This window comes from Pseudorhizobium xiangyangii (assembly GCF_020531965.1).
GTDB classification, from domain to species: Bacteria; Pseudomonadota; Alphaproteobacteria; order Rhizobiales; family Rhizobiaceae; genus Neorhizobium; species Neorhizobium xiangyangii.
Genome location: NZ_JAJAWH010000016.1, coordinates 1 through 56254, shown reverse-complemented (window position 1 = coordinate 56254; position 56254 = coordinate 1). Strand labels below are relative to the sequence as shown.

Sequence of the window (56254 nt, the reverse complement as noted above, 5' to 3'; positions counted from 1 at the left end):
CGATGGCGGCAGCGCCGGCATTCTGGATGATCGGCATGACCTCCTCGGCAAGCGACTGGAATTGTTGGTCGTTAAGCCCGTATTGCGGCACGATAACCGTCGCGACATCGCCCCCGGCGAGCGCCGCTTCGAGCTTCTGCACGAGCGTCTGCGCATCATCCTCCTGCGGCAGGATCAAAACGAGGCGGCAGCGGTTGTCGACAATGGTCATGCTGTTTCCTGTTCAGCGAAATTGTGAGACGAGTAAGGTTCTCGCCTTCTCCCCCCGTTCGATAGACCGGACCGATAGTTGGATCAACTGCCCACCATGAATCTCGACTTTGCCTTTTTCGCTGCGGCAGTCCCCGCGGTCCTCCTCGTCGGCCTTTCGAAAGGCGGTTTCGGGGGCGCTTTTGCCCTCATGGGCGTGCCATTGATGGCGCTGGTCGTCGATCCCTTGCGGGCGGCGGCAATATTCCTGCCTATCCTGATCGTCATGGACATCGTCGCGCTCTGGGCGTGGCGGAACTACAACGACCGGCGCACGCTGCTGATGATCCTTCCGGGCGGCATCGTGGGCATCGCCCTCGGCTGGGCGACATCCGCTTATGTTTCGCCCGATGCCCTGAAGTTCGTCATTGCCGTTTCGACGGTGCTTTTCGCCTTGCGCTACTTCTATCAGGTCTATGGGCCGCACGCGGCCGGCAACCAGTCGCCGTTGCCGCACCGCACCGGACCCGCCACATTCTGGGGCATGCTTTCCGGCTATGCCAGCTTCGTCGCCCATGCCGGCGGGCCGCCTTTCCAGATCTACGTTCTGCCCATGAAACTCGATCCCAAGGCCTATACCGGGGCGAGCGTCCGCTTCTTCGCACTGGTCAACGCGACCAAGGTGATTCCATATTTTGCCCTAGGGGCGCTCGACACGGAGAACCTGGTAGCCTCGGCCACGCTGTTTCCCGTGGCGCTGGTCGCGACCATGATGGGCGCATGGATCATACGCCGCTTGAAGACAGACGTGTTTTATCCGCTGACATACGGGCTCGCACTCGTCACGGGATTGAAGCTGCTATGGGATTCTCTCGTCTGATCTGGTGCGGCCAACATTGCTGCGACGCACAAATCGGATTGCCAGCCGGCCATCGTTGACTTAATCTCACCGCCATGACGAACACCGATCCCTTCGCTGCGATCGCTGATCCGAACCGGCGGCACCTGCTGGAGGAGCTTCGTCGCGCTCCGAAAACCGTAAACGAGCTTGCGCAGGGCCTGCCGATCAGCCGGCCGGCCGTTTCGCAACATCTCAAGGCTCTGCTGGATTGCAATCTCGTGACGGTAAGCGTGTCGGGCACGCACAGGATCTATTCCGTCAACACCAGGGGCTTCAACAGGATGAACCTTTGGCTGGACCAGTTCTGGTCGTGAACCTTCAGGACACGACCAGACTCTGCTTGGGTGGATTGTCAGATTGCCGCTTGTGACGCCCTTTGAGGTTCCTTATGGGCCGCGGCGGGACTTCTCCTTAGCCTTTAGTGGCGTGTCGACGCCTTCAGACGTTGCAGCTCGTCCTTGAGACGCAGCTTGCGGCGCTTGATGTCGGCGATCTTGCGATCGTCGGTAGAGGGAGAGGCGAGAACGCTCTGTAATTCTTCTTCGAGAGCGCCGTGCTTCTTCTCAAGCGATGCAATATGAGCCTGAATGGTCATTGCGGCATGTCCTCCTTAGGCAACCTGCTCAGGCCATCCTTTAGCCGTGAGCTTCAGGTTTACAAAGGAATTGTGACACGATCCAAGACGTTTGTCGAAGGTCAAATCATGGTCTCACTGCGGCAAAAACGTGTCCCGGCGTAACTTCCAGTCAATGCCTTTTGATGGTAGGAGCTTGCGCACCTTGCCGAGGATCGGCAGACTTTATTGGAATGGGGACAGTGATCATGGCGGACCAGGACGAGGCGGACGTTCGGCTGGCACTTGCGAGACTTCGTCAGGAGCACGAGGACTACGATGCAGCGATCAACGCCATGACCAACGTCGGCTGCGAGGCACTTCGCATCCAGCGCATGAAGAAAAAGAAGCTGGCCATCAAGGACAAGATAACCCAGTTGGAAGACCAGATCCTTCCTGACATCATCGCCTGAGGAGATGGGCCGAATGTCCTCCGAGAGACCTGAAGTCGCCATCATCATGGGAAGCCAGTCCGACTGGGAGACCATGAAGAATGCCGCCGATACGCTCGACGCGCTGGACGTCGATTATGAGGCGAGAATCATATCCGCGCACCGCACGCCCGACCGGCTCGTGAGCTTTGCCAAGGGCGCACGCGACGAGGGCTTCAAGGTCATCATTGCCGGCGCCGGCGGCGCTGCGCATCTTCCCGGCATGACCGCCTCCATGACCCCGCTGCCCGTTTTCGGCGTTCCGGTCCAGTCCAGGGCTCTGTCTGGCCAGGACAGCCTCCTCTCCATCGTCCAGATGCCGGCCGGCATTCCCGTCGGCACACTCGCCATCGGCAAGGCCGGCGCTGTCAACGCGGCCCTGCTTGCTGCAGCCGTGCTCGCGCTCGGCGATGAGGACCTCGCCGACCGCCTCGACGAATGGCGCGCCGAGCAGAGCGCCTCCGTTGCAGAATATCCGATGGACGAAGGCTGATGACGGTAACCACGATCGGCATCATCGGCGGCGGACAACTCGGCCGCATGCTGGCCATGGCCGCCGCCCGCCTGAATTTCCGCACCATCATTCTCGAGCCGCAATCCGATTGCCCGGCCGCACAGGTCGCCAGCGAACAGATCGTAGCCCCCTATGACGATCCCGAAGCGCTGGACGCACTTGCCCGTGCCTGCCAGGTCGTCACATACGAGTTCGAAAACGTGCCCGTGACGGCGGCGCAGAGATTGCAGAGCACCGTGCCGGTCTTCCCGCCACCGAAGGCGCTCGAAGTCGCCCAGGACCGACTGGCGGAAAAGCGATTCCTCAACGCCTGCGGCATCGAAACCGCCGATTTCCGTGTGGTCGACAGCCAGGAAGACCTGGAGAAGGCACTGGCCGACTTCGATGGTCGCGGCGTTCTGAAGACATGCCGGCTGGGTTATGACGGCAAGGGCCAGCGGGTCTTTCGGTCGAAACAGGATGACCCCGCCGGCGCCTTCGATGCGCTTGGCGGAGTTCCACTGATTCTCGAGAGCTTCGTGCCCTTCGAACGTGAGATCTCGATCATCGCCGCGCGCGGCAGTGACGGCAGAGTGCTCTGTTACGATCCGGCGGAGAATGTCCACAGGAACGGCATCCTGCACACGTCCACCGTGCCGGCCCGCATCGCCGAATCGACCAGCGCCGCCGCACGCGAGGCGGGCCGCAAATTGCTGGAAGCCCTGAACTATGTCGGCGTCATCGGCATCGAGTTCTTCGTAATGCCGGACGGTGCACTGATTGCCAACGAAATCGCGCCACGCGTCCACAATACCGGCCACTGGACGGAGGCTGGCTGCGTGATCTCCCAGTTCGAGCAGCATATGCGCGCCGTCGGCGGCCTTGCGCTCGGTAATCCGCAGCGCCATTCGGACTGCGTCATGACCAACCTGATCGGCGACGACGTCCTGGACGTGCCGCAGTGGCTGGAAAAGCCGAACGTGCTTGTCCACCTCTATGGCAAAACAGAAGCCCGTCCCGGCCGGAAAATGGGGCATGTAACCGAACTAGGAGCGTGAAATGGTTGACACGGGCCAAGGCTCGGGTTATCTGCACGCCAACCTAAGAGCGCGCCCTTCTTCTCGGGAAAAAGCGGCGCGCTTTTGATTGTAGAGACAAGCGGGCCTATCGCTCGTAAAACTTGCGGACGAAAACAATGAAGATCAAGAATTCGCTGAAAGCGTTGAAGGCCCGCCACCGCGACAACCGTCTGGTTCGCCGCAAGGGTCGCGTTTACATCATCAACAAGCAGAACCCGCGCTTCAAGGCCCGCCAGGGCTGATCGACATTGTCTGGCTACGGCCCAGGCCGTTGCCGTTCACATTGTCGAGCAGGCGTAATTATCGGGTTTGACCTTCGGCGCATGCGGATTACATAATCCGCATGCGCCATTTTCGTTTCACCATTCTGATTCTCGCGGCTTCGTTTGCCGGTTCCCCAGCTTTTGCACAAGCGCCGGAACCTCCCGTAGCCGCACCTATCCAGACGGCCACTCCTCTCGAGGAGACAGACCCGCTGGAGCCGCTGTTCCATGCGCTGAAGCGCGAGCGGAACCCGGAGAAGGCACGCGGCATCGCCAGCCAGATCATGGCCGAATGGGACGATTCCGGCAGCGCCACCGCCAATCTCCTCATGCAATGGGCAACGACGGCCATAGGCGAGAAGCGAAACGCTGCGGCCCTGGATTTCCTTGATCAGGTGACCGTGCTGAAGCCGGACTATGCGGAGGCATGGAACCGCCGGGCCGGGTTGCACTACGCCATGGGCGACCAGCGCAAGTCGATGGCCGATATCAACCAGGTACTGATCCGCGACCCACGCCATTTCGGCGCACTGTCGGGAATGGCGGGCATTCTTACCGAGGCTGGACAGGATGAACTGGCCCTGAAGGCGTGGGAGCGCTACTTGGCCCTCTATCCTGCCGACCGCGACGCTCAGGAGGCGGCCACCAAGCTTTCCGAGAAACTGGCCGGCAGCCGCACCTGATTGCCCTCCCCATCATGGCCGCCCTTCCGATCGTCATTGCCGGTCTGCTTGCGGCAGCCTTCGGGTTCTCCGCCTGGAAGGCCCGCGCCATTGAGAACGCCTTCCCCAATCACGGCGAGCTGATCGATATCGGCGGCTTCCGGATGAACTCCCTTTATGTACCCGCCGGGCCGAATGCCGATCTCCCGCCAATCGTCTTCATCCATGGAGCAAGCGGCAACCTTCGCGACCAGGAGACGGCATTCCGCAAGGCTCTGCAGGGCCGCGCCGACCTTCTCTTCCTCGACCGCCCCGGTCATGGCTATTCCGAACGGGGCGGCGAAGAGAATGGCTGGCCGGACGGTCAGGCGGCGGCAATCGCGCGGTTGATGGAGCATCGAAACATCGGGCGGGCCATCGTCGTCGGGCATTCGTTCGGCGGCGCCATCGCAGCCAGCTTCGCCCTGAACCACCCGGACAAGACGGCGGGTCTATTGTTTCTTGCGCCAGCGACCCACCCCTGGCCCGGCGGGGTAGACTGGTACTATGACCTCGCAAAGGCTCCCTATGTCGGCTGGCTGTTCAGCCGCCTCATCGCCGTACCCGCCGGCCTCTCCCGGCTCGATACGGCTACGCACTCCGTTTTCCATCCCAATCCACGACCGGAAAAATACGCCAACGAAGGCGCACCCGCCCTTGTCTTGCGACCGAGGGCTTTCCGCAACAATGCGATCGATGTTGCCAATCTCAATGAATATGTAAAGCGCGTCGCACCCCTCTACCGATCGATCCGGACGCCGACCGTGATCATCACCGGCAACCGGGACGCCATCGTCGCGGAGGAAATCCACTCGGTGGGATTGAAACGGGATATCGAAAGTTCCGAGCTCGTCTGGATCAACAATCTTGGCCACAAGCCAGACTATGTTGTCACCGACGTCGCTGTGGCGGCGCTGGAAAAGATCGCCGGCTACGACCGCGACCTTGAAGAGGTCGCCCGCACTGCGGAGGCGCGCCTCGCGCATCACTGACGGCGCATTGGACGCCGTCAGCAAGGTTCACGTTTATGGGCGGTTAGACGCCGCTCAGGCCATCGGCACCGATATAGGCGATGCGCAGCATGTTGGTCGCTCCCGGCGTACCCAGCGGAACACCGGCCGAGATGATGATGCGGTCACCGGGCTTGCCGAAATCTTCCGACACGACGATCCGACAGGCGCGGTTCACCATGTCGTCCAGGTCCACGGCGTCATGCGTCACGACGCAATGAAGGCCCCAGCAGACCGACAGCCGGCGGGCCGTCTTGACACTGGGTGAGAGCGCCAGGATCGGCACCTGCGGCCGCTCGCGCGACGCACGCAAGCCGGTGGTCCCCGACGAGGTGTAGGTGACGATGGCGGCCAGTTTCAACGTTTCGGCGATCTGGCGAGCGGCGAGCGAGATTGCATCGGCACCGGTCGCGTCCGGCGTGGCGCGCTGGGCGTAGATGATGCTCGGATAGAGCGGATCCTGCTCGACCGTGCTGGCGATGGAAGCCATCATCGACACGGCCTCGACCGGATACTGGCCGGAGGCCGATTCGGCGGAAAGCATGACCGCGTCGGCGCCTTCAAACACGGCGATCGACACGTCCGAGACTTCGGCGCGGGTCGGGACCGGCGCGGTGATCATCGATTCCAGCATCTGCGTGGCGACGACGACCGGCTTGCCGGCGCGACGGCAAGCGCGCGTCAGCTGCTTCTGGATGCCCGGAACGGTTTCGATCGGCATTTCGACGCCGAGGTCGCCGCGGGCAACCATCAGGGCGTCGGAGAGTTCGATGATCTCGTCGATGCGCTCAAGCGCCTGCGGCTTTTCGATCTTCGACATGATGCCGACGCGGCCGCGCGAGATCTTGCGTACTTCGGCAAGGTCTTCCGGGCGCTGCACAAAGGACAAGGCCACCCAGTCGACATCGTCGGTTGCCAGCACGGCATCGAGATCCACGCGGTCCTTTTCCGTCAATGCGCCGACGGCAAGCAGCGTGTCCGGCAGGCTGACGCCCTTGCGATCGGAAATGCTGGTGCCGGCAACGACCGTGCAGACGATGCTCTTGCCGTCTGCTTTCTCGGCCCTCAGCGCCAGCTTGCCATCGTCGATGAGCAGCCGGTGACCGGGCTTCACCGCCTCGAGGATTTCAGGATGCGGCAGGTAGACGCGCGTTGCGTCGCCGGGCTCGTCGCGGTTGTCCAGAGTGAAGGTGTCGCCCGGCTTCAGCGTTACTTTCGTTTCCGCAAACTTGCCGACGCGGAGCTTTGGCCCCTGCAGGTCGGCAAGAATGCCGATTGGCCGACCGCAGCGCTTTTCAACGGCGCGGATGCGCTGGATCAGCGTACGCATCATGTCGTGGCTTGCGTGGCTCATGTTGATGCGGAAAAGATCGGCACCCGCCTCATGCAACTTCTGGATTACGTCTTCTTCCGAAGACGCTGGTCCCAGCGTTGCAAGGATCTTCACTTTGCGGTTGCGCTTCATTGATTCTGGCCTTCCTGCGTGTTCGGAGCGTCAGAAAGCTGCACCATCCAGCTTCCCTGCCGCCCCGTATCGTATTCCTTGAAGCCCATACGCTGATGACCACGGGCAAAGCAGTCCTCGACGCCGGCGATCTTGAACTCGTTTTCGGCAACGCACATGTTCACCTCACCGGTCCAGCGACCACCGCGCGCGGCGTCCTCAGCGTAGAGGTAGTAGTAACGGGACTGCAGCTCACCCTCGATGAGTGTGGCGCAGGTGGAGGCAGGCACTTGCCACCAACCCTCGGTCATCCACCCTTCTTGCGCCCGGTAGCCAATGGCCACTCCGACCAGGTTCTGCGTGCCGTTACACACACGGAAATCCGCATGCGCGGCCCCTGCGGCAAACAGCGGAACACAGAGAGAGGCAACGAATGCCAACGCCGGCATGACGTGCAGCGGGCGGACGACTGAAAAACGGGATGATTTCGACACGGCTTCCGATGGGACCCCATGGTTATTCGCGAAGCACTTTCTCGCTCGGCAAAGGTGGAAAGTCAACGCAACTCTAATCGATTATACCGGCGTGGTACCGGCAAAAATGACACCGAGCTTGCACCTGTAACCACTGCATGCGATCAACCCGAGCCCACGTCCAGCGCAACAGGATCACGTTTCCGTCATGACAGGCTTTGCCCCGTTCGAAATCCTAGAAGGCGATTACGACGCTGGAATGGTGCTGCTGGCCGACCATGCGATGAACCGGCTACCTCCTGAATATGGCAGCCTCGGGCTGCCCGAAAGCGCGTTCCATCGGCACATCGCCTTCGATATCGGCATCGAAGGCCTGACACGGCATCTTGCCGGTCGGCTCGGCATACCGGCCGTCCTTGGCTGCTTCTCGCGCCTTCTCATCGATCCCAACCGGGGTGAGGACGATCCGACCCTGATCATGAAAATCTCGGATGGCGCGATCATCGGCGGCAACTATCCGATCAGCGACGAGGAGTGGGAGCGGCGGCTGAATGCCTATCATCGCCCTTATCACCGGGCGGTCGAGCGTACGCTGGCGAAGGCCGGCGCCTCTGGCCGCGCTCCGCTTGTCCTGTCCTTGCACTCATTCACACCCGCTTGGAAAAACGTTGTCCGCCCTTGGCACGCTGCCGTGCTGTGGGACACGGATCATCGCGCGGTGACGCCGCTTCTGGACCTGCTGCGGCAGGATGAAAGCCTGTTGGTCGGAGACAACGAACCATATGACGGAGCGCTGCGGGGCGATACCATGTATCGCCACTGTATGACGTCGGGCACCCCGCATGCGCTTCTCGAGGTGCGGCAGGACCTGATTGCCGACGAGGCGGGGATCGCGGCCTGGAGAGACCGACTGGCGCCGATATTCTCCCGCCTGAACGAAGATCCCGCTCTGCATGAATACAAGGTATTTCCGTCCCGCACCGGGGCATATGCGACGTAGGCCGCGAACTGGAGGACATCGAGATGAGTGATCTGACCGAACAGCAGAAATTGGAGTTCGAAGCGGCCGCCTTCCGCCGCCTCGTGGCGCACCTGCGGCAACGGACGGATGTCCAGAATATCGACCTGATGAACCTTGCCGGCTTCTGTCGCAACTGCCTTTCCAACTGGTATCGCGACGCAGCCGTTGCGGCGGGCGTGGACATGAGCAAGGACCAGTCGCGCGAGATCGTCTACGGCATGCCCTACGAGGAGTGGAAAAATCTCCATCAGAACGAAGCGACGGGCGATCAAAAAGCCGCATTCGAAATAAACAAGCCTGTTGACCACTGAGACCGCCGTCGATTCGGCTTGACCTCGCCTGCACTTCGCGGCAGGTGACACCACCCGCAAATTTGTCGATCTACTTAAGGAGGCCCCGATGTCTGATGCTCATGGCGTCGCCCGCGACCAACTCCGCGCCTTTATCGAGCGCATCGAGAGACTGGAAGAAGAAAAGAAGACCATCGCCGACGACATCAAGGATGTCTACGGCGAGGCCAAGGCCATGGGCTACGACACCAAAATCATGAAAAAGGTCATTGCCCTTCGCAAGAAGGACGACCAGGAGCGCATGGAAGAGGACCTGATCCTCGACACCTACCTGCAGGCGCTCGGCATGATTGAAAGCGCAGCCGAGGCCGACGCGGCCTGATCGGGGGCCTCATCGGCAAACGATGAACCCGCTCTGTGATGGCGGGCCTGAACTGATCTCAAACCCCGGTGAACGCCGGGGTTTCTGATTCCTGGCTCGTCGCTTCAGCCTGACGGCAACGATGCGCCCGGAACGCGCTACGCCGTTCTATATGGCCTGCTTGGCAGGCTTTGAGCCTGGCTCCGAGGGCTCGGCGGGATCGATAGCGGCCTCGGCAGGGCTCGCGGTCCCGTCCATCTTTGCGTAGTGGGCTCTCTTCTGCTCGTACATCGCCAGATCCGCCCGCTTGATCAGCGTCTCCATCAGCTCACCTTCTTCACTGGTAGCAACCCCGACTGAAACGCTGAGCGGCGCGGTCGAATAGAACTGGTTGTTGATCTTCAGAAGCTCGTTGATGGTCTTGATCATTGTCGCAACCGCCTGCTGGTCGGCGCCGGGCATCAGAAGCACAAATTCATCCCCACCAAGGCGGGCAGCACAGTTTGGCGGGGAGATCACCCCGTTCAGCACTTCGCCTATGCGCCGCAGCAGTGCGTCGCCCGCATCATGACCCAGCTGGTCGTTCGCTTCCTTCAGGCCATTGAGGTCGATGATGATGGCGGACACAGGCCGCAGCGACTTGCGCTCCAGCCGGTTCAGTTCTTCGATGAAGAAAGCCCGGTTGTGGAGACGTGTCAGGACGTCGTGCTTGCCGAGATATTCCAGATAGGCCTCGGCCTTCTTGCGTGCCGTGATGTCGGCAAGGGCGACCTGGACCAGCGACCAGTCATGCTCGTAGCCGGGAAAGACCGAGAACTGCAGCAGCAGGTGGCGCTCGGAGCCATCCAGGGCGTAGTTCAGAACCTCGCGCTGATGGAACAGATTGCCATGCCAGAGGTCCACGAGCTGTTCGCGGAACTGTTTCTCCATCCCGTCCCGGAAGACGTCCCCCAACCGCCGCAGCAGCGTATTCCGATCAGGTGCTCCAAAAAGATCGAGCGTCGCGTGGTTGACGTCGATGACGCGTATCTCGCTCATGCACTGCTGGACGAACTCCGGATGCACGTCCATGAACACGCGGAAATCCTCGATGCCGCGTTCACGCGCTTCGTCAATCAGCTTCTTGATCGCGCTGAAATCCTGCATCCAGAGCGAAACCGGCGAGTGGTCGAACATTGCTTGCGCATATTGCCGGTTCGCCTGCTCCTGACGTCTCGCGTCCTCACGCGCCGTGACATCTTCGGTCGTCAGAAGAACACGCTCCAGAGACCGCTCGTAGCCGGGCAGAACGGTTCCCCGCAGCTGGATGTCCAGTCGTCGGCCGTGGAGAGTGTAGTTCACGGTGTTGCTGTAGAATTCCGTTCTGCCGTGCCACAGTTCGGTCAGTTCGTTGATATGACTTTCGAGCATGTCGTCTCTGAAGATCTTCGACAGATTGTCGACGAGATGATCGAGATCGCTTGCCCCGAACAGATCGAGGGTCCGACGGTTGACATCGAGTACGCGGATTTTCTGAGAGCATGCTGCGACGCGCGTGAGATCTTCCATGAGGTAGGCGCGGATATCCTCCACGCCCTCGGCGCGCCATTGCGAAAACAGGGTTTGAACATCACTGAAGTCTTCGACCCACATGGCGATCGGGGCCAGTTGAAAGATGTTGGCGCTGTCCGCGATGCTGCTCATTTTTGTTCTCGCAAAAAGTATGATCCAGGAGTGTCGGTAATGCTGCTCCAGTCGGGGGAGAACACTAGCGCCGATTGGTAAAGCAATTCAGATATGGCGGGCGCCAGAATCCACAACCGGGCCATTGTCACAGGCAAGTCGATCCGGTGCTCGGATGGCGCTGCGTCATCGCAATGTTCCCGTAGACATTCCGCCGAAAATCTATGCTACGCTTGTTGTGGCTGCGGTCATGATCGCAGGGGCGCCCGTCCAGGTTGCGCGTCTGCGGCACGATGGCTGCCATGGCTTGAGGGGGGGTATCGGCGTAGCCCACAGCGACGCCGCAAACAAAGCGGGAAGCCTGAAATGACTGTTTCGTTCGTTCACCGATTCCTACGTTCACTGTCCATTGTCGGCACGGTTCTCGCGATTGTCTTCTTCGCGGCCTCGCTGACGCCCAGCCTGATGCCCCGGTCATATCTCGTGCAGGGGCTGCTTTCCGGTGTGTGTGCGGCAGCCGGCTATCTGCTCGGCATCGGCATTGCGGCACTCTGGCGGTTTCTCGAACTGCCCGCATTACTGCGACGACACGCGGCATGGGTCGAGGCTGCGATCCTGTGCATCGGCCTGCTGGTGACCATTGCATCCCTTTGGAACGCCACGGAATGGCAGAACTCGATCCGCACGCTCTGGAAAATGGAACCGCTCGATTCGGCCGATCCCTATCGTCTTGCGGCCATCGCGGCAGTCACTTTCCTGGTGGCACTCCTGCTTGGGCGTTTCTTCTACTGGGTTTGCATAAAGTCGTCGCGGTTTCTTGCCCGGTACGTCCCGCAGCGCGTGTCGATCATCCTCGGTATCCTCGTCGCCTGCACGCTCTTCTGGTCTCTCGGACAGGGAGTGATGGTACGAATGGCGCTCGACGCGGCCGACGCATCCTTCAAACAGCTCGACGCACTGGTGGACGAGCCGGAAGCGCCCGGACTTGTCACGGGCAGCCCCTCCTCTCTCGTTTCCTGGGAGGGCCTTGGCCGCCAGGGACGCCACTTCGTGACCACCGGTCCGATGGCCGACGATATCAGCAAGTTCTGGAACGCCCCGGCGGAAGAGCCGATCCGGGTTTATGCGGGATTGAACAATGCCGACACGCCGGAGAGCCGGGCACAGCTGGCACTGCGGGAACTGCAGCGTCAGGGCGGCTTCGAGCGGAGCGCGCTGGTCATTATCACGCCGACAGGAACTGGATGGGTCGATCCGGAAGCCATGGATTCGCTGGAATACCTCCACCGTGGCGATGTGGCGAGCGTCGCAGTCCAGTACTCATACCTGACAAGCTGGCTTTCGCTTCTTGTCGAACCGGACAACGGCCGCGACACCGCAAGGGCACTTTTCATGGCTGTCTATGGCCATTGGCAAACCCTGCCGAAGGAGACACGGCCGGCGCTCTATCTCTATGGACTGAGCCTCGGCGCTCTCAATTCCGAGGCCTCCGCGGATATCTACGACATGGTCGGCGATCCCTTCCAGGGTGCCCTGTGGACGGGGCCTCCGTTCAGAAGCACCAGATGGCGCTCCATCACCGAGCAGCGCAATGAAGGTTCGCCCGCATGGCTTCCCCGCTTCCGGGATGGCTCCGCGGTCCGTTTCACCAACCAGGACAACCACCTCGGCGAAGCGGAGGCGCCCTGGGGGCCGCTCAGGATCATCTACCTGCAATATGCGAGCGACCCGGTCGTGTTCTTCGATGCGAACGCCGCATTCCGTGAACCCGCCTGGATGCAGAAACCGCGCGGGCCCGATGTATCGCCGGAGTTCCGCTGGCTGCCTGTGGTCACCATGCTTCAGCTGCTGTTCGACATGATGACCGCCACCGAGTCACCGCTCGGCTTCGGCCATGTCTACGCCGCGGACGATTACACCGACAGCTGGGTGGCACTGACCGATCCGCCGGACGTCGAGCCGTCCGACGTGGCCCGGCTGAAGGCCCTCCTGGTAAAACCGGAAACGGAATAGCCCCGACAACGGAACACGTCGACGACCGGGCGGTCGTCGACGTGAAAGTCATTAGAGGCTCTGGAACGGCGTTAGCGTTTCAGAGGCAGATTTGTGCTGAACCGGGTCGGATCGATGGAAGCGGTCTTCGACACCGGCTTGAAATTACCCGCCGTATAGGCAGCCGAATAATCCCTGCTGAGCGTCCAGGCCATGACGCGCGGCGCTTTCGCCGAAACAGCCTCTGAGGCCCGGTTGTTGCTGACAGCCCACTTGGTCAACAGATCGCCGGTCAGGGCTGGCGCCGCCACCGCAGTGGCCGATTTCGCCGCGCGGCCGCCCTTCATGGGAACGGCAACCTGCTGCGGAGCATCGAAGCCGTCTCCGAAGCGCATATCTTCGATCGGCGGCTTGTCGGCCTGCTTCGGGAGGGCGGCAACTTCCACCGGCTTATTCGGCGCAGCCGGAGCGGCAGGCGGCACCATGCTGGAACGGGCATAGGCGCCGCTCTCTGCAAGTGCAGCAATGACCGAAGGCGTAAGAGCCTGTTGTTCGTCGAGGTCCGCTTCGCTTTCCGGATCGGCATTGGTGGATGCCAGCAGTGCCTCCGCCCCCGACGGCCGGGCAGCCGGCAGCGGAATGGATACAAGTGCTTCCGCAGGCAGCGCGCCATCGGCAGATGCCGTCATGACACCCGCGTCCGCATCGCCCTTCAGGCCGCGTTGACCAAGCAGGGTCGGAACCGGGATGGCGTATTGCTGCAGATCTGCGAACCCATCCCCTTCCGGGGTCGATACGGGCCGGGGCTCAGGTGGGAGTGCGGCCTGCAATGCTTCCTGCGCGGTGTTGCGCGCCGGTGAATAGAGTGCTGTGGCCAAACCGCCCGGGCCGCTATCCTCTCGGAAAGCTGGACGCGACAGCGGAACCGGCGCCAAGACTTCTACGCCAGGCAAGGCGTCCGGCTGTGCATCGGGCTGCGCGGCAGCCACCATGACAGGCTCGGGTGCGCGGGCAGCCGGAGGAACGGGCGACGGGCGCTCGGTCGGGGCCGCAATGGCTTCTGCATCTTCGTCCTCATCGCCGCCGCCGAATAGCACGGCAAACAGGTTCGGGCGCTTGCGACCGGAGTTGCCGGAGGCGCTGGCAATCTCGATCTGCGTGCCTGAAGCCAGTCGCTTCTTGTAGGAGGCCAGCGCCTGATCGTAGCCGGGGAGCGGCTTGCCGTCAGCCGGCAGGTGAACTGTATTTCCGTTCGGGAACAGCCGGACAAGTTCCTGGCGGTTCATCCGCGGCCATGCACGAACCCCGCCGACGTCCAGATGCACGAAAGGAGAGCCGGAGGTCGGGTAATAACCGACGCCACCGACCTGCAGCTGCATCGCAATGCCACGGAGTGTCGAGATCTTCACGCCGGGAATGTAGAAATCCATGGCCTTGCCGAGCATGTGCTGGCTGGTCTTGGCGACGCCCTTGCTGCGCGAGCGCAGCATTCCGTTGGTGGCAGGAGAACGGTAGGCCGAGACCACGTGGATGTAATCCCTCGCACCGGCACGGCGATAGACTTCCCAGACGAGATCGAGCAGGCGCGGATCCATCTTGGTCGGTTCGTTACGACGCCAGTCGCGCAGGACCTGATTGATCTTCTGCAGGCCGCGCGGATCGAACTTGCCGTTCCGCTTGAAGACGATCTCGGCGCGTTCCTTGGTATGCGTGAAATAAAGCTTCAGGCTGCGGGTTTCCGCAGCCGCATGACCTGCCGAAATCGTAAGCAGCGGCATGGCGAGGCATGCCACTGCTGCACAGGACACAATGCCTTTCACAAGCGACTTGATAAGCCCGTGTTTCCTTACGCCGCAAGGCGTTTGGTGTGCATTCGGATCCGGCAAGGCTATCCCCGTCCTGTCGACAACGTCCCGTGTCGTCGTAAATGACTGTCAATTGCGGTGAGACGATGGCAAATTTGCCACACAATCACAAGCTTCTCTCGTAGAGTCAACATTTCGCTACCAAGAGATTGACAAAGGGTGACAGAACATCCTTGCGCGGAGGTTAACGGTCGCTAATAAGCCCCAACCTCATGCGGCCTCCCTTAGCGGGTTGTCCGGATCGATGCCGTAGTCCTTCAGCTTGCGGTATAGCGTGGAGCGACCTATCCCCAGTTTGCGTGCTACCTGGCTCATCTGGCCGCGATAAAATTTCAGTGCAAAACGAATGAGTTCCTCTTCCACGTCGGCGAGTTTGCGGACCTCGCCCGCCGTATCGGTGCTGACGATCACATTGCTGGAACTCGGATAGGCTGCGGCCAGTAGCGCGCGGGGATCGGGACGCGGCGGCTGGAGCGGCATTCCGATAAAGCCCTCGGGCACAGGCAGGTTGAACGGTGACGTTACCGTGCGGTGGGTCTCCGGAGCCCGCGAAATCGCGGCGGAAACGGCCGCTGCGGCACGCAGTTCGGCAGACCGGAATTCCGGCAATTGTGCGGCGATTTGTGGGAAATCCGCGTCCGACAGTTCCTCCGTTTGCGCCAGCACGACGGCACGGAAAATGGCGTTCTCGAGCTCGCGAATGTTGCCCGGCCAGTCATGCGCGGTAAGCAGGGCCATTGCCGCGGATCCGACGGCAACCGGCCGTGGCAGCTTCTGCTCGTGCGAGAAACGTTCTGCGAAGACGCGTGCAAGATGCGGAATATCTTCCTTTCGACGCCGCAGCGCCGGGATGGTGATCGGGAAGACATTCAGTCTGTAATAGAGGTCTTCCCTGAACCGGCCTTCCCGGACCTCCTCGATGAGATCCTTGTTGGTCGCGGAAATCAGCCGCACATCAACCTTCTGGGTCGTTGCCGAGCCAACCGTTTCGATCTCGCCCTGCTGCACGGCGCGCAGCAACTTCACCTGCACGTCGAGCGGCAGATTGCCGATTTCGTCGAGGAAAAGCGTGCCACCATCCGCTTCTGCGAACTTTCCGGTGTGTCGATCGGTCGCGCCGACGAAAGCGCCCTTCTCGTGTCCGAAGAGCACGCTCTCGACGAGGTTATGGGGAATCGCACCGCAGTTGACGGTGATGAAGGGCTTTCCGGCCCGGTCGCTCGCCGACTGGATGGCGCGGGCGATGAGTTCCTTGCCAACGCCGGACTCGCCTTCGAGAACGACGGGAATGGACGATTGGGCCGCACGCTGCGCGAGGTCGATGACCCGCAGCATGTCCGGGCTCGCCGAGACGATATCGTTGAACGTCGTCGATCCTGAACGCGAACGGCGTCCCGTCTTGCCGCGGCCTTCCTTGCGACCGAGCATCAGGGCATTGCTGACGGAAGCTGCGATCCGCTCCGGCGATACCGGCTTGACGACGAAATCGAAGGCGCCGGCACGCATCGCCTGCACCACGGTCTCGATGCCGCCCTGCCCCGTCTGAACGATAACCGGCGTTTCGATGCCCGCCTCGCGGATAGCGAGAAGGAAGCTCAGTCCATCCATCTCCGGCATCAACAGATCGAGGACGATCACGTTGATCTGGTCACCGCCGTGCTGAAGGAATTCCAGACCGATCAGGCCGTTCTCGGCAAGATGGACGACATGGTCATTGCGTTCGAGCGCGTTTTTCAACAAACGGCGCTGAATCGGATCGTCATCGACAACAAGGATTTGGGCAATCATGCTCGGCTCCCGACATCATTCATAATGTCCAACTAGTGCTAGGTCGTGTACTCAGGTACGTCGGCCGTTTTGCCAGAAAGCCTTGAACATCGTCTTTTGAGAAAGGCTTGCATTTTAACGGCTGGCGCGGAAAACAGAGCGACAACAAAGACAACGATAAGGAAGACGGTCGATGCATCTGTTCCAAACCGCCACGCCGGTCCCGCAATCCCCTGCCGAGCCCGCCGCCGACGATGCAGCCCTCGGCCTTCTCCCTGTCTGGAAGCTCTCACACCTTTACCCCGCCAGGGATGCGCCTGAATTCAAGGCCGACATGGAAAGAGCCACGGTCCTTTCGAAGGAATTCGAGGCAAAATGGAAGGGCAAGCTCGCCGCAGCCACCGGGAAGACGGGTGCCGAGGGGCTGGGTCAGGCGCTTGCCGATTTCGAGGTGCTGGAGGACCTGCTCGGCAAGATTGGCTCCTTTGCGGGCCTCACCTATTTCTCCGATACGTCCAGCCCCGAGAACGGCAAGTTCTATGGCGACGTGCAGTCGAAACTGACCGATCTCTCCGCGCATCTGCTGTTCTTCGCGCTCGAACTCAACCGCATCGACGACGGCGTGATCGACGCCTGCCTCGATAACGACCCGCAAGCGGCGCACTACGGCCCCTGGATCATCGACCTGCGCAAGGACAAGCCCTTCCAGCTCGACGACAAGCTGGAGCAGCTCTTCCTTGAAAAGTCGATGACCAGTGCGGCCGCATTCAACCGGCTGTTCGACGAGACGATGTCGGAACTGCGCTTCGAGGTGGACGGCAAGAAATTGCCGCTGGAGATCACCCTCAACATGCTGCAGGAGCGCGACGAAACGCTGCGTGCCAAGGCCGCGAAAGCGCTGTCTGAAACCTTCCAGCAGAATATCCGCGTCTTCACGCTGATCACCAACACGCTCGCCAAGGACAAGGAAATCGCCGATCGCTGGCGTGGCTTCGAGGACATCGCCGACTCGCGGCATCTGGCCAACCGTGTCGAACGCGAAGTCGTCGATGCGCTCGCCGCTGCCGTCAGGGAAGCCTATCCCCGCCTGTCGCACCGCTACTACAAGATGAAGGCGAAGTGGCTCGGAATGGACCAGATGAACTTCTGGGACCGCAACGCGCCGCTGCCGGAAACGCCGAATGCGCTGATCTCGTGGAACGCCGCCCGGGAAACCGTGCTGTCCGCCTATGCCGGGTTTGCGCCCGAAATGGCGCAGATCGCCGGCCGCTTCTTCGATGAGGAATGGATCGACGCGCCTGTCCGCCCGGGCAAGGCGCCCGGCGCCTTCGCCCATCCGACGGTTCCCTCGGCGCACCCCTATGTGCTCGTCAACTACCTGGGCAAGCCTCGCGACGTGATGACGCTCGCCCACGAACTCGGGCACGGCGTCCACCAGGTTCTGGCCGGCGGCCAAGGCGCGCTGATGTGCCAGACGCCGCTGACGCTGGCGGAAACGGCATCCGTCTTCGGCGAAATGCTGACCTTCCGCGCCCTTCTCGACAAGACGAAGGACAGCAAGGAGCGCAAGGCCATGCTTGCCCAGAAGGTGGAGGACATGATCAACACGGTCGTGCGCCAGATCGCCTTCTATGAGTTCGAGCGCAAGCTTCACACCGCCCGCAAGGAAGGCGAGCTTACCGCTGAGCAGATCGGCGAGCTGTGGCTTTCGATCCAGTCGGAGAGCCTCGGCCCGGCCATCCGCATCTTTGAGGGCTATGAGAGCTGGTGGACCTACATCCCCCACTTCATCCACTCACCCTTCTACGTCTACGCCTATGCCTTCGGCGACTGCCTGGTAAACTCCCTCTATGCCGTCTACCAGCAAGCCGATCCGGGCTTCCAGGAGAAGTATTTCGAACTTCTGAAAGCGGGCGGCACCAAGCATCACTCGGAGCTGCTGAAGCCTTTCGGCCTGGATGCCACCGATCCGTCCTTCTGGTCGAAGGGACTTTCGATGATCGAGGGGCTGATCGACGAACTGGAAGCTCTGGACAAGGCGTGATCCCACCCTCCCCACAAGGGGGAGGGCTTAACCCAGCCGCTGCTCCGAAATTCGATCGGGATGCAATCTGGGCAGTGGATTGCCGCGAATCTTCTCCCCCTTGTGGGGGAGATGGCCGGCAGGCCAGAGGGGGTCTAGGCTAAGAGAGACCACTTTGCGACCGGCGGAGAGTTGGACACCGAAATACAGATGCAAATGCCCGCCCCCTACGCCCTTTTCCGCGACGACAAACGGCAAGAGAGTCTGCTGTTTGGCCATCCCCGCGACATCGTGTTAGCAAGGACCGCCGACGAGATCCTGCCTGCCCTTGAACGACTGGAGCAGGCCCGGCGGAATGGCTTCTGGCTGGCCGGCTATGTTTCCTACGAGGCGGGCCATGTCTTCGAAGACAAGCTGCGCGCGCTGATCGTCGACAACCGCGAGACGCCGCTGATCGCCATGGGCATTTTCGATGGCCCGGCAGCCGCCGACAGTCCGTTGGCGATACCGCCTGAAGCGATCGAGACCGAACCGTTCCTCACCGATCCGCACGCAGCATGGGATTTTCCCGCCTACCGCAATCGTTTCGAGCGGGTGCATGACCACCTGCGTCGCGGCGATTTCTATCAGGCCAACCTGACCATGCCGATCACCGCCCGCTGGAACGGCGATCCGCATGCCGCCTTCTGGTCGCTCGTCGAGCGCCAGCCGGTCCATTACGGCGCCCTGATCGATCTCGGCGGCCCTGTGATCCTGTCGCGTTCGCCCGAACTCTTCTTTGAGGTCGGTTCCGATGGCTGGATCGAAACCCATCCGATGAAGGGAACCGCGGCGCGCGGCGCAAACCCGGTCGAAGACGAGGCGATCATCGCCGGCATGCTTGCGGACGAAAAAACGCAGGCGGAAAACCGCATGATCGTCGATCTCCTGCGCAACGACATCTCGGCGATCAGCGAGGTAGGATCGCTGTCGGTCCCGAAACTCTTCGAGATCGAAACCTACCCGACCGTCCACCAGATGGTCAGCCACGTCCGGGCAAAGCTCCTCGACAATATCGGCCTTCCCGAAATATTCCGGGCGCTTTTCCCTTGCGGCTCGGTCACCGGCGCACCGAAAATGTGGGCGATGCGTGCGCTTGCCGAGCTCGAAACCAGCCCGCGCGACGTCTATTGCGGGGCTATCGGCTGGTGCGACCCGCAGGGTCCGATGCGTTTTTCGGTGGCCATCCGCACGTTGGCCCTTTTCAATGATGGGCGAGCAGTCTTCAATGTCGGCGGGGGGATCGTGTTCGATTCTAATGCCGAGGCGGAATACGAAGAATGTCTTCTCAAAGCGCGGTTCGCGCTAAACAGTCAGGAGATCTCTCGCTGATCGAGACCATGCGCTGGGAACCCGGCACGGGTTTCTTGCGCATCGAGCAGCACATCCGCCGGCTGCACCGATCTGCCGATGCGCTCGGCTTTCGCGCCGCGCCACCCGACCTTATGGAGCAGTTGGAGGCCGCAGCCCTGGGCGAGGCCGCGCTACGGGTCCGGTTGGTGATGAGCTTTCGCGGCAAGGTCGAGATCACCACGACACCGTTCACGCCACTTGCCGAGGACACCGTCTGGCGACTGCGCATAGCAGAAACGAGACTTTCCTCCGACGACCCCATGTACCGCCACAAGATCTCCCGACGCGAAGTCTACGAAGCTGCCCGCGCCGAGTTTCCGGCCGAGGACGCGGACGAAGTGCTGCTGCTTAACGAACGCGGCGAGATCTGTGAGGGGACGATCACCAATGTCTTTGTCGAACAGGCCGACGGTTCGCTGATAACCCCGCCGATCTCCTGCGGGCTCCTGCCGGGGATCCTGCGCGCCGACCTCATCCGCGCGGGCCGCGCAAGGTCCGGCCTCGTGAAGCCGGAAGATCTTGCGGGGAGAAACCTCTTCGTCGGAAATTCCCTGCGCGGGCTGATCCGCGCAGAACTGATCGAGGCATAGGCCGGTTCTACTTCTCCCGGTAGAACACCATGCCGCCGTGGTGCAGCGTATTGGCGCCGACGAAGTCACCATCGGCGGTGAAGCCGGTATCGTCCCAGTATTCGATGTGATCCCCGGCCACTTCGTAGCGCCCCTGATAGGCGTGTCTGCGGTTGCCCCGCGCTTCGTCATAACGGCCGCTGGGCAGCAACTCCTGCCGCACGTGACCGTCCCCGGTCACCCACATGCCGAGATACGGGTGGTTATTTTGCAATTGAGTTTCAGCTTTCACGGACAGGCCTAAAAGCAAAACGGTCATGGCGGCCGCGAATAGACGCTGCATGGTCGGGTTCCTTCTGGACATTGATTGTACTGGATTGCGCGGTAGCCGGCGGGCGGGCGCACAATTACCCTGCCGCCGTGTCAAGCAAGCGGCAGGATGTGAAACTGCGGGGGGCTACTGGACCCGGGGCTCGTTGTTGTCGAGAACGTCCTGATAGGCGACCAGATCGAGAAACGCCTCAGCCTTCACGACAGCTCCGTTTTCCATCCGGAATATCCATAGGTATCGGTTGCTGTATGGATTTCCGGATGTCGTCGTGGATGATGCGTCGAAGCGGATGATCACCGTATCATCGACGGCCCAGATGTTGTGAACGTCCGGCATGAGCGGCTTGGTCAGGCGGCTGACGATCGGAACGGCCCCCCGCTCGACAAACTCTTCGATGCCGTTGTGGGTGGCGGCGATCGGGCCGGACCCATGGATGGTCCAGACGATGTCCGGCGAGAGAAGCTCGAAAACGCTTCCGCCCGCAGCCCATGCCTCGAACGCGTCGCGCACGATGGCTTCGTTCCGAGCCTCGGTGTCGGTATCAGGGTTGGCGGTATTGGCTTGTGCCGAGGTGATGCTCGCGACAAATGCCAAGGCGACAAGCAGCTTCCTGCCGCTGATGAAAGCTTGAGTCATTCGGTCATTCCTTTCGTTGAGAGATTATCCAAGGCAGACGAAACCGGCCTGCTCCTCAGTGTGGCGTTCTGGTCGGGCGGACGACGATCTCGTTCACATCGACGTCCTCCGGCTGCTCGATGGCAAAGCGTACGGCGCGACCGATGGCATCGGGCTGCAGGGCGATGGCGCGATAGGCTTTCATGCCTGCCGCAGCAACCGGATCGGTAATCGTGTCGGCCAGTTCACTTTCCACCACGCCGGGATGGATACAGGTGACACGCAGCTTTTCGTTCTCCTGCCTGAGCCCGTCGGAAATTGCCCGGACAGCGTATTTTGTGGCGCAATAGACAGCGGCTGTCGGCGAGACGTTGAGGGCGCCGATAGAGGCGATGTTGATGATCTGGCCGGAACCGCGCTTCGTCATGTCCGGCAGGACGGCGGCGATGCCGTAGAGCACGCCCTTGATGTTGACGTCGATCATGCGGTCCCATTCGTCCACCTTGAGCGAGGCCATGAGCGACAGCGGCATGATGCCGGCATTGTTGACGATCACATCGACCCGCCCGAACTCCTGCCGTGCAGCCTCGGCAAACGCGGAGACATCGGCGCGATCCGTCACGTCAAGCCTTCGGGTCATTACCTTGCCGCCCATGGCGCGGATTTCTCCTGCCAGCGCATCGAGCCGATCAGTGCGGCGGGCGCCGAGCGCCAGCGTCGCACCGGCGCTTGCCAGCTCACGGGCAATGCCCGCGCCTATTCCGCTTGATGCGCCGGTGATGAGTACGACCTTGTCCATCGGCATGTGGATCTCCTTTTTTGACTGTCACACCGCATTTTTTTGCGGTTGCCAGGAAGGTAGATCCGAAGCATTGTTACGATAACCGCCCATCTGCTTTACAAATTGGAAAGAATTACTAACCAATGAACACGGACCTGAACGCGCTCGCGATCTTCGCCTTGGTGGCGCAGGAGAAGAGTTTCCGGGCGGCGGCGGATCGCATGGGCGTGACCCGCTCAGCAGTCAGCCAGTCGATACGGCGTCTGGAGGAGGCGATGGGCATCGCCCTGGTACAGCGCACCACCCGCAGCGTCAGCCTGACGGAAGCCGGTGAACGCCTCTACCGCGATGTCGCACCGGCGCTGCTGGACATGACTGCAGCGATCGACGCGACACGTGATCTGCGTGGCGTTCCTCGTGGGCAGTTGCGGCTGGCGGTCTCGTCCATCGCCGAGAGCTTCCTGTCCGGCCCGCTGCTTGCTTCCTTCACCGAGGCCAATCCGGAGGTTCAGCTCGACATCACCGTCACCGACGAGGAATTCGATATCGTCGCGGAAGGCTATGATGCTGGCGTCCGGCTCGGCGAGGTCATCGCACAGGATATGATCGCAGTCACCGTGTCCGGCGACCAGCGGCAACTCGCCGTCGCTTCGCCGACCTATATCGAACGTTTCGGAATGCCTGGCCATCCGCGCGAACTGGCCCGCCGCCGCTGCATCGGCTGGCGGTCGGCACCGGGCATGGCGCCCTACCGCTGGGAATTTTCCGAAAACGGCGCGGAGTTCAGCCTTGCGGTCGAGCCGGAGGTCACCACCAACGACATGGCGCTGATGATCCGTCTGGCGGTTGCCGGGGCCGGCATCACATTCGGGATGGAGGAGAGCTTCCTCCCGTCGATCAGGCGGGGAGAGCTCGTGCCGTTGCTGGAAGAATTTTGCCCCCGCTTTTCCGGCTTCTATCTCTACTATCCGAGCCGCCGCAACGCCGCGCCGAAACTTCGGGCCCTCATTGACCATCTCCGGCAGTTCAGGTGACAAGGAGAAAGGCCCCGCGCCATGTCACGGCGTCGCAGTGGAAAGATGATGACCAAGCTCGCCTACACCCCCTATGACGGCTCCTCCACCCCGTTCACCATCGGACTGCAGCAACTGGATGCTGACCGGTGGATCGAGCCGGATGATGAACTCGCAGAACGACTGGCCGAGCGAAATCGGTTGCTGGCCGAACATGGCGAGCGGGTTTTCCGGGCGGAGCCGGGAACCGAGGCGGCCCAGCAGGAGGTCCTCGATCTGCTGGCGGCCTATCTGCCGGACCGGCACGCGCATATTTACCACCGCCACCGCGATCTCATGCGGATGGCGGGCCATGAGGTGGACCTGGCAGACCCTGCAATACCGCCGCTGCAGCGCGCAGCGCTGCTCGTCCAGGACGACCTCGTGCTGATGCGCAAGGGCGAAAATGGCTGGCGCCTTGCCGCCGCCTTTCTCGCCTTCCCCTCCTCCTGGCGCCTGGCCGACAAGTTCGGCCTGTCGCTGGACGACGTGCATTCCCCGGTACCGGGCTTTGATGGCGGCAGTCGAAATGCCGGGCTGATCAGCCGGATGTTCGACAATCTCTCGCCCGACCGCTTCGTCGTCCGGTGGAACTGGTCGGTCAACTGGCGCCATGCCTTCTTCCATCCAACGCCTTCGTTGCCCGAGGACGTCGAGCGGGCAGCTCCGACCGATGGCGTCATTCGGATCGAACGGCAGACGCTGCGAAAGCTGCCGGTCTCCGGCGACATCCTCTTCACCATCCGCATCTATCTCGATCCGCTGGCCGCGATACTCGCCCGGCCGAACGGCGCTGATCTGGCACTTGCGATGGCCGACCAGCTGGAAGCGATGACGCCGCAAGAAGCGGAGTACAAGGGGCTTCTGGCGAAGCGTGCGGAACTCGTCTCGTGGCTGCGAACGGCAAAGCCAGGCAGCAGATGACGATTTTTCCGGCCTCCGTCGCAACCTCTTTATTGTGACGAGGATTTATGATCTAGAGCGCCAAAATAGCGATCAAGCGCTCCCATCCGTTCCCCTGTTGACCAAGCGGTACAGCGGCGAGATGCCGTTGCTCTGAAGGAGAAGCACATGTCTGAACAGAACTACCCGGTACATGGCGACATCACAGGCCCGATCGTGATGATCGGCTTCGGTTCGATTGGCCGCGGCACGCTGCCGCTCATCGAGCGTCACTTCAAGTTCGACAAGAGCCGGATGGTGGTCATAGACCCCCGCAACGATGAAGCGGAGCTTCTCGCCAAGCACGGTGTCAGGCATATCCAGGCGCATGTGACGAAGGACAACTACAAGGAGCTGCTGAAGCCGCTTCTGACCGCAGGTGAAGGCCAGGGCTTCTGCGTCAACCTGTCTGTCGATACCGGCTCGCTCGACCTGATGAAGTTCTGCCGCAAGCTGGACGTTCTCTACATCGACACGGTCATCGAGCCCTGGCTCGGCTTCTACTTCGATGCATCGGCCTCCAACGCCGATCGCACCAATTACTCCCTGCGCGAGACACTGCGTCACGAGAAGGCCAAGAACCCGGGCGGAACCACGGCCGTCTCCACCAGTGGCGCCAATCCGGGCATGGTTTCCTGGTTCGTGAAGCAGGCGCTGGTCAACCTCGCTTACGAAACCGGTCTCACCTTCGAAGAGCCGGCCGCCGGCGATCGGGAAGGCTGGGCCAAGCTGATGAAGAAGCTCGGTGTCAAGGGCGTGCATATTGCCGAGCGCGATACCCAGCGCACCAAGAACCCCAAGCCGCTCGACGTGTTCTGGAACACCTGGTCGGTGGAAGGTTTCATCGCCGAAGGCCTGCAGCCTGCCGAACTCGGCTGGGGCACGCATGAAAAATGGATGCCGAAGAACGCCAAGAAGCACAAGAAGGGCTGCAAGGCAGCCATCTACCTGGAGCAGGCGGGCGCCAACACCCGCGTGCGCAGCTGGTGCCCAACGCCTGGCCCGCAATACGGCTTCCTCGTCACCCACAACGAGTCCATCTCGATTGCCGACTACTACACAGTCCGCAACAAGGATGGCGACGTCACCTATCGCCCGACCTGCCACTATGCCTATCACCCCGCCAATGACGCCGTGCTTTCGCTGCACGAGATGTTCGGCAATGGGGGCAAGGCTCAGCCGGTCCAGCACGTTCTCGACGAGGACGAACTGGTGGACGGCATCGACGAACTCGGCGTCCTGCTCTACGGCCACGAAAAGAACGCCTACTGGTTCGGCTCGCGCCTTTCGCTCGAAGAGACCCGCCGGATCGCCCCTTACCAGAATGCGACGGGCATGCAGGTAACGTCCGCCGTGCTCGCCGGCATGGTCTGGGCGCTTGAGAACCCGAAGGCCGGCATCGTCGAAGCCGACGAGGTGGACTACAAGCGCTGCCTGGAAGTGCAGATGCCGTATCTCGGTCCGGTCGAAGGCCACTACACCGACTGGACCCCGCTAGACGGCCGCCCGGGTCTCTTCCCGGAGGACATCGACACCTCCGATCCCTGGCAGTTCCGCAACATTCTCGTGCGCTGATTGCCCCACTGCAAGGGAAACGATCATCAAATTTGATCGTTTCCCTTGTTGAAACATGCGAAAGATGCTGTGAAACCGCTCAAGCTGCGTTAGATATGAGCGGATTGTTGGCGGCCTGCGAGAGGTCGAACTGCGGGAGAACATCATGAAGTTGAAAGCGAGCCTCGCGCTCATCGCTGTCGCCACGCTCTCGGCGTGCGTTTCCTCGCCGCCGTCCCGCGCTCCCCAGCAGCAGGCGCAGCCACGGGGCGTCGAAGGCAGCTGGGCCGATCCGAGCGGCATCATATCCACCTTCCAGGGCGGTACGTTCAGCACGCGTTCTACCGACAGCAACACGCTTCTGGCATCCGGAACCTACACCACGCTTTCCCCCACCCTGGTGGAGATCAACATGACTTCGCTGGTGCGCAACACCCAGGCGCGGGTCAACTGCTCGCTGGTCTCGCAGAGCCAGCTGAACTGCACGCAGGATAGCGGCGCTCAGTTCTCGCTCACGCGCCGCATCTGATATCCGGCTGGGCCATCTTTATGAAACCCCGCTTCGGCGGGGTTTTTTATTGCCCGCCGTTGCATCGGGCCGCCTGTTTTGCACTGCACATTTCCCTTGAAACCGCATCCCCTTGATGAAAACATGCCCGCGCACGCCCTGGTGGGACATGCGATCGGGCGGACAGCCGGAATATCGGCGGATCGGAAACAGGAGAGACAGACGATGACGAAGACGTTGAAACTGGGGCTGATGACGGCCTCGGCGCTAGCCCTCTTTGCCGGCACCGCGTTTGCCGATTACGAACTCAACATCCTCCACATCAACGATCTTCATTCGCGCATCGAAGCAATCAACAAGTACGATTCCACCTGCACGGCCGAAGAAGAAGGCAAGGACGAATGCTTCGGCGGGATCGCACGGGTCAAGACCGCGATCGACAGCCGGCGCGGCGAACTGCAGGATGCCAATATCCTCGTGCTCGACGCAGGCGACCAGTTCCAGGGTTCGCTGTTCTACAGCATGTTCAAGAGTGGCCCGATCGCGGATTTCATGAACGGCATCGGCTTCGACGCCATGGCGATCGGCAACCACGAGTTCGATGACGGCCCGGAAGAGCTCCTGAAGTTCATCGACGCCGCCAAGTTCCCGATCATTTCCGGCAATACCATTGCCACAGATGCAAGCCCGGTCGCCAACAAGTTCGAAGGCTATATCGTCAAGGAAATGGGCGGCCAGAAGGTTGCCGTCGTCTCGGTCCTGGCCACCGACACCGACGAAACCTCCTCCCCAGGCGACGCAATCAGCTTCGAGGACGAGGTCGAGTATCTGAAGAAGGTCGTTCCTGAGCTCGAGGGACAGGGCGTCAACAAGATCATCCTTCTCTCGCATGTGGGCTATGAGCGCGACAAGCAGATCGCCGCAGCCTTGGAAGGCATCGACGTAATCGTCGGCGGCCACAGCCACACCCTGTTGTCGAGCACCGACGACAAGGCGGCAGGCCCCTACCCGACCCTGGTCAAAAACCCCGCGGGCACCGACGTTCCGATCGTGACGGCCTATGCCTATTCGAAATATCTCGGCGACCTCAAGGTGGTGTTCGACGACAACGGCGTCGTGAAGTCCACCGAAGGTGCGCCGAAACTGCTCGACGGCTCGATCGTGCCGGATGCCGGTTTCGCCGCGAAGGTCAAGGAACTCGGCGAGCCGCTGGAAGAGCTGAAGCAGAAGGTCGTCGGCTCGTCCACGGATACCATTGTCGGTGACCGCAACGTGTGCCGGGTCGAGGAGTGCTCGATGGGCAATCTCGTCGCTGACGCGCAGCTCGAACGGGTCAAGGATCAGGGCATCACCATCTCGATCGCCAATAGCGGCGGATTGCGCGCCTCGATCGACGCTGGCGACGTGACGATGGGCGAAGTGCTGACGGTTCTGCCGTTCCAGAACACCATCGCCACCTTCCAGCTGAAGGGCTCCGATCTCCTTGCAGCGCTGGAAAACGGTGCGAAAGGGCTCGAGGAAGTTGCAGGACGCTTCCCGCAGGTTGCCGGCATGAAATATGCCTTCGACAAGTCGAAGCCCCCCGGCAGCCGGATCAGCGACGTGCAGGTCAAGGAAGGCGAAGGTTTCGTACCGCTCGATCCGAACAAGACCTACGGCGTGGTCACCAACAACTATGTCCGCGGCGGCGGTGACGGCTACGAGGTCTTCGCGACCAATGCGGTCAACCCGTACGACTTCGGCCCCAACCTCGAACAGGCCGTGGCCGACTACCTGACCGCCAACAACCCGTACAAGCCCTACACCGACGGGCGGATCACGGATGTGACGCCGTCAACGGAGACGGCCCAGACCGAGGCACCTGCCGCGCCGGCAGCCTCACCTGCGGCAGCGCCGGCGGCAACGGCAACCCCTGCGGCGAAGGAACCGCCAGTTTCTGCCTCCCCGACCCCCTACACGGTCACCCGCGGCGACTCGCTATGGAAGATCGCCGAGGCCACCTATGGCAATGGCGAAATGTGGACCAGGATTTCGGGCGCGAACGGCCTGCGCAATCCGGATCTTCTGGAAATCGGCCAGCAACTCGAGCTGCCGGCTCGCTGACAACGATTTGACTAGCATTCTAGGCGGCCCGGGCTTCCCCGGGCCGCTTATTGTTTCTAGATAGAACCAGACTTTTTGCGACGCCCTGTTCGCCTTAGACATATCGATATTGGAACCATGATGAACGCCATCGCCAGCCACATGCCGTCCGACCATCCCAAGGTACAGTTCGGCAAGGTGGGAGTTCTCCTCGTCAATCTCGGCACGCCGGACGGTACGGACTACTGGTCCATGCGGCGCTATCTTGCCGAATTCCTGTCGGACAAGCGCGTCATCGAATGGTCGCGCCTCTACTGGTATCCAATCCTCTACGGCATCGTTTTGAACAAGCGCCCGCAGAAGGTCGGCAAGGCCTATGAGGAGATCTGGAACAAGGATCTCGATGAAAGCTACCTGCGCACCTACACCCGCAGCCAGGGCGAGCTGATGGCCGAGCGGCTGAAGGACCTGCCCAATGTCGTGGTCGACTGGGGCATGCGCTATGGCAAGCCGTCGATCGCCGAACGCATCGACGCGCTGAAGGAAAAGGGCTGCGAGAGGATCGTGCTCTTCCCACTCTATCCGCAATACGCCGCCTCGACCACCGCGACCGTCAACGACAAGGCCTTCGAGCACCTGATGAAGCTGCGCTGGCAGCCGGCTGTGCGTACGGTGCCGCCCTATCACGACGATCCTGCCTACATCGAGGCGCTGGCCAATTCCGTCAATGCGACGCTCGCCACGCTCGACTGGGAGCCGGAGATGCTGATCACCTCCTTCCACGGCATCCCGCAATCCTACTTCAAGGCTGGTGACCCCTATCACTGCCACTGCCAGAAGACGGCTCGGCTGCTGCGCGAAAAGCTTGGCCGCACCGAAGACAATTTCATGCTGACCTTCCAGTCGCGTTTTGGACCCGAGGAATGGCTGCAGCCCTACACCGACAAGACTGTCGAGGCTCTGGCAAAGAAGGGCGTCAAGCGGATCGCGGTCATGAACCCCGGCTTCGTCTCCGACTGTCTGGAAACGTTGGAGGAAATCGCCGGCGAGGCCGGAGAAATCTTCCTCCACAATGGCGGCGAGAAGTTCGTCCACATTCCCTGCCTCAACGACAGTGTCGACGGCATGAACGTGTTGGAAACGGTTGTCCGCCGCGAGTTGCAGGGGTGGGTCTGACCCACCCGGTTGCTCACCTTTGGATCGGGTGAGCCCTCACCGCCTGTGACGAGCCGCGGTAACGCAGCAATCGAAAGGTTACTCCGGAACCGCCACCGCCGAACCTGCGTTTCCTCTGCGTCTGGAACATGTTACTCCACTGTCCAACTGTATGAGCTGGAGGAATAAAACATGGTTTTCGACGGTCTAGACGTTGTGGTCCTTGCCATCGTAGTGCTGGTCATCCTCGTCCTGTTTGCGGGGATAAAGACCGTGCCACAGGGCTACCGCTATACCATCGAACGGTTCGGGCGCTATACCCGCACGCTGGATCCGGGCCTTAACCTGATCACCCCGTTCATCGAGCGCATCGGCGCACGCATGAACGTCATGGAGCAGGTCCTGGCCATCCCGACACAGGAAGTCATCACCAAGGACAATGCCAGCGTCTCGGCGGATGCGGTTGCCTTCTATCAGGTGCTCAACCCCGCCCAGGCGGCCTACCAGATCTCCGACCTCAACAACGCCATCCAGAACCTGACCATGACCAATATCCGGTCGGTCATGGGCTCCATGGACCTCGATGAGCTGCTGTCCAACCGCGAAGTCATCAACGAGCGGCTGCTGCGCGTCGTTGACGAGGCGGTCGGCCCGTGGGGCATCAAGGTCACCCGCGTCGAGATCAAGGACATCCAGCCGCCGGCCGATCTGGTGGAATCCATGGGGCGCCAGATGAAGGCGGAGCGCGAGAAGCGCGCCCAGGTTCTGGAGGCGGAAGGCGCCCGCAACGCACAGATCCTGCGTGCCGAGGGCGCAAAGCAGGCAGCCGTTCTCCAGGCCGAGGGCCAGCGTGAGGCGGCCTTCCGCGAGGCCGAAGCCCGCGAGCGTCTGGCGGAAGCCGAAGCGAAGGCGACCCAGTCCGTTTCGCAGGCGATCGCGCTCGGCGACGTGCAGGCGATCAACTACTTCGTCGCCCAGAAATACACCGAGGCTCTGGCCGAGATCGGCAAGGCGCCGAACTCCAAGATCGTCCTGATGCCGATGGAGGCCTCGGCCCTGATCGGCTCGCTCGGCGGCATCGGCGCCATTGCAAGGGAGGTCTTCGGTGACGGAAACGGGCCGGCGCGCATCCGGCCGACCGTACCACAGCAACCTGCGCCAGTGACAGCACCGCGCGCAACGCCACCAGCTACGCCAAGGACAACGACACCTCCGGTCAATCCATTCGCACCGCGCAACGAGACGTGATCCCATGCTGCAGGACCTGCTTTCCAATCTCGGCCCGTGGAGCTGGCTGATCCTCGGCATCGTCCTCCTGGGTGCGGAACTGGCCGCACCCGGAGTTTTCCTGATCTGGATCGGCGCGGCAGCGATCGTGGTCGGCGCGCTGTCGCTCCTGCTTTGGAATGTCGCCTTCTGGTCCTGGCAGCTGCAGTTCTTGGTGTTCGCCATCCTGGCCATAGCCTTCGCCGTGGCCGGGCGACGCTTCTATTCCAGGAATGCAACGAGCGACGAGCCGAACCTTAACCGCCGGGGCAAGAGCCTGATCGGCCGCACGGCGACGCTGCACGAGCCCATCAGCGAAGGGCGCGGCAGGATCCGCCTGGACGATACGTGGTGGCCGGTCATGGGGCCGGATCTTCCGGCCGGAACGCGCGTAAAGGTCGTTTCCGCGGAAGGCCGCGACTTGCGCGTGGAGGTGGCCTGATCAGGCCACGCCGACGCGCAGGAGATCGTGGAAATGCACGATGCCGACGGGGCGCGCGTTCTCGTCGGTGACCATCAGCGCCGAAATGTTGTGTTCGTTGAGAATGCCCATGGCGGTGGTCGCCAGCGTCTTCTCGCTGACCGTCTTCGGGTCGCGGGTCATCAGGTCATCGACGATCATCGCGCTGAGATTGAGGTTCAGCCCGCGTGCGAGGTCGCCATCGGTGACGATGCCGCACAGGGAGCCGTCATCGTCGAGAACCCCGACGCAGCCGAAGCGCTTCTCGGAAAGCGTCATGACTGCCACCGGCAGAGGCGTGCCCTGCTGCACCAGGGGAATCCGGTCGCCGGCATGCATGATGTCGCCGATATGGCTGAGCATCGCGCCCAGCTTTCCGCCCGGATGGAAGACGCGGAAATCGAGTGCCGTAAAACCACGCGCCTCGAGGAGCGCCACTGCCAGCGCGTCTCCGACCGCAAGCTGCATCAGGGTCGAGGTCGTCGGCGCAAGCCCGTGCGGGCAAGCCTCCTGCTCCTTCGGCAGGAGCAAAGCAACCGTTGCTTCCCGCGCAAGCGTGGAAACCTCACCGGCCGTCAACGCGATCAAAGGAATGGAGAAACGGCGGCAATAGGCGAGGATCGCCTGCAGTTCGGCGGTTTCGCCGCTCCAGGAGACGGCCAGAACCGCATCGTCGCGCGAGATCATGCCGAGGTCGCCATGCCCCGCCTCGGCGGCATGCACGAATGAGGCGGGCGTTCCCGTGGAGGCAAACGAGGCGGCGATCTTTGCGCCGATATGCCCGCTCTTGCCGACGCCGGTGATGATGATACGCCCCGGACGCCCGAGGATCACCTCTACCGCCCGCGTGAAGGATTGGCCGAGATCATTCTGCAGGGAACGCTCGAGCGACTCGAGGCCCTTCCTCTCAATCTCGATGGTCCGAATGGCGGAGTCGATCACCGTCTTCCCGACCGGCTGCAATGCTCTCTTGTTCATGTCCGGCATGTATCGCTTTCGCAAAACGAAGTCCATTGCGCCGATGCCGCGAAATCCTGTGGCAAACCAAGTGTTAACCACAAAGCTTTACGTTCGCGTAACGGCCGCAACAGCCGCACATTAGGATGGCACGAATGGACAAGCAAGGTGGAAGGCAAGCCTCGCGCCGGCGGGCGCTGGCGCTTCTGCTTGCCTGCTCCGCACTTGCCGTGCCCGCACCGGGCACCGCGCAGAGCGTGTATCCGTCATCGCGAGGGTCCGACCGGGAAGCCGGTCTCGCGCCGGGTGGACAGATGTCCGGCCCAGCCACGCTCGCAGCCCCGGGAAACATGCAGTCAATCGTGGGCGATCCGCTCGATCCGGGCGAAACGACCGGTTCGATCGATCCGCGAACGGTTGGCGATCCTCCTCTTCTTTCCGACACGTCAGCCAATACGACGCCGGTGAATGACCCGCCCTATGCGGAAGATCTCAACCAGTTCTCCGATTTGCCACTCGACCCGGGCGCCGAAGGCATCGACGCCGGCGAAGCGCCGGTCCTTCCCGGTGATCCGACGGGAGTGCGTCTCGGCACGTTCATGTTGCGCCCCTCGATCAGCCAGTCGATCAATCGGGAAACCATTCGCAGCGATGGGACGAAGACCACCCGCGACTACCTCGGCACCACCATCCGCGGCACGTTGAACTCCGACTGGTCGCGCCATGAACTGTCTGTCGCCGGCGAAGGAACGCTGGAACGCGATATCGGCGGGCGCGGCGAAACCGAGCCGGCAGCCCGGATCGATGCGAACCTGCGGCTGGACCTGGCAGACGAGACCATCGCGAACATCACGGGCGGCTACACCTTCGAGCGCGAGGACAACGACGATCCGAACGCGGTCGGCGGCGCAACCGCCCAGTCCGGTGTCCACCAGTTCGACAGCGGCGTGACGGTGGAGCGGGACGCCGGGCTCATCAGGGGTCTGGCCGGTCTCGGCGTCAGTCGCGAAATCTATACCGACGCCAAACTCGAGGACGGTTCAAAACTCAGTCTCAGCGAGCGCGACAGGACAACCGTCGATGGCCGGCTCCGCCTCGGCTATGAACTTTCTCCCGCCCTGATCCCCTTCGTGGAAGTGGGCGGTGGACGGACCTTCTATGACGAAACCCGTGACTCCGCCGGCTACGAGCGCTCCTCCTGGACCTATGCCGCGCGCGCAGGCGTGGAATTCGATCTGAGCGAGAAACTGCGCGGCGAACTGGCGGCGGGATACGAGCGGGTCGATTACGACGACGGGCGGCTCGATGCGCTGGACGCACTGACGTTCGACGGACGGACAACATGGTCGCCACAGCGCGGCACGGATGTCGAATTGGCACTTCGCACGACGCTGCAGGATTCCACCGCGCCGGGGGCAAGCGGTTGGGTCGAATACGATCTCGTGGCCACCCTCGCGCACCAGATGCGGCACAATCTTGTCGGCCGCCTTACCGGCGGCGCTACGCTCCGCGATTTTCCGGATGCCGACAACGAGACTGTCTGGGTTGCCGGAACCGGCCTTACCTGGAACATCAACCGCTATCTCGACCTCACTGGCGACGTCGAATACGAGCGTAACAAGCGCACCGGCGGAGATACCGATACGTTTCGCGCCGGGCTCGGCCTGACGTTGCGGAAATGAAAGCGCCGGAGGTCGTCCGGGCGCTTTTTTCTAAATCTGAATGGACCGAAGGCTATTTAAGCCGCGCCACCAGATCCTTGAGAGGGCCCTCGATCGCCGGGCGGATGTCGCTGCGCTGCAGCGCGAACGCGAGGTTCGCGAGGATGAAGCCATCCTTCGCACCGCAATCGAAGGTCTCGCCGCGGAAGTGATAAGCCGCGAATTCCTGGGATTTCGCCAGCGCCAGCATGCCGTCCGTCAACTGGATCTCGTTTCCGGCGCCGCGCTCCTGGGTTTCCAGGATGCTGAAGATTTCCGGCTGCAGGATGTAACGCCCGTTGATGTAGAAGTTGGAGGGTGCCGTGCCCTTTGCCGGCTTCTCGACCATCTCGGTGATCTTGAACCCGTCGCCGACCGCCGCGCCCTTGCCGACGATGCCGTATTTATGGGCCTGTTCGGGATCGCACTCCTCGACCGCCAGCACATTTCCGCCGGTCTGCTCGTACAGATCGACCATGCCCTTCAGGCAGCTCTTTTCCGCCGACATGATCATGTCAGGCAGAAGAACCGCAAACGGCTCGTTGCCGACGATATCACGGGCGCACCAGACGGCGTGGCCGAGGCCGAGCGGCACCTGCTGGCGCGTGAAGCTTGCCGTGCCGGCCTTGGGCAGGATGTTGGAGAGCAGGGTCAGCTCGGCGTTCTTGTTACGCTCGCGCAGCATCTGCTCCAGTTCGTACTGGATGTCGAAATAATCCTCGATGACACCCTTGCCGCGACCGGTGACGAAAACGAAGTGCTCGATCCCCGCTTCTGCCGCCTCGTCGACGACGTACTGGATGACCGGCTTGTCAACGACCGTCAGCATTTCCTTCGGCACGGCCTTTGTCGCCGGCAGGAATCGCGTCCCGAGCCCTGCAACGGGGAATACAGCCTTACGGATTTTTTTCTGTGCCACGCACGAACCTCCTGAAGCACACTAATGCGCTAATTCACGATCGCGTCATTTAACGCGGATTTCCTACCGTTTCACCAACGATGCGTTGTCGCCACTAATATGGTAAAGAGTTTGTTGACTCTGTGCTGTTATTCATTCGTTAAGCCGGACATGACGCCCGGTGATGCATGAACTTGAAGAGCTACGGACACGACTGCTGATGAACATGTTTCGCACCAATCGCATTCGCGGTTTTATTTTCTCGCTGGTTGCAGGCGCATGCCTTGCGACCACTCCGATAGATGCCCGGGCTGACGCAGGTTTCAAGTCCTGGGTTTCCGAATTCTACGGCACTGCAGCCAAGAGCGGCATCAGCCGTTCCACCTATGACAAAGCCTTTGCAGGTATCAGTAGCCCGGATCCCAAGGTCCTTGAAAAGGCCGCGTACCAGCCGGAATTCAAGGCGCAGATCTGGGACTACCTGGATTCCCGCGTGAACCCCTACACGGTCAAGATCGGCCGCGAAATGCTCTCCAAGCATGGTCGCACGCTGGCATCGCTGGAACGTCATTTCGGCGTCGACAAGCATATCCTCCTGGCCATCTGGTCGATGGAATCCAATTACGGCGCCGTGCTGGAAAAGCCGGATCGCCTGCACCACGTGCCGCAGGCCCTGGCAACGCTTGCCTGGGGTGATCCGAAGCGCGCCAAGTTCGCACGCACGCAGCTGATTTCGGCCCTCAAGATCCTGCAGTCCGGCGAGGTGACCTCCCGTCACCTTACAGGTTCCTGGGCAGGCGCCATGGGCCACACCCAATTCATTCCGTCCAGCTACCTCCTTTACAAGTTCGATGCGGACGGCAACGGCCATGCGGACATCTGGAACTCCATACCGGATGCTCTGGCAACAGCCGCCAACCTGCTCAAGAAGAACGGCTGGCAGACCGGCAAGACCTGGGGATACGAGGCGGCCATGCCGCGCGGGGTAGCGAAATATGAGGGCCAGACCAAGACGCTCGCCCAGTGGGCGGCGCTCGGCGTCACAAGGCCGAACGGCAAGGGCTTCCCACGCGGCGGCGACCGGGCGGAGTTGAAGCTTCTGGCAGGCGCCAACGGCCCGGCGTTCCTGATGACGCGCAACTTCTTCGTCATCAAGCGCTACAATGCGGCCGACAGCTACGCACTCGGCGTCGGCATGCTCGCCGACCAGATTGCCGGCTTCGGCGGAATGCAGCAGCGCTGGCCGCGTCCCGACGGCACCCTCGACATCGTCGAAAAGTTCGAATTGCAGACGAAGCTCAAACAGCTCGGCTACTATGAGGGTGAGATCGACGGTAACTTCGGTTCCGGCTCCAAGGCGGCCATCTCCGCCATCCAGGGGCGGCTCGGCATGCAGGCAGATGGAGAGCCGTCGCAGTCCCTGCTCAACGCCCTGCGTTGACAACCATATAGATCTCGCCCCAAATCGCTTTGACAGCGAGCGGGGCGAGAGCACACGGCAAAAGCATGAGAGTTTTGCAACACATGGGCGGCGGACGCATTTTCAGCCGAGGGATGGCAGTCATCCTGATCATGGTGCTCGCTGTGCCCGCTCAGGTTACGCCCGCCTCCGCACAGGAACGGGTCCAGCGCCGTAATCTTTTCGACATGCTCTTCGGTGGCGGTCGCCGCTACATCGACGAACCGGCCGTCATGGACGTCGCACCGCGCCGTCAGCGCCAGCAGCAGCGCCAGCGGCAACGCAACCGTCAATCCGAGACACGCCCTGCGGCACGCCGTGCCGCCCCGCCGCCGGTAGCGCCGCAGCCCGCGCCGGTTGCCAAGCTAGAGGACGCGCGCAAGGTCCTCGTCGTCGGAGACTTCCTTGGCGGCGGCCTCGGTGATGAGCTGACCACTGCCTTCGCCAAATCGCCCGGCGTTGCCGTATCGGAAAAGAGCAATGGTTCATCCGGTCTGGTGCGGCAGGACTACTACAACTGGCCGCAGGAGCTTCCCGCTCTCCTCGACGAGGTCAAGCCGGCACTTGTCGTGGTGATGATCGGCGCCAACGACCGGCAGGAAATGAAGTTCGGCGGCGCGACCGAAAAATTCCGCACCGATTCCTGGTTCAGCGAGTACGAGAAGCGCGTCCAGGAACTCGCCGGCATCGTCACGGCGCGCAAGCTGCCGCTGCTCTGGGTCGGCCTGCCCTCGTTCCAGTCGCCATCCATGATGACCGACGCCGTCAAGTTGAACGGCATCTACCGAGCCCAGGTCGAAAAGCTCGGCGGAGAATTCGTCGATATCTGGGAGGGTTTCGTCGACGAGGAAGGCAAGTTCATCGTTACCGGTTCGGACATGAACGGCCAGCAGGCGCGCCTGCGTGGGTCGGACGGGATCAACTTCACCACGGCCGGCAAGCGCAAGCTTGCCTTCTACGTGGAGAAATACGCCCGCCGGCATCTCGGCGACATGGCGAGCCCGGAACTGGTCAACCTCGACGCGTCGAACCTGCCCTCTCTGCAGACCCTGCCGCCATCGCCGGCCATGGCCATCCCCGTACAGCCGATGAACCTCATGGACCCGGAGCTGGATGGGGGCAGTGAGCTGCTCGGTGCCACGCCGCCGCCGGAGCCTCTCGTTGAAACGCCCCGCGACATGCTCGTCAAGCGCGGGGAACTGCCTCCCGCACCAAAGGGCCGCCTCGACGACTATCAGCGCTCAACGGTTCGGTAGTCTTTTACGTCCCGCTTAAGAAAGCCATGCCTTGCCGGGTCTTTCTTGATGCAGCGCCTCAGGATGTACATGCCCGAAAGGTGCAGTGATTCCCGAAATGGATCAAACGAGAGCCCATCTGAAAATGCCTTCTCTGCAGACTCACCTGGAGAGAGGGCATTTTTGTCAGTGCGCTGGGCTCAGCGCGGCAGGACCGAGCTTCCCATCAGCGCTTCGTCGATAGCGCGGGCTGCCTGACGGCCCTCACGGATCGCCCAGACGACCAGCGACTGGCCGCGGCGAACGTCGCCCGCAGTCCACAGCTTGTCCACCGACGTGCGATAGTCGCTGTCATTGGCGACGACGTTGGTTGAACCGCGCCGGTCGACGTTGAGCTCGAGCTGACCATCCAGTTCGGAGAGGAGGCCTTCCTGGAGCGGGCCGGAGAAGCCGATCGCGATGAAGGCAAGGTCGGCCTTGATGATGAAGTCGGTGCCCGCGATAGGCTTGCGGCGCTCGTCCACCTCGCAGCAGCGCACGCCCGTCAGGTGCCCGTCCTCGCCGACGAACTCGAGCGTCGCGACCTGGAATTCGCGAATGGCGCCTTCGGCCTGGCTGGAGGAGGTGCGCATCTTCGTCGCCCAGAACGGCCAGACGGCCAGCTTGTCTTCCTTCTCGGGAGGCTGCGGGCGAATGTCGAGCTGGGTTACCTTGACTGCGCCCTGCCGGAAGGCGGTGCCGACGCAGTCCGATGCCGTGTCGCCGCCGCCGACGACCACGACGTGCTTGGCACCGGCCAGGATCGGGTCGGACGGCCAGCCGACGCTGTCGATGTTTTCGCGGCCGACGCGGCGGTTCTGCTGCACGAGGTAAGGCATGGCGTCATAAACGCCCTGGAACTCGATGCCGGGAATGCCCGCCGGACGCGGCGTTTCGGAGCCGCCGCAATAGAGCACGGCGTCGTGCTCGGCGATCAGTTCCGCGACCGGCTTGTCGACGCCGACATTGACGCCGCAATGGAACGTCACGCCCTCGCCCTTCATCTGCTCGATGCGGCGGTCGATGAAGTTCTTTTCCAGCTTGAAGTCCGGGATGCCGTAGCGCAGCAGGCCGCCAGGCTTCGTCTCGCGCTCGTAGACATGCACCTCGTGGCCGGCGCGACCGAGCTGTTGGGCAGCCGCCATGCCGGCAGGGCCGGAACCGACGACAGCCACTCGTCTGCCGGTGTGTACGGTTGCCGGCTGCGGACCGATGAAGCCGAGTTCATAGGCCTTGTCGGCAATCGCCTGCTCGATCGTCTTGATCGCGACCGGCGTGTCCTCGAGGTTCAGCGTGCAGGCTTCCTCGCACGGCGCCGGGCAGACGCGGCCGGTGAATTCAGGAAAATTGTTGGTGGAATGGAGGTTGCGGATCGCCTCTTCCCATTTGCCGCCATAGACCAGATCGTTCCAGTCGGGGATCTGGTTGTGAACCGGACAGCCCGTCGGACCGTGGCAGTAGGGAATGCCGCAGTCCATGCAGCGGGCCGCCTGCTTGGTCACTTCCGCATCCGACATCGGAATGGTGAATTCGCGGAAATGGCGGATACGGTCGGAAGCCGGCGAATACTTCATCACCTGCCGGTCGATCTCGAGAAAACCCGTTACCTTGCCCATGTGTAAACCCTCTTCAAAGCAGGGTGCCCTTCGGGCCCCAGTACCAGTAGGCGAAGCCGATGGCCGCCCCCAGCACGATGAATTCCAATGCGACGCTGCCGTTCGCCATGAAAGCGGCCGCCGGAACAGCGACCGCGATGACCACCGAAATCGATCGATGGAGGATCGGCAGCACGGTTACTCGGCCGCCACGCCCATGCGCATGCGCTCCATCTCTTCCAGTGCACGGCGGTATTCGACCGGCATGACCTTGCGGAACTTCGGCCGGAACTCGGTCCACCGATCAAGGATCTCCTTTGCCCGGTTCGAACCGGTGTAGTGCAGGTGGTTGGAGATCATCTGGTAGAGGCGCTCCTCGTCGTGGCGCGTCATGTCCTCGGAAACGTCGACGCGTCCCTTGTGCATGAGGTCGCCACCGTGATGGTGCAGCTTCTCCAGCATGTCGTCCTCTTCCGGAACCGGCTCGAGTTCGACCATCGCCATGTTGCAGCGCTTGGCAAAATCGCCCTGCTCGTCGAGCACGTAGGCGACGCCGCCCGACATGCCGGCCGCGAAGTTGCGGCCCGTCTCGCCGAGCACGACGACGATACCGCCCGTCATGTACTCGCAGCCATGGTCGCCCACGCCTTCGACGACGGCGATGGCGCCGGAGTTGCGGACGGCGAAGCGTTCGCCCGCCACGCCGCGGAAATAGCACTCACCGGTGATCGCGCCGTAGAGCACCGTGTTGCCGACGATGATCGCCTCTTCGGCCTTCAGCCTGGAGTTCTCGGGCGGGCGAACGATGATGCGGCCACCGGAAAGACCCTTGCCGACATAGTCGTTGCCATCGCCCACCAGGTCGAAGGTGATGCCGCGGGCAAGAAACGCGCCGAAGGACTGGCCGGCCGTGCCGCGCAGCGTCACATGGATGGTGTCGTCCTTGAGGCCCTTGTGACCCCAGCGCTTGGCAAGCGCACCCGAAAGCATCGCGCCGGCCGACCGGTCGACGTTCTTGATCGGCACTTCGAAGACGACCGGCTCCTTGCTCTCGAGCGAGGGCATCGACTTCTCGATCAGCTTGCGGTCGAGGACATCGTCGATCGGGTGCTTCTGGCGCTCGGTCCAGTAGGTCGCTTCCTTGGGAGCGTTGACCTTGTGGAAGATCTTCGAGAAATCGAGCCCCTTGGACTTCCAGTGGGCGATCATGTCGTCCTTCTCCAGAAGCTCGGATGCGCCGATGATGTCGTCCAGCCTCGTGTAGCCGAGCGAAGCCAGGATCTCGCGCACCTCTTCGGCAACGAAGAAGAAGTAGTTGATGATGTGTTCGGGCGTACCCTTGAAGCGCTTGCGCAGCACCGGATCCTGAGTCGCGACGCCGACCGGACAGGTGTTGAGGTGGCACTTGCGCATCATGATGCAGCCGGCGGCGATCAGAGGTGCTGTGGCGAAGCCGAATTCGTCCGCACCGAGCAGCGCGCCGATGATGACGTCGCGGCCGGTCTTCAACCCGCCATCCACCTGCAGCGCGATGCGCGAACGAAGACCGTTCAGCACCAGCGTCTGCTGGGTTTCGGCAAGGCCGATTTCCCAGGGGCTGCCGGCATGCTTCAGCGAAGTGAGCGGCGAAGCGCCCGTGCCGCCGTCAAAGCCCGCGACGGTGATATGGTCGGCGCGTGCCTTGGCGACACCGGCCGCAACCGTGCCGACGCCGACTTCCGACACCAGCTTGACCGAAACATCGGCTTCCGGGTTGACGTTCTTCAGGTCGTAGATGAGCTGCGCCAGATCCTCGATCGAATAGATGTCGTGGTGCGGCGGCGGCGAAATGAGACCGACACCCGGGGTGGAGTGACGTGTCTTGGCAACGGTCGCGTCCACCTTGTGGCCGGGCAGCTGGCCACCCTCGCCGGGCTTCGCCCCTTGCGCCACCTTGATCTGCAGCATGTCGGCATTGACCAGGTATTCCGTGGTCACGCCGAAGCGGCCGGAGGCAATCTGCTTGATCGCCGAGCGTTCCGGGTTCGGCGAACCGTCCGGCAGCGGCATGTAGCGGTCGCTTTCCTCGCCACCTTCACCGGTGTTCGACTTGCCGCCGATGCGGTTCATGGCGACGGCCAGCGTCGTATGTGCCTCGCGGCTGATAGAACCGAATGACATGGCGCCGGTCGAGAAGCGCTTGACGATGTCCACCGCCGGCTCAACGTCGTCCACGGATACCGGCTTGCGGCCGATCTTTTCCGCCGACTTGACGTTGAACAGGCCACGGATCGTATTCATCCGAAGCGCGGTCTCGTTCACCATCGCCGAAAATTCGCGGTAGCGGTCCTGGCTGTTGCCGCGCACGGCGTGCTGCAGCGAGGCGACGGCATCCGGCGTCCAGGCATGCGCTTCGCCGCGCATGCGGTAGGCATATTCGCCGCCGATATCGAGCGTGCGGGCCAGAACCGGGTCCTTGCCGAAAGCCGCGTGGTGGCGGGCAACGGTCTCTTCCGCGATTTCGTTGAGGCCGACGCCTTCGATCGTGGTTGCCGTGCCGAAGAAGTACTTGTTGACCAGTTCGGTCGATATGCCGATCGCGTCGAAGATCTGCGCGCCGCAATAGGACTGATAGGTCGAGATGCCCATCTTGGACATCACCTTCAGGATGCCCTTGCCGACCGCCTTGATGTAGCGGCTGACGATTTCCGAGCCATCGACCTCCTTCGGGAACTCGCCGCGCGCATGCATGTCGGTCAGCGTGTCGAAGGCGAGATAGGGGTTGATGGCTTCCGCGCCGTAGCCGGCGAGACAGCAGAAGTGATGAATTTCGCGCGGCTCGCCCGATTCGACAACCAGACCGACCGAGGTGCGCAGGCCCTTGCGGATCAGGTGGTGATGAACAGCGGCGGTCGCCAGCAGAGCCGGGATCGCCACGCGATCGGGACCGACCTGGCGGTCTGACAGCACGATGATGTTGTAGCCACCCTTCACGGCCGCCTCGGCGCGTTCGCAGAGCCGGTCGAGCATTTCCGGCATCCCTTCGGCACCGCGCTCGATGTCATAGGTGAAGTCGAGCGTCTTGGTGTCGAACAGGTCCTCGGTGTGGCCGATGGAGCGGATCTTCTCGAGATCGCCATTGGTCAGGATCGGCTGGCGCACTTCCATGCGCTTGGCGCGCGACGCACCTTCGTGGTCGAGCAGGTTCGGCCGCGGACCGATGAAGGAGACAAGGCTCATCACCAGCTCTTCACGGATCGGATCGATCGGCGGGTTGGTAACCTGCGCGAAGTTCTGCTTGAAATAGGTGTAGAGCAGCTTCGATTTCGCCGACATGGCCGAAATCGGCGTATCGGTCCCCATCGAGCCGATTGCCTCCTGGCCGGTCGTCGCCATGGGCGACATCAGCAGCCGGGTATCTTCGCTCGTGTAGCCGAAGGCCTGCTGACGGTCGAGCAGCGACACGTCGCGACGAAGCGCTCGCGGCTCCACCGGCTTCAGCTCTTCCAGGATGAGCTGCGTGTTGTCGAGCCAGGTCCGGTACGGATGCTTGGTCGCCAGCTCGCGCTTCACCTCCTGGTCGGAGATGATCTGGCCCTTTTCCATGTCGATCAGCAGCATCTTGCCCGGCTGCAGGCGCCACTTCTTGATGATCGTCTCTTCCGGCACCGGCAGCACGCCGGCTTCCGACGCCATGATGATGCGATCGTCGTCGGTAACGACATATCGCGCCGGGCGCAGGCCGTTGCGGTCGAGCGTCGCGCCGATCTGGCGGCCGTCGGTAAACGCGACGGCAGCAGGACCGTCCCACGGCTCCATCAGGGCCGCATGGTATTCGTAGAAGGCCTTCCGCTCGGGCGACATCGACTGGTTTCCGGACCATGCCTCGGGAATGAGGGTCATGACCGCGTGCGCCAGCGAATATCCGCCACGGAGGAGGAACTCGAGCGCGTTATCGAAACAGGCCGTATCCGACTGGCCTTCGTAGGAGATCGGCCAGAGCTTGGAGATGTCCGAGCCGAACAGCGGCGAGGAAACGGACGCCTGGCGGGCCGCCATCCAGTTGACGTTACCGCGCAGCGTGTTGATTTCGCCGTTATGGGCGACCATGCGGTACGGATGCGCGAGCTTCCACGACGGGAAAGTGTTCGTCGAGAACCGTTGATGCACCAGAGCCACGGCGCTTTCAAAGCGCGGATCGGAAAGATCGTTATAGTAGGCGCCCACCTGATAGGCGAGGAACATGCCCTTGTAGACGATCGTCGTGGACGACAGCGATACCGGGTAGAAGTCCTGCGCTTCCTTACCGCCGCCCTCGTCGTAGATGCGGTTGGAAATGACCTTGCGGATCAGGAACAGCTTGCGCTCGAAATCGGCATTGGTGGCCGCGTCGTTGCCGGCGCCGATGAACGCCTGGACGTGATAAGGCTCGGTCGCGGCGATATCCGCCGCCTTGGAGAGCGAGGAATTATCGACCGGCACATCGCGAAAGCCGATAAACTGCTGCCCCAGCTCGGCAACGACATCGATGATCACCTTCTTGTAATGCCCGATGCGATCAGGATCGCGCGGCATGAAGAAGTGACCGACGGCGTATTCGCCTGCCTTCGGCAGCGTAACGCCTTGGGCGGCCATCTCCTCGCGGAAGAAACGGTCCGGGATCTGCACCAGGATGCCCGCTCCGTCGCCCATCAGCGGGTCGGCGCCGACAGCGCCGCGATGCGTCAGGTTCTCGAGGATGAACAGGCCGTCCTTGACGATCTGGTGCGACTTCTTGCCCTTCATATGAGCGATGAAGCCGACGCCGCAGGCATCATGTTCGTTTTTGGGATCGTAGAGACCCTGGGCCGACGGAAGACCGGTGGACGCGATCGCCGCACGCTTGTCCGCACCCTCAACAGTCGAGGCAATGGCACCAGCGTGTGTTTCGACAGTCTTCGTCATCGTCGTCCTCCCTTCGGTCCCGCGGGACAAGGTAGTTGTTATCGGAGACGAGGCAGATGCCCCGAATTTCGCACCGAGACCGCCCGTAGGCCAGGAGCCCACTCGAGCGGTCGAAGCACCATTTCTTGAATAAATAGGTCAACTGCTCTGACCTATTTCCAATCGATGTATGACACGATCGCCCTTCTGCTTCAAGAGGGTCGGCATTCACAAAACGCGCGAACTTGTACGAACGTTGCCGCCAACCTGCATACTGCGCAATTTAATTACTCATTCGATGGCGATCCGTTCCCCTTGTTGCCGGTCGGCGTTTTTGCCGTACGCCTACGATTGATCGCAGCGCAAAAGCCGCTAGTTTCGGGGCACCCCGACTCCCAGGAGACACCGATGTTCTTTGCTTCCGACAATTGGGCCGGCGCCCATCCGGCCATCAACGAGCGCCTGCTGCGCGAATCCGCACGCTTTGCATCGGCCTATGGATCGAGCGAACTGGACCGCACCATCGAGCGGCGCTTCAACGAGATCTTCGAACGGGAGGTTGCCGTATTCTTCGTCGCAACGGGGACGGCCGCGAACTCGCTTGCCCTTGCCAGCGTCGCACGCCCCGGCGGCGTCGTCTTCGCCCACACGGAAGCCCATGTCATCGAGGACGAGTGCGGCGCGCCGGACTTCTTCAGCGGCATGCGCATGGTGCCGGTCGATGGCCCGCTCGGCAAGATGACGCCCCAGGCCCTGGAAGCAAAAATTGCCCGCTACCCGCAGGACGCCGTGCATCACGGCCGCGCCGCTGCCATCACCATGACGCAGGCGACAGAGGTCGGCAGCGTCTACACGCTCGATGAGATCGATACCCTGTCCAGCATCGCCAAGGTGCACGGCCTGCCGCTTCATATGGACGGCGCCCGGTTCGCCAACGCACTGGTGGCGCTCGAAACGACACCCGCCGAGATGACCTGGAAGCGCGGCGTCGACATCCTGTCCTTCGGCGGAACGAAGAACGGCTGCTGGTGCGCGGAAGCAATCGTCTTCTTCGATCCCGCCATGGCGAAGGAGTTGCCGTTCATCCGCAAGCGCACCGCGCAGCTGTTTTCCAAGTCACGGTTCATCGCCGCGCAGTTCGAAGCCTACCTGAAGGACGGGCTGTGGCTGGAGCTCGCCGGACATGCAAACACCATGGCGGATCGCGTCCGTGAAGGGCTTGCGGCGTCCAACAGCGCCCGTCTCGCCTGGCCGACACAATCCAACGAGATCTTCGCGATCGTTCGAAAGGAAGCTGCCGCCATTGCCGAAGAGAAGGGCGCCAAGTTCTACGACTGGCTGCAGCCGCGTGACATGCCGGAAACGGTTGCCGGCGACGAAATGCTCATTCGCCTCGTCAGCAGTTTCGCCACGAGCTCCGACGACGTCGATGCGTTCCTGAAGGCAATCACCTGAAAATAGTGCTCTTCAGACAGCAAAACGGCCCCTCGGATAGAGGAGCCGCCTTTGGCCTTGGGAGAAGGCAGGAAAGTTAGTTGACCTGCTGCGGAGCCACCTGGGCTTCAATGGTCCTGGCCCCATCGCCTGCTTCAGCAGCGATCGCGATACGGCGCGGCTTCATCGCTTCGGGAACATTCCGGAGAAGGTCGATATGGAGAAGGCCGTTCTTCAGCGAAGCCGACTGGACTTCGACATGATCCGCGAGCTGGAAACGGCGCTCGAAGGCGCGTTTGGCGATACCGCGATAGAGGAACTCGCTCTGCTCGGAGGTTTCTTCCTCGGACTTTTCGCCCTTGACGGTCAGCACATTCGCATGCGCTTCAAGGCTGAGTTCCTTCTCATCGAACCCGGCAACGGCCATCGTGATGCGATAGGTGTTATCGCCGGTCCGTTCGATGTTGTAGGGCGGATAGGTCTGGGCCTGTTCGGGCTGCCCACGGTTATCGAGCAGGCTGAAGAGACGGTCGAAACCAACGGTCGAGCGGTAGAGGGGGGAGAAGTCGACGTGACGCATTTTTGTCCTCCTAGGAAGCGACGTTGCGAGTTTTTCCAGTGCCCTCGCACCCCTTGATGGCGATGCGGTGAGCGTTTCGCGAGCCCTTTATGGCGCCCGCAGCATCAAGATGGGAATTGCCGTTTGCGGCTTCAAGCCCTCCGGTCGAGGAGGATTTCGGCCGCGTGAACGCTCGATGAACGACAGGTTTCGCACCCGTTCAGGATAGCGGGCCTAGAAAGGCATCCATCGGCGGACAACGCTCCGTCGTCGACTGAAGTCATGTCCCTTCTCTTCAGTCCGCTCGCCGGGACAGCAGGATGCAAAACCCGCTGTCCCGGCTTTTTCCCGGCTTCAGGTAGCAAAGACCACCAATGGCGCAGCAACCGGAGCAGCGTCGCAAGGCATGAGCAGTGGACCGACCTGGCTATGGCCTCGGGGCCACCTGGAAATTCAGGCATCGGTGACAAGGGGCGGCCGCGCCTGCTTCTGGAGCATGGTGATGAGTTGCTTGGCACAGATTTTCAGGGGCTCTACGCCCTGACAGGCTTTCGCCATCGCCATCGCCCCGGAATAGGTTGCGACGACCAAGGTGGCCATGGCCTCGGGATCGAGGTCGTGGACGGCGCCCGACTGCAGGTCAGCCCGCAGCTTGTCGGCGATGGCGCTGCGCCAGCGTACAAAGATTGCATCGATCTCTGCCTGGAAATCTCCATCCTGACGGGCCAGTTCCAGCGCCAGGTTGTTCAAAGGGCAGCCTGACACCGCCCCCTTCCCCTCCAGCTCGGCGACGATGGCTTCAAAGGCTGCGTGAATCCCCTCCGATGTCGTCGCCGCCAGTTGGATCGGCCTGATCCAGGCCTCCTCGACAGCATCTGCCACACGATTGCGGATGACGGCGAGCCCCAGCGCCTTTTTGGTGGGGAAATGATGGGAGAGCGCCCCGCCCGTGACCCCCGCGTCGCTCTTCAGGTTATGCATTCCTGTCGAATGGTACCCACGGATTGAGAACTGCGCATAGGCGGCATCGACAAGGCGCTGCTTTAGACCCTCAGGGTCGTTCGTGCGGCGGTACGGCAAGGTATTGTGCTCGGCCATGGATCGTCCCCTTTCACAGCAACTTAGCAGGGTTGACAAAACAGGACAATCATCCTGTATTGCAGAACAGGACAATCAACCTGTTTTGGAGAGATGCTTAATGACGAAGTTCTCGAATCAGATAGCCAGTGAGCAGGAAGCATCGGCGGAGGTCGCCGACGCCACGCCATCCTCGGTCATCGAACTGCGGCGGTATCGACTCCATCACGGGGCCAGGGAAAGGCTGATCGACCTGTTCGACCGGGAGTTTATCGAGTCCCAGGAAACGCTGGGAATGAGCGTCATCGGCCAGTTCCGCGATCTCGATGATCCCAACAGCTTCGTGTGGCTGAGAGGGTTTCAGGACATGCCCTCCCGCGCGGTGGCGTTGAACTCATTCTATACTGGTCCGGTCTGGGCCTCCCACCGGGATGAGGCAAACGGCACGATGGTCAATTCAGACAACGTCCTGCTTCTGCGCCCCGCATCGCCCGGCGCCGGGCTTCCGCCGCCGCGTGTCGCGCGTCCCGCGCTTGGCGCGACAGACCTGCCGCCTAGCCTTGTCGTCGCCACGATCTGTTATCTCGCACCACGCACGGAAGACGAGTTCGCGAAGTTCTTCGAGGTGACGCTGAAGCCACATCTTGAGCAGGCCGCGGCCACCGTACTGGCTACGCTGGTGACCGAGCGCGACCCGAACACCTTTCCCAGGCTACCCGTCCGCGAAGGCGAAACCGTCTTCGTCTGGCTCTGCGCGTTCCCGGATCTGAATGCGTACCAGGTCCACCTTGCCGATCTTGCGCAATCCGAGATCTGGATGACGGACACAGTCCCGGAGATGGAGCGGCGGACATGGCGGCAGAACGAAGTGTCGCGACTGAGACCGACAGCGCGGTCACTGCTACGGTGATGCAGAGCGGCGGGGCAGTTGCGAGGGTCCTCGATCAGTCCTTGAGGATCGGCGGCGTTTGCTGCCGAAAGCTGCTTTTTTCCTTGACCTCTCGCGATCAGCACCTATCGCTAAGGGATGCACGACATCCTGAACCTGACGCCCGAAAATCCAGCTCCCTACGACTACACGGCCGGCTATTTCACCGGGCACAAGGGCGTGAAGCTGCGTTACGCGATCTTCCGCTCGGTGATTTCTCCCGCGCGCGGCACGGTCGTGCTGCTTCATGGACGCAACGAATTCATCGAGAAGTATTTCGAGACGATCCGCGATCTGAACGAGATGGGCCTTTGGGTCGCCACGTTCGACCTGCGTGGCCAGGGCGGCTCCGACCGGATCCTGAAAGATCGCCAAAAGGGCCATGTCCGGCGCTTCAAGGATTACGAGCACGACCTGTCGATCTTCCTCGAGGAGATCGTCCTGCCGGATACAAGGCTGCCCTTCTTTCTTGTTGCCCACTCGACCGGCGCGCTGGTCGCGCTGTCGGCCGCGCCGCGCCTATCCAACCGCATCAGCCGCATGGCGCTGGCCGCACCCTATGTCGGCCTCCGCCACGAGACGCTGCCGACCGGCATCATCCGGCCGCTTGCGGCAGCCGCCTGCTGGACGGGTTTCGGGCGCCTGTCGACCGGGCATGATCGCAGCCGTCACTCCTCCCCCGGCAATCCGCTGACGTCCTCCGTTGAACGATCCGCGCGCACTGCGCGGTTCATCGAGGCGCACCCGGAACTTGCGGTCGGCGCACCGACGTTCCGCTGGCTGCACGAAACACTGAAGGCCGCCCGCCACGTCAGCCGTCAGGAGCACCTGACGCAGATCACCATTCCGACGCTGATCCTCGCGCCGGTCCTCGACGGCATCATTCCCTATTCGGCGATGGAGGAGCTGTCGCGGAATTTCCGGGCAGGCCAGCTGGTCACGATCAACGGCGGCCGTCACGAACTCTTCTGCGAGCGTGACATCTACCGGGCCCAGGCGCTGGCAGCGATAGAGGCCTTCATGCCGGGGCTGGACGGGGGCATGAACCTGTCCGAAACCGCCGCCTGAGCCAATCGGTCAGGCGTTGAGGATCGCCATGGCCTTGTCGTGCAGAACCTTGCTGCCGGCCGCGATGATGTTGCCGCCGCCCTCGGGCCGCCCGCCATCCCAGGTGGTGATTATTCCGCCGGCCTGCTCGATCAAAGGAATAAGCGCACCGACGTCATAGGGTTTCAGCGCACTCTCGATCACCAGATCCACATGGCCCGAAGCCAGAAGCGCATAGGCGTAGCAATCCGTGCCGTAACGGAAAAGCCGCACCTGACGCTCCACGGCCTGGTACCGGGTGATCTCGTCACCGACGAAGATATGCGGCGACGTCGTGAAGAGGATGGCGTCCGAGAGGTTTTCGCAGCCACGCGTCGCAATCTGCCGCTCGCCATCCGGCCCGCTGTACCAGGAGCGCTTTCCGTCGGCGAAATATCGCTCTCCCGTAAACGGCTGGTCGATGAGGCCCATCGTGGACTTGCCGCCGCTCTGGAAGCCGATCAGCGTGCCCCACATGGGCACGCCGGATATAAAAGCCCGCGTTCCGTCGATCGGGTCGATCACCCAGATATGGTCGCGATCCAGGCCGATATCGTCATGCTCCTCGCCGAGAATGCCATGCTCGGGAAAGCGCTCCTCGATCCGTGCGCGTATGGCGCTTTCTGCCGCCCTGTCCCCCTCCGTCACCGGGTCGAAACCGCCTTCGAGCTTGTTCGTCACATAGGCACCGGTTCGGAAGCGGGGCAGCGTTTCCGCCTTGGCGGCATCGGCAAGCGCATAGAAGAAGGCACGATCGGGAAGCATGGGGAACCTCGTGAGCGGATATGCGTCAGCGGTTTTAACCGGGACAGGCCGGGATGCAATGCGTCGGGACGAAATGTGGAAGAGATGCAACAGTTATGATCAATTTCTAATCATGGCTCTTGCGTGCTTGACAATTGTGCAACGCAATATTAGCATTACATCACAGTCTATGACTGCAATACCCTCCTTGGGTGTTTCCTCCCTAGACTAGCCGCGCTCAGGCGCGGTTTTTTTTTGCCCGCTCGGATTATGGGAATTTCTCACTCGGCAGCGAGCGCTGTCGTGCCGGAAAGCTCGTCTGCGAATTCCGAAAGCTGGCGCATGAAGGTGAACAAGTTGCCGGCCACCGCATCGAAGTCCGGCCGCTTCGCAAGCGTGACCTCATCGACGTATAGCCCCCTGTTGATCTCGACCTGCAGCGCATGCAGGCCACGCGCGGGCCGTCCGTAGTGTTCGGTAATGAACCCGCCCGCATAGGGCTTGTTGCGAACCGCCGAGAAGCCGAGTTCGGTCAGGATGCCGATCGCCGTGCGCGACAGTTCCGCCGACGCGCTTGTACCGTAGCGGTCGCCGATGATGAAGTCCGGCTTGATCTCCGATCCCGACAGGCGCACGTTGCCCGGCATGGAGTGGCAGTCGATAAGTATGCTGACGCCGAACTGCGTATGGGTGCGGGCAATCAGCCGCCGAAGCGCCGCGTGATAAGGCTTGTAGATCGATTCGATCCGCGACAGCCCCTCCTCTATGCACAGGCGGCCGCGGTAGATCTCGACGTTCTCGGCGACGATTCGCGGAATGGTGCCGAGCCCTCCGGCAACGCGCATCGAGCCGATGTTGGCATAGGGCGGCAGCGGCCCGTCGAACATCTTCGGGTCCAGTTCGTATGGCTCGCGGTTCACGTCCAGATAGGCGCGTGGGAAGTTGGCAGCCAGCAGTGGTGCGCCGAGATCAGGCGCCGCGGCGAAAAGTTCGTCGACGTAATGATCGGCCGATCGCCTGATCGCAAGGGAGTCGAGGCGTGTTTCGTTAAGGAATGAAACCGGGTAGCAGCGACCGCTATGAGGCGAGTTGTAGACGAAAGGAATGGTCTGGCAGGCGGGCTCTCTTACTTCGAATTGTTCGAATTCGCCTATCACCCAGTCCATTTAGCCTTTACCATGTCGTGAACTTCCCGAAGCAGCATGTTGCCAGTTGCACCCGGTGAAGTCCATACTATCTATGTCCTATCAGGATCAGCTTCCGCCGCCATTAAATGGATTTTTACCACGTTTTGGCTATGCTGGACGCTTCAAGAACGCGTAATCATGGAAAAACGGCCCTCGAATGATGCAGAAAATCCTTCTCGCCGAAGACGATAACGATATGCGGCGCTTTCTCGTGAAGGCGCTCGAAAAGGCGGGCTATAAGGTCGCTTCCTTCGATAACGGCGCCAGCGCCTACGACCGGCTGCGTGAAGAGCCCTTCTCGCTGCTGTTGACCGACATCGTGATGCCGGAAATGGACGGGATCGAACTCGCCCGCCGCGCCACCGAACTCGACCCGGACCTCAAGGTCATGTTCATCACCGGCTTTGCGGCCGTTGCGCTGAACTCCGATTCGAAGGCTCCTAAGGATGCGAAAGTGCTCTCCAAGCCCTTCCACCTGCGTGACCTCGTGGACGAGGTCAACAAGATGCTCGCCGCCGCGTGAGCCCAAACGGCGAAAATGCGGGGCTGTTAAAAAAGCTTCGCATTTCGCATCAAAATGCGGTTGACGGCCCGACCACTCTATGGTCTATGCGCCGACATCGGATGGGCGTGTAGCTCAGCGGGAGAGCACTACGTTGACATCGTAGGGGTCACAGGTTCAATCCCTGTCACGCCCACCATCCAAGTTTCTGTTTGAAAAGGCCTTTCGAGAAATCGAGAGGCCTTTTTGCATAGTGACCCGCAGGTTCAGAAAGCCCCCCGAGACCTCGGTAAACCACCAGCCGACAATCATCGAATTTTCTGGCCCGATGCGAAATCCGCGGCAGCTTCCAAGAGTCCGAATCAGCGCAGTTCGCCGCCTACCACCGGAACGAATAATCCGCCCTTACCGTCGCCGATCGGTCATTGGCTCCGAGATGTTCCCGCACCAGTGCCTTCACGGTCAGGTTCTGTCCCAGCTTCTGCTCCAGCCCGACGCCAAACGTCATGTCGCTGAACATGTCGACAGTGGAGGCCGTCGCAACAGCACTGCTGCCGGTCCTTGCGCGCGAGAGACGGAGCGAGTGGTTGGCTTCGAGCCCCTTCCACTGTGCATCGACGCCATTATACCGGACCGAATAGGCGCTGCGGCGCTCGATATCCATCGTCGGCGTCGCGATGTACTTCTCGTAATAATTCATGGTCAGGCTGGTGCTGCCGGTTCTCGGATCGATCCTCGCTCCCGCCTTGCGGGTCAGGGTGGATGCAGCGGTCCTGACCTCGCGTAGCTGCACGTCCCCCCATGCGGCCATCGGCATGTCGACCAGGGCTCCGGTGTCCGACGCCACGACGCCCATTTCGATCCCGGCGGCCGGCGCCAACACGGTCGGCATGCGGACGCCGATCCGCGCCGTATAGGACGTGTCGGAGTTTCTGGAAGGCTGCCAGATCAACGGCTTTTCGTCGGCAAGCACCGGCCGCAGCTGCAGCGCCAGAAATCCGAATGCGATAATCACGAGCTTGTTCATTACTTCACCTCGGCAATCGATACATGAAATAAGGCAGAACAGGGTTCTACTCGGAACCCGCTAATATGCGCCGCGCGTTCGCGGCCGTCTGCCACTCCACAATATGGAATTTGGATGAGGCACAAAACCCCTGGAACGGAGAATGCTTCGAATTCACGGCCAACTGTTGCGCATATGCAGCTCTGTGGGCCGCCTGGAACATTGTGCCCGGCGTTGCGTTTTCCGAGCTCAAGCCGAAGGAACACGCCATGTTGAAATGGGCTCTCATCTTTCTCGTCATCTCGATTGTCGCAGGATTTCTGGGCTTTTCCTCCGTTTCGGCTGCGACGGCAACCATCGCCAAGATACTGTTCTTCGTCGCGCTCCTGGTCTTCCTGGTCTTCCTCGTCCTCGCCATCATGGCCGGCAGCATGGCGTTCTAGCCGCGGCCCCACAGACGGGAGACGGGCCAGGGAGAGAGGGCAGTCGATGCGCCTGCACTACGTCGCAAGCTGCATCCTCCCGCCTCACCACCGTGAAGCGGGACATGTCATGTGCGCGGCGGAACTGCCCCGTCGATCCTATGGAACGACAAGCCGGCGCTGTCCGGGGCTGGCGCAGAGCGAGCCTCTGCTCAGTTGAACGTATGCACCTTGAGCTTCAAGCTGCCGTCTGCCTGCTTCTCGAATACGTGGGTTGCGAGCCCCGCCCAGGGCTGGTCCGCGCCCTTGTCATCCTTGCCGCTGGCGGACCATTTCGCGGTACCGATCAGCAGATTGCCATCGGCCTGCGCACCGATCAGCTCCAGCTTGTGGTCGGTGGCGCCCATGCCGAATATTCCACCAAAGAATTTCTCGACGCCGTCTGCCCCCTTGATCACGTCATGGGTGGCCGGCAGGAAAATGGCGTCAGCCGCGTAAAATGCCGCAACGGCTTTTGCGTCCGCTTTGTTGAATGCTTCGTCCCACGCCGAATAGGCGGCCCTTACCTCGTCGGCCGGATCGGCCTTGGCGGGGGTGAACGCCAAGAGACAAATGCACAGCATGCCAAACATCGAAGTCAGCAGTCTAACCATGTCATCCTCCCATCAGGTAGAGCGGCAGAGCTTCTCAAATGCCGCGCCCAAACCATACGCCCCGGTGGCTTCGTTGGGAACAGTGATGCGCTTGCCGCAAGGCGCTCCGCCGGGCGCGGAGGCGCCTGAACGGCAGCGCCAGGCAGCCTTGAGAAACTCGGTGGAACGGGATCAGCGCGGCGCATCGTTCCTCGTCCGGCCCTCGCTTCCCTGCAGGAGGTCGATCTGGATCTGCTGCAGTTCGGCAAGCCGGTCCCACTGGCGGGCCATCTGGTGGTCGATCTTCTCGTGCAGCTGGCGGATCTCCAGTTCGGCGCGCAGGTTCACCATGTAATCGTTTTCGGCGCGCTGCCGATCCTTCTCCTCCTGCCGCTTCTGGCTCATCATGATGACCGGCGCCTGCAGGGCCGCCACGCAGGACAGGAGCAGGTTGAGAAGGATGAACGGATACGGGTCGAACGGCCCGGAAAGCAGCCCCGAAACATTCACGGCCATCCACAGAACGAGAACCGTGCAGAAACTGAAAATGAAGCTCCAGGAGCCGCCGAAGGACGCCACAGTATCGGCCGCCCTTTCGCCCGGGCTTCGCGATGTCGGTTCCAATGCCGCGCGGGCAACCGACTGAACGGTCAGGACACCTTTTTCGAAGCTGTCGAGGACGCGTCGGTCAAGTTCGGAAAGCTCGCCACGCTCCTCGTTCAGCAGTTTCTCCACATAGGCCCGCCGATACTGGGCCAGATCCGCATCGCAAATCAGCGCGTCGTCGCCGACCGTCGAGACATTCTCGGCAATCAGCGCCTGAAGTGCTGGACGCAGTTCATCGAACCTGTGCAACTGCCGGGCCGGAAAGGTCTTTCCGCAGATTGCACATTGTGCACCGCCTCTATCATGCGCCTTCATGGTGCATCCTCCGCGTAGCTCGGGCTTCTCCCCTTAGTATAGGTCCGGTTTCTCTGTTTTATATTCTACAATCCATCCATGCCGCCTTGTTTCTAACCGGTTGCATCTTTCGCTTTCAGTCTCCGGCAGCAGCAGGTAGATGGTTTGCAACAGATTCCACGTATCGGCAGATAATTTCGAGGACAGGCGGACATGGCTCAGAAAATCGTTCCCGTGATCATGGCAGGCGGTAGGGGAACCCGGTTGTGGCCGCTTTCGAGAGCCAGCGCACCGAAACAGTTCATCCAGTTCGTCGGCGACCGCACGCTGTTTCAGGCCACGCTCACACGCGTTTCAAACCCCACCCTCTATGAAGCACCGATCATTGTAACCAACGAGGATTTTCGCTTCCTCGTCGCCGAACAGGCCCGTGAACTGGGTGTGACACTGGCCGCTACGCTTCTGGAGCCGGTCGCTCGCAACACGGCAGCCGCCGTTGCAGCCGCCGCCGCCTTTGTCATGGAGCGCAGTGGAGAGGATACTGTCCTCCAGCTGCTTGCCTCAGACCACGAGATCGCGGCGGACGAGAGTTATTTCGACGCCATCCGCATCGCCTGCGAGACCGCCCTTGCCGGAAAGCTGGTGACCTTCGGCATCCAGCCGACCGAGCCGGCCACCGGCTACGGCTATATCGAGGCCGGCGGGAAGCTGCCCACCGGGGCGCACGCGGTGAAGCGCTTCGTGGAGAAGCCGGTCCTTCCCGACGCGGAGAAAATGCTGGCGTCGGGTGGCTTCTACTGGAACTCCGGCATCTTCATGTTCACGGCCGGCCAGGTGATGCGCGAAATGGAGACCTTTGCACCGGATGTCGCATCCGCGGCGCAGGATGCGGTGCGCGAGGCGTCAAGCGATCTCGACTTCATCCGCCTCGACGCCAAGGCGTTTGCGAAGAGCCCCGATATCTCCATCGACTATGCGATCATGGAAAAGACCGGCAACGCGGCGGTAGTCCCATCCTCCTTCACCTGGTCGGACCTGGGAAGCTGGGATGCCGTCTGGAAGCTGGGAGCCCGCGACGAGGCCGGCAATGTGGCATCGGGCAACACGACGCTGCTCGACACGAAGAACTCGCTCGTCATGTCGCGCACCTGCCATCTCGCGGTTCAGGGATTGGAAAACGTTGCCGTCATCGCCAGCGAGGACGCGGTCTATGTCGGACGGCTGGAGGACAGCCAGAACGTCGGCAGGATCGTCAAGCGCCTCGCAGCCGCCAAGGCGACTTCGGCGCTGACCGAAACCCATCCGACCTCCTACCGCCCCTGGGGCGGCTACACCTCGGTCCTCAATGGCGACCGCTTCCAGGTGAAGCGTCTTTTCGTGCTGCCGGGCAAGAAGCTGTCGCTCCAGAAGCACCACCACCGCTCCGAGCACTGGATCTGCGTCAAGGGCACCGCCGAGGTGACGATCGGCGAAGAGGTGAAGACGGTGCGCGAAAACGAGTCCGTCTACATTCCGCAGGGCGAGGTCCATCGCCTCGCCAATCCCGGCAAGATCCTGCTCGAGATGATCGAGGTACAAACCGGTTCCTATCTCGGGGAAGACGACATCATCCGCATCGTCGACGAATTCGGCCGCAGCTGATCGCGCCTGCGCTCCCGGCGCGCTCGCGCCGGGACGCTCTTCCCTTTCCCTTTCCCTTTCCCTTTC

At 61.8% G+C, this 56254-nt stretch carries 52 protein-coding genes, 1 tRNA gene and 3 pseudogenes (1 of these 56 cut by a window edge); 33 read left to right on the top strand and 23 right to left on the bottom strand.

The window, feature by feature from the left end; genetic code table 11:
* Nucleotides 1-211 carry the 5' portion of a thiamine phosphate synthase gene (locus LH464_RS15510; RefSeq protein WP_226787303.1) on the bottom strand. It extends 443 nt beyond the left edge of the window, so only the first 211 of its 654 coding nucleotides appear in the window; its start codon is at nt 209-211; its stop codon lies off the left edge, out of view.
* Nucleotides 212-307: 96 nt separating this feature from the next.
* Here LH464_RS15510 and LH464_RS15505 point away from each other — a divergent pair, with 96 nt between their 5' ends.
* Both LH464_RS15505 and LH464_RS15500 read left to right on the top strand, forming a co-directional pair.
* Nucleotides 308-1069 (top strand): sulfite exporter TauE/SafE family protein, encoded by a 762-nt coding sequence (locus LH464_RS15505; RefSeq protein ID WP_226787302.1) that lies wholly within the window; start codon nt 308-310, stop codon nt 1067-1069.
* Between the two features lie 74 nt (nt 1070-1143).
* Nucleotides 1144-1404, top strand: a complete 261-nt coding sequence (locus LH464_RS15500; RefSeq protein WP_226787301.1) for an ArsR/SmtB family transcription factor — start codon at nt 1144-1146, stop codon at nt 1402-1404.
* Between the two features lie 104 nt (nt 1405-1508).
* On the opposite strand, the gene LH464_RS15495 is transcribed toward LH464_RS15500, so the two are convergent.
* A complete protein-coding gene (locus tag LH464_RS15495) occupies nt 1509-1685 on the bottom strand; it encodes a YdcH family protein (RefSeq protein ID WP_226787300.1) in 177 nt (58 codons plus the stop codon).
* Between the two features lie 227 nt (nt 1686-1912).
* Between LH464_RS15495 and LH464_RS15490 the strand changes: the two genes are divergently transcribed.
* From LH464_RS15490 to LH464_RS15465, 6 genes are all read left to right on the top strand, one after another.
* Complete coding sequence (locus LH464_RS15490; RefSeq protein ID WP_226787299.1) at nt 1913-2116, top strand: YdcH family protein; 204 nt, start codon at nt 1913-1915, stop codon at nt 2114-2116.
* Between the two features lie 13 nt (nt 2117-2129).
* Nucleotides 2130-2627, top strand: a complete 498-nt coding sequence (gene purE / locus LH464_RS15485) for a 5-(carboxyamino)imidazole ribonucleotide mutase (RefSeq protein WP_226787298.1) — start codon at nt 2130-2132, stop codon at nt 2625-2627.
* Nucleotides 2627-3685: a 5-(carboxyamino)imidazole ribonucleotide synthase gene (locus LH464_RS15480; RefSeq protein WP_226787297.1), complete on the top strand. Its 1059-nt coding sequence runs from the start codon at nt 2627-2629 to the stop codon at nt 3683-3685. Before purE ends, LH464_RS15480 begins: the two co-directional genes overlap by 1 nt.
* A 137-nt stretch (nt 3686-3822) precedes the next feature.
* Nucleotides 3823-3948: a type B 50S ribosomal protein L36 gene (gene ykgO / locus LH464_RS15475; RefSeq protein WP_003497670.1), complete on the top strand. Its 126-nt coding sequence runs from the start codon at nt 3823-3825 to the stop codon at nt 3946-3948.
* 101 nt (nt 3949-4049) lie between these two features.
* On the top strand, nt 4050-4652 hold the full coding sequence (locus LH464_RS15470) for a hypothetical protein (RefSeq protein ID WP_226787296.1): 603 nt from the start codon (nt 4050-4052) through the stop codon (nt 4650-4652).
* A 14-nt stretch (nt 4653-4666) separates the two neighbouring features.
* The gene (locus LH464_RS15465) at nt 4667-5662 is read left to right on the top strand and encodes an alpha/beta fold hydrolase (RefSeq protein WP_226787295.1); all 996 of its coding nucleotides are present in this window, start codon (nt 4667-4669) and stop codon (nt 5660-5662) included.
* A gap of 43 nt (nt 5663-5705) precedes the next feature.
* Here the strand turns inward: LH464_RS15465 and pyk are convergent, their stop codons facing one another.
* Both pyk and LH464_RS15455 read right to left on the bottom strand, forming a co-directional pair.
* Nucleotides 5706-7145 carry a pyruvate kinase gene (gene pyk, locus LH464_RS15460; RefSeq protein ID WP_226787294.1) on the bottom strand — a complete coding sequence of 480 codons (1440 nt, stop codon included), beginning with the start codon at nt 7143-7145 and terminating at the stop codon, nt 5706-5708.
* Nucleotides 7142-7537: pseudogene (locus LH464_RS15455) on the bottom strand (DUF1036 domain-containing protein); the annotation flags it as partial. The pseudogene LH464_RS15455 and the gene pyk, both read right to left, overlap by 4 nt.
* 268 nt (nt 7538-7805) lie before the next feature.
* Here LH464_RS15455 and LH464_RS15450 point away from each other — a divergent pair.
* The 3 genes from LH464_RS15450 to LH464_RS15440 all read left to right on the top strand — a co-directional run bounded on the left by LH464_RS15450 (nt 7806) and on the right by LH464_RS15440 (nt 9290).
* The gene (locus tag LH464_RS15450; RefSeq protein ID WP_226787293.1) at nt 7806-8597 is read left to right on the top strand and encodes an N-formylglutamate amidohydrolase; all 792 of its coding nucleotides are present in this window, start codon (nt 7806-7808) and stop codon (nt 8595-8597) included.
* A 23-nt stretch (nt 8598-8620) separates the two neighbouring features.
* Nucleotides 8621-8929, top strand: a complete 309-nt coding sequence (locus tag LH464_RS15445; RefSeq protein ID WP_226787292.1) for a DUF1244 domain-containing protein — start codon at nt 8621-8623, stop codon at nt 8927-8929.
* Between the two features lie 88 nt (nt 8930-9017).
* Nucleotides 9018-9290: a DUF2312 domain-containing protein gene (locus LH464_RS15440; RefSeq protein ID WP_226787291.1), complete on the top strand. Its 273-nt coding sequence runs from the start codon at nt 9018-9020 to the stop codon at nt 9288-9290.
* A gap of 147 nt (nt 9291-9437) precedes the next feature.
* On the opposite strand, the gene LH464_RS15435 is transcribed toward LH464_RS15440, so the two are convergent.
* On the bottom strand, nt 9438-10952 hold the full coding sequence (locus LH464_RS15435; protein WP_226787290.1) for a sensor domain-containing diguanylate cyclase: 1515 nt from the start codon (nt 10950-10952) through the stop codon (nt 9438-9440).
* A gap of 345 nt (nt 10953-11297) precedes the next feature.
* Between LH464_RS15435 and LH464_RS15430 the strand changes: the two genes are divergently transcribed.
* Nucleotides 11298-12944 carry an alpha/beta hydrolase gene (locus tag LH464_RS15430; protein ID WP_226787289.1) on the top strand — a complete coding sequence of 549 codons (1647 nt, stop codon included), beginning with the start codon at nt 11298-11300 and terminating at the stop codon, nt 12942-12944.
* A 71-nt stretch (nt 12945-13015) separates the two neighbouring features.
* Here LH464_RS15430 and LH464_RS15425 read toward each other — a convergent pair whose 3' ends face one another.
* The 3 genes and pseudogenes from LH464_RS15425 to LH464_RS15420 form a co-directional block, all read right to left on the bottom strand.
* Nucleotides 13016-14701 carry a DUF882 domain-containing protein gene (locus tag LH464_RS15425; RefSeq protein ID WP_226787288.1) on the bottom strand — a complete coding sequence of 562 codons (1686 nt, stop codon included), beginning with the start codon at nt 14699-14701 and terminating at the stop codon, nt 13016-13018.
* A 297-nt stretch (nt 14702-14998) separates the two neighbouring features.
* Nucleotides 14999-15175, bottom strand: a pseudogene (locus LH464_RS24870) (helix-turn-helix domain-containing protein); the annotation flags it as partial.
* Between the two features lie 209 nt (nt 15176-15384).
* Nucleotides 15385-16576: pseudogene (locus LH464_RS15420) on the bottom strand (sigma-54-dependent transcriptional regulator); the annotation flags it as partial.
* Nucleotides 16577-16748: 172 nt separating this feature from the next.
* Between LH464_RS15420 and LH464_RS15415 the strand changes: the two are divergent.
* From LH464_RS15415 to LH464_RS15405, 3 genes are all read left to right on the top strand, one after another.
* A complete protein-coding gene (locus LH464_RS15415; protein ID WP_226787286.1) occupies nt 16749-18599 on the top strand; it encodes a M3 family oligoendopeptidase in 1851 nt (616 codons plus the stop codon).
* Between the two features lie 189 nt (nt 18600-18788).
* Entirely contained in the window at nt 18789-19949 is a 1161-nt protein-coding gene (locus tag LH464_RS15410; protein WP_226787285.1) for an aminodeoxychorismate synthase component I, read from the top strand.
* Complete coding sequence (locus tag LH464_RS15405; RefSeq protein WP_226787284.1) at nt 19898-20560, top strand: aminotransferase class IV family protein; 663 nt, start codon at nt 19898-19900, stop codon at nt 20558-20560. Before LH464_RS15410 ends, LH464_RS15405 begins: the two co-directional genes overlap by 52 nt.
* Before the next feature lie 7 nt (nt 20561-20567).
* Here the strand turns inward: LH464_RS15405 and LH464_RS15400 are convergent, their stop codons facing one another.
* From LH464_RS15400 to LH464_RS15390, 3 genes are all read right to left on the bottom strand, one after another.
* Nucleotides 20568-20858, bottom strand: coding sequence for an Atu4866 domain-containing protein (locus LH464_RS15400; RefSeq protein WP_226787379.1), 291 nt, complete (start codon nt 20856-20858; stop codon nt 20568-20570).
* A gap of 138 nt (nt 20859-20996) precedes the next feature.
* On the bottom strand, nt 20997-21506 hold the full coding sequence (locus tag LH464_RS15395) for a nuclear transport factor 2 family protein (protein WP_226787283.1): 510 nt from the start codon (nt 21504-21506) through the stop codon (nt 20997-20999).
* Nucleotides 21507-21561: 55 nt separating this feature from the next.
* The gene (locus LH464_RS15390; RefSeq protein ID WP_226787282.1) at nt 21562-22290 is read right to left on the bottom strand and encodes an SDR family oxidoreductase; all 729 of its coding nucleotides are present in this window, start codon (nt 22288-22290) and stop codon (nt 21562-21564) included.
* 119 nt (nt 22291-22409) lie between these two features.
* On the opposite strand from LH464_RS15390, the gene LH464_RS15385 reads away from it, so the two are divergent.
* From LH464_RS15385 to LH464_RS15350, 8 genes are all read left to right on the top strand, one after another.
* The gene (locus tag LH464_RS15385; RefSeq protein ID WP_226787281.1) at nt 22410-23300 is read left to right on the top strand and encodes a LysR family transcriptional regulator; all 891 of its coding nucleotides are present in this window, start codon (nt 22410-22412) and stop codon (nt 23298-23300) included.
* A 21-nt stretch (nt 23301-23321) separates the two neighbouring features.
* Nucleotides 23322-24242: a heme-dependent oxidative N-demethylase family protein gene (locus LH464_RS15380; protein ID WP_226787280.1), complete on the top strand. Its 921-nt coding sequence runs from the start codon at nt 23322-23324 to the stop codon at nt 24240-24242.
* 147 nt (nt 24243-24389) lie between these two features.
* Nucleotides 24390-25835 (top strand): homospermidine synthase, encoded by a 1446-nt coding sequence (locus LH464_RS15375; RefSeq protein ID WP_226787279.1) that lies wholly within the window; start codon nt 24390-24392, stop codon nt 25833-25835.
* A 145-nt stretch (nt 25836-25980) separates the two neighbouring features.
* Nucleotides 25981-26343, top strand: a complete 363-nt coding sequence (gene omp10, locus LH464_RS15370) for an outer membrane lipoprotein Omp10 (protein WP_226787278.1) — start codon at nt 25981-25983, stop codon at nt 26341-26343.
* A 204-nt stretch (nt 26344-26547) separates the two neighbouring features.
* Nucleotides 26548-28425, top strand: coding sequence for a 5'-nucleotidase C-terminal domain-containing protein (locus LH464_RS15365; protein ID WP_226787277.1), 1878 nt, complete (start codon nt 26548-26550; stop codon nt 28423-28425).
* Nucleotides 28426-28545: 120 nt separating this feature from the next.
* A complete protein-coding gene (gene hemH, locus LH464_RS15360) occupies nt 28546-29580 on the top strand; it encodes a ferrochelatase (RefSeq protein WP_226787378.1) in 1035 nt (344 codons plus the stop codon).
* 171 nt (nt 29581-29751) lie between these two features.
* Nucleotides 29752-30807 (top strand): SPFH domain-containing protein, encoded by a 1056-nt coding sequence (locus LH464_RS15355; protein WP_226787276.1) that lies wholly within the window; start codon nt 29752-29754, stop codon nt 30805-30807.
* A gap of 4 nt (nt 30808-30811) precedes the next feature.
* On the top strand, nt 30812-31267 hold the full coding sequence (locus LH464_RS15350; RefSeq protein ID WP_226787275.1) for an NfeD family protein: 456 nt from the start codon (nt 30812-30814) through the stop codon (nt 31265-31267).
* Here LH464_RS15350 and LH464_RS15345 read toward each other — a convergent pair whose 3' ends face one another.
* A complete protein-coding gene (locus LH464_RS15345; RefSeq protein WP_226787377.1) occupies nt 31268-32263 on the bottom strand; it encodes a KpsF/GutQ family sugar-phosphate isomerase in 996 nt (331 codons plus the stop codon).
* Nucleotides 32264-32397: 134 nt separating this feature from the next.
* Between LH464_RS15345 and LH464_RS15340 the strand changes: the two genes are divergently transcribed.
* Complete coding sequence (locus tag LH464_RS15340) at nt 32398-33924, top strand: outer membrane beta-barrel protein (RefSeq protein WP_226787274.1); 1527 nt, start codon at nt 32398-32400, stop codon at nt 33922-33924.
* Nucleotides 33925-33976: 52 nt separating this feature from the next.
* On the opposite strand, the gene galU is transcribed toward LH464_RS15340, so the two are convergent.
* Nucleotides 33977-34861 (bottom strand): UTP--glucose-1-phosphate uridylyltransferase GalU, encoded by an 885-nt coding sequence (gene galU, locus LH464_RS15335; RefSeq protein ID WP_226787273.1) that lies wholly within the window; start codon nt 34859-34861, stop codon nt 33977-33979.
* A 199-nt stretch (nt 34862-35060) separates the two neighbouring features.
* Between galU and LH464_RS15330 the strand changes: the two genes are divergently transcribed.
* Together LH464_RS15330 and LH464_RS15325 are read left to right on the top strand one after the other, a co-directional pair.
* Complete coding sequence (locus LH464_RS15330; protein WP_226787272.1) at nt 35061-36281, top strand: lytic murein transglycosylase; 1221 nt, start codon at nt 35061-35063, stop codon at nt 36279-36281.
* Nucleotides 36282-36364: 83 nt separating this feature from the next.
* On the top strand, nt 36365-37555 hold the full coding sequence (locus tag LH464_RS15325) for an SGNH/GDSL hydrolase family protein (RefSeq protein ID WP_390624990.1): 1191 nt from the start codon (nt 36365-36367) through the stop codon (nt 37553-37555).
* Between the two features lie 179 nt (nt 37556-37734).
* On the opposite strand, the gene LH464_RS15320 is transcribed toward LH464_RS15325, so the two are convergent.
* From LH464_RS15320 to gltB, 3 genes are read right to left on the bottom strand one after another with little or no spacing between them, the layout of a single operon-like run.
* A complete protein-coding gene (locus LH464_RS15320; RefSeq protein ID WP_226787271.1) occupies nt 37735-39189 on the bottom strand; it encodes a glutamate synthase subunit beta in 1455 nt (484 codons plus the stop codon).
* Nucleotides 39190-39202: 13 nt separating this feature from the next.
* Entirely contained in the window at nt 39203-39364 is a 162-nt protein-coding gene (locus LH464_RS15315; RefSeq protein WP_226787270.1) for a hypothetical protein, read from the bottom strand.
* A 2-nt stretch (nt 39365-39366) separates the two neighbouring features.
* Nucleotides 39367-44091, bottom strand: a complete 4725-nt coding sequence (gene gltB / locus LH464_RS15310) for a glutamate synthase large subunit (RefSeq protein ID WP_226787269.1) — start codon at nt 44089-44091, stop codon at nt 39367-39369.
* 387 nt (nt 44092-44478) lie between these two features.
* Here gltB and LH464_RS15305 point away from each other — a divergent pair, with 387 nt between their 5' ends.
* Nucleotides 44479-45525, top strand: a complete 1047-nt coding sequence (locus tag LH464_RS15305; RefSeq protein WP_226787268.1) for a threonine aldolase family protein — start codon at nt 44479-44481, stop codon at nt 45523-45525.
* Between the two features lie 76 nt (nt 45526-45601).
* Here LH464_RS15305 and LH464_RS15300 read toward each other — a convergent pair whose 3' ends face one another.
* Together LH464_RS15300 and LH464_RS15295 are read right to left on the bottom strand one after the other, a co-directional pair.
* Nucleotides 45602-46084 carry an Hsp20 family protein gene (locus LH464_RS15300; protein ID WP_226787267.1) on the bottom strand — a complete coding sequence of 161 codons (483 nt, stop codon included), beginning with the start codon at nt 46082-46084 and terminating at the stop codon, nt 45602-45604.
* Nucleotides 46085-46516: 432 nt separating this feature from the next.
* Nucleotides 46517-47161, bottom strand: a complete 645-nt coding sequence (locus tag LH464_RS15295; RefSeq protein ID WP_226787266.1) for a TetR/AcrR family transcriptional regulator — start codon at nt 47159-47161, stop codon at nt 46517-46519.
* 100 nt (nt 47162-47261) lie between these two features.
* Here LH464_RS15295 and LH464_RS15290 point away from each other — a divergent pair, with 100 nt between their 5' ends.
* Together LH464_RS15290 and LH464_RS15285 are read left to right on the top strand one after the other, a co-directional pair.
* Nucleotides 47262-48050, top strand: coding sequence for an NIPSNAP family protein (locus LH464_RS15290; RefSeq protein WP_226787265.1), 789 nt, complete (start codon nt 47262-47264; stop codon nt 48048-48050).
* Between the two features lie 117 nt (nt 48051-48167).
* Nucleotides 48168-49136, top strand: a complete 969-nt coding sequence (locus LH464_RS15285) for an alpha/beta fold hydrolase (RefSeq protein WP_226787264.1) — start codon at nt 48168-48170, stop codon at nt 49134-49136.
* Nucleotides 49137-49145: 9 nt separating this feature from the next.
* Here LH464_RS15285 and hisN read toward each other — a convergent pair whose 3' ends face one another.
* Nucleotides 49146-49919 (bottom strand): histidinol-phosphatase, encoded by a 774-nt coding sequence (gene hisN, locus LH464_RS15280; RefSeq protein WP_226787263.1) that lies wholly within the window; start codon nt 49917-49919, stop codon nt 49146-49148.
* A 260-nt stretch (nt 49920-50179) separates the two neighbouring features.
* Nucleotides 50180-51064, bottom strand: a complete 885-nt coding sequence (locus LH464_RS15275; protein WP_226787262.1) for an N-formylglutamate amidohydrolase — start codon at nt 51062-51064, stop codon at nt 50180-50182.
* Nucleotides 51065-51242: 178 nt separating this feature from the next.
* On the opposite strand from LH464_RS15275, the gene cpdR1 reads away from it, so the two are divergent.
* The gene (gene cpdR1, locus LH464_RS15270) at nt 51243-51608 is read left to right on the top strand and encodes a response regulator CpdR1 (protein ID WP_226787261.1); all 366 of its coding nucleotides are present in this window, start codon (nt 51243-51245) and stop codon (nt 51606-51608) included.
* 103 nt (nt 51609-51711) lie between these two features.
* Nucleotides 51712-51786: transfer RNA gene (locus tag LH464_RS15265), tRNA-Val, on the top strand.
* A gap of 180 nt (nt 51787-51966) precedes the next feature.
* Here LH464_RS15265 and LH464_RS15260 read toward each other — a convergent pair.
* Nucleotides 51967-52614 (bottom strand): hypothetical protein, encoded by a 648-nt coding sequence (locus tag LH464_RS15260; protein ID WP_226787260.1) that lies wholly within the window; start codon nt 52612-52614, stop codon nt 51967-51969.
* Nucleotides 52615-52862: 248 nt separating this feature from the next.
* Here LH464_RS15260 and LH464_RS15255 point away from each other — a divergent pair, with 248 nt between their 5' ends.
* On the top strand, nt 52863-53036 hold the full coding sequence (locus tag LH464_RS15255; RefSeq protein ID WP_226787259.1) for a DUF1328 domain-containing protein: 174 nt from the start codon (nt 52863-52865) through the stop codon (nt 53034-53036).
* A 191-nt stretch (nt 53037-53227) separates the two neighbouring features.
* Here LH464_RS15255 and LH464_RS15250 read toward each other — a convergent pair whose 3' ends face one another.
* Complete coding sequence (locus LH464_RS15250; protein ID WP_226787258.1) at nt 53228-53668, bottom strand: YybH family protein; 441 nt, start codon at nt 53666-53668, stop codon at nt 53228-53230.
* Between the two features lie 171 nt (nt 53669-53839).
* Entirely contained in the window at nt 53840-54568 is a 729-nt protein-coding gene (locus LH464_RS15245) for a DUF1003 domain-containing protein (RefSeq protein WP_226787257.1), read from the bottom strand.
* A gap of 192 nt (nt 54569-54760) precedes the next feature.
* On the opposite strand from LH464_RS15245, the gene LH464_RS15240 reads away from it, so the two are divergent.
* A complete protein-coding gene (locus LH464_RS15240) occupies nt 54761-56188 on the top strand; it encodes a mannose-1-phosphate guanylyltransferase/mannose-6-phosphate isomerase (protein ID WP_226787256.1) in 1428 nt (475 codons plus the stop codon).
* The last annotated feature ends 66 nt before the right edge of the window (nt 56189-56254 follow it).

What these genes read in the sequence shown, in the direction of transcription:
- LH464_RS15300 (WP_226787267.1), bottom strand. Translation starts at nt 46,084, where the DNA reads ATGCGTCACGTCGACTTCTCCCCCCTCTACCGCTCGACCGTTGGTTTC.
- LH464_RS15245 (WP_226787257.1), bottom strand. Translation starts at nt 54,568, where the DNA reads ATGAAGGCGCATGATAGAGGCGGTGCACAATGTGCAATCTGCGGAAAG.
- LH464_RS15240 (WP_226787256.1), top strand. Translation starts at nt 54,761, where the DNA reads ATGGCTCAGAAAATCGTTCCCGTGATCATGGCAGGCGGTAGGGGAACC.
- ykgO (WP_003497670.1), top strand. Translation starts at nt 3,823, where the DNA reads ATGAAGATCAAGAATTCGCTGAAAGCGTTGAAGGCCCGCCACCGCGAC.
- LH464_RS15390 (WP_226787282.1), bottom strand. Translation starts at nt 22,290, where the DNA reads ATGCCGATGGACAAGGTCGTACTCATCACCGGCGCATCAAGCGGAATA.
- LH464_RS15495 (WP_226787300.1), bottom strand. Translation starts at nt 1,685, where the DNA reads ATGACCATTCAGGCTCATATTGCATCGCTTGAGAAGAAGCACGGCGCT.
- LH464_RS15275 (WP_226787262.1), bottom strand. Translation starts at nt 51,064, where the DNA reads ATGGACTGGGTGATAGGCGAATTCGAACAATTCGAAGTAAGAGAGCCC.
- LH464_RS15490 (WP_226787299.1), top strand. Translation starts at nt 1,913, where the DNA reads ATGGCGGACCAGGACGAGGCGGACGTTCGGCTGGCACTTGCGAGACTT.
- LH464_RS15470 (WP_226787296.1), top strand. Translation starts at nt 4,050, where the DNA reads ATGCGCCATTTTCGTTTCACCATTCTGATTCTCGCGGCTTCGTTTGCC.
- LH464_RS15320 (WP_226787271.1), bottom strand. Translation starts at nt 39,189, where the DNA reads ATGGGCAAGGTAACGGGTTTTCTCGAGATCGACCGGCAGGTGATGAAG.
- LH464_RS15395 (WP_226787283.1), bottom strand. Translation starts at nt 21,506, where the DNA reads ATGACTCAAGCTTTCATCAGCGGCAGGAAGCTGCTTGTCGCCTTGGCA.
- purE (WP_226787298.1), top strand. Translation starts at nt 2,130, where the DNA reads ATGTCCTCCGAGAGACCTGAAGTCGCCATCATCATGGGAAGCCAGTCC.
- LH464_RS15425 (WP_226787288.1), bottom strand. Translation starts at nt 14,701, where the DNA reads ATGCCGCTGCTTACGATTTCGGCAGGTCATGCGGCTGCGGAAACCCGC.
- LH464_RS15325 (WP_390624990.1), top strand. Translation starts at nt 36,365, where the DNA reads ATGGGCGGCGGACGCATTTTCAGCCGAGGGATGGCAGTCATCCTGATC.
- pyk (WP_226787294.1), bottom strand. Translation starts at nt 7,145, where the DNA reads ATGAAGCGCAACCGCAAAGTGAAGATCCTTGCAACGCTGGGACCAGCG.
- LH464_RS15260 (WP_226787260.1), bottom strand. Translation starts at nt 52,614, where the DNA reads ATGAACAAGCTCGTGATTATCGCATTCGGATTTCTGGCGCTGCAGCTG.
- LH464_RS15375 (WP_226787279.1), top strand. Translation starts at nt 24,390, where the DNA reads ATGTCTGAACAGAACTACCCGGTACATGGCGACATCACAGGCCCGATC.
- LH464_RS15290 (WP_226787265.1), top strand. Translation starts at nt 47,262, where the DNA reads ATGACGAAGTTCTCGAATCAGATAGCCAGTGAGCAGGAAGCATCGGCG.
- LH464_RS15440 (WP_226787291.1), top strand. Translation starts at nt 9,018, where the DNA reads ATGTCTGATGCTCATGGCGTCGCCCGCGACCAACTCCGCGCCTTTATC.
- LH464_RS15415 (WP_226787286.1), top strand. Translation starts at nt 16,749, where the DNA reads ATGCATCTGTTCCAAACCGCCACGCCGGTCCCGCAATCCCCTGCCGAG.
- LH464_RS15465 (WP_226787295.1), top strand. Translation starts at nt 4,667, where the DNA reads ATGGCCGCCCTTCCGATCGTCATTGCCGGTCTGCTTGCGGCAGCCTTC.
- LH464_RS15365 (WP_226787277.1), top strand. Translation starts at nt 26,548, where the DNA reads ATGACGAAGACGTTGAAACTGGGGCTGATGACGGCCTCGGCGCTAGCC.
- LH464_RS15255 (WP_226787259.1), top strand. Translation starts at nt 52,863, where the DNA reads ATGTTGAAATGGGCTCTCATCTTTCTCGTCATCTCGATTGTCGCAGGA.
- LH464_RS15330 (WP_226787272.1), top strand. Translation starts at nt 35,061, where the DNA reads ATGAACATGTTTCGCACCAATCGCATTCGCGGTTTTATTTTCTCGCTG.
- LH464_RS15295 (WP_226787266.1), bottom strand. Translation starts at nt 47,161, where the DNA reads ATGGCCGAGCACAATACCTTGCCGTACCGCCGCACGAACGACCCTGAG.
- gltB (WP_226787269.1), bottom strand. Translation starts at nt 44,091, where the DNA reads ATGACGAAGACTGTCGAAACACACGCTGGTGCCATTGCCTCGACTGTT.
- LH464_RS15355 (WP_226787276.1), top strand. Translation starts at nt 29,752, where the DNA reads ATGGTTTTCGACGGTCTAGACGTTGTGGTCCTTGCCATCGTAGTGCTG.
- LH464_RS15500 (WP_226787301.1), top strand. Translation starts at nt 1,144, where the DNA reads ATGACGAACACCGATCCCTTCGCTGCGATCGCTGATCCGAACCGGCGG.
- LH464_RS15345 (WP_226787377.1), bottom strand. Translation starts at nt 32,263, where the DNA reads ATGAACAAGAGAGCATTGCAGCCGGTCGGGAAGACGGTGATCGACTCC.
- hisN (WP_226787263.1), bottom strand. Translation starts at nt 49,919, where the DNA reads ATGCTTCCCGATCGTGCCTTCTTCTATGCGCTTGCCGATGCCGCCAAG.
- LH464_RS15450 (WP_226787293.1), top strand. Translation starts at nt 7,806, where the DNA reads ATGACAGGCTTTGCCCCGTTCGAAATCCTAGAAGGCGATTACGACGCT.
- LH464_RS15400 (WP_226787379.1), bottom strand. Translation starts at nt 20,858, where the DNA reads ATGACCGTTTTGCTTTTAGGCCTGTCCGTGAAAGCTGAAACTCAATTG.
- LH464_RS15505 (WP_226787302.1), top strand. Translation starts at nt 308, where the DNA reads ATGAATCTCGACTTTGCCTTTTTCGCTGCGGCAGTCCCCGCGGTCCTC.
- LH464_RS15340 (WP_226787274.1), top strand. Translation starts at nt 32,398, where the DNA reads ATGGACAAGCAAGGTGGAAGGCAAGCCTCGCGCCGGCGGGCGCTGGCG.
- LH464_RS15430 (WP_226787289.1), top strand. Translation starts at nt 11,298, where the DNA reads ATGACTGTTTCGTTCGTTCACCGATTCCTACGTTCACTGTCCATTGTC.
- LH464_RS15385 (WP_226787281.1), top strand. Translation starts at nt 22,410, where the DNA reads ATGAACACGGACCTGAACGCGCTCGCGATCTTCGCCTTGGTGGCGCAG.
- omp10 (WP_226787278.1), top strand. Translation starts at nt 25,981, where the DNA reads ATGAAGTTGAAAGCGAGCCTCGCGCTCATCGCTGTCGCCACGCTCTCG.
- cpdR1 (WP_226787261.1), top strand. Translation starts at nt 51,243, where the DNA reads ATGATGCAGAAAATCCTTCTCGCCGAAGACGATAACGATATGCGGCGC.
- LH464_RS15305 (WP_226787268.1), top strand. Translation starts at nt 44,479, where the DNA reads ATGTTCTTTGCTTCCGACAATTGGGCCGGCGCCCATCCGGCCATCAAC.
- LH464_RS15435 (WP_226787290.1), bottom strand. Translation starts at nt 10,952, where the DNA reads ATGAGCAGCATCGCGGACAGCGCCAACATCTTTCAACTGGCCCCGATC.
- LH464_RS15350 (WP_226787275.1), top strand. Translation starts at nt 30,812, where the DNA reads ATGCTGCAGGACCTGCTTTCCAATCTCGGCCCGTGGAGCTGGCTGATC.
- LH464_RS15380 (WP_226787280.1), top strand. Translation starts at nt 23,322, where the DNA reads ATGTCACGGCGTCGCAGTGGAAAGATGATGACCAAGCTCGCCTACACC.
- LH464_RS15250 (WP_226787258.1), bottom strand. Translation starts at nt 53,668, where the DNA reads ATGGTTAGACTGCTGACTTCGATGTTTGGCATGCTGTGCATTTGTCTC.
- LH464_RS15405 (WP_226787284.1), top strand. Translation starts at nt 19,898, where the DNA reads ATGTCTTCTCAAAGCGCGGTTCGCGCTAAACAGTCAGGAGATCTCTCG.
- LH464_RS15285 (WP_226787264.1), top strand. Translation starts at nt 48,168, where the DNA reads ATGCACGACATCCTGAACCTGACGCCCGAAAATCCAGCTCCCTACGAC.
- LH464_RS15480 (WP_226787297.1), top strand. Translation starts at nt 2,627, where the DNA reads ATGACGGTAACCACGATCGGCATCATCGGCGGCGGACAACTCGGCCGC.
- LH464_RS15410 (WP_226787285.1), top strand. Translation starts at nt 18,789, where the DNA reads ATGCAAATGCCCGCCCCCTACGCCCTTTTCCGCGACGACAAACGGCAA.
- hemH (WP_226787378.1), top strand. Translation starts at nt 28,546, where the DNA reads ATGAACGCCATCGCCAGCCACATGCCGTCCGACCATCCCAAGGTACAG.
- LH464_RS15445 (WP_226787292.1), top strand. Translation starts at nt 8,621, where the DNA reads ATGAGTGATCTGACCGAACAGCAGAAATTGGAGTTCGAAGCGGCCGCC.